The sequence below is a fragment of the Myxococcus sp. XM-1-1-1 genome (genome assembly GCF_020037095.1).
GTDB lineage: Bacteria > Myxococcota > Myxococcia > Myxococcales > Myxococcaceae > Myxococcus > Myxococcus fulvus.
The window spans coordinates 1-57,671 of the sequence record NZ_JAIQDH010000003.1; the positions used below are offsets into that span (position 1 = coordinate 1).

Below are 57,671 nucleotides of genomic sequence, written 5' to 3' on the forward strand. Positions count from 1 at the left end.
GCGGAGTCGAGGGGGACGTAGGCGGCGCCGGCCTTGAGGATGGCGAGGAGGGCGACGAGGGAGTCGACGGAGCGCTCCAGGCAGAATGCGACCCGGACTTCGGGCCCGACGCCGCGAGCGCGAAGCAGGTGCGCGAGCTGATTGGCGCGCCGGTTGAGGACAGAGAAGGAGAGGGAGGCGGAGTCGTCGAGGACGGCGAGCGAGTCAGGCGTGAGGGTGGCCTGGGCCTCGAAGAGCTCGTGGAAGGCACCCTTCCAGGGCATCTCCCGGCGCGTCGAGTTCCAATCGACGAGCACGCGGCGGCGCTCCTCGGCGGACAACATCTCCAGCTCGCTCAGCCGTGAGTCCGGCGAACCGAGCGCGGCCTCGAGCAGCGTTCCGAAGTGCTCCACCATCCGGATGATGGTGGCCTCCTCGAACAGGTCCGTGCGGTAGCCCAGTCCGCCTTCGAGTCCCTCGCCCAGCGTCAGGGTGAGGTCGAACTTCGCGCTCGGGGCGCCCGAGTCGAACGCCTCCAGGCGCAAGGGTGCCTTGACCTCCGTGCTTCCACGCACCTCCATGCTCGTCGTCGGCGCGTTCTGCAGGACGAGCATCACCTGGAACAGCGGCGAGTGGCTGAGCGTGCGGTGGGGGTTGAGCTCCTCGACGAGCTTCTCGAAGGGCACATCCTGGTGCTCATAGGCGGACAGCGTGGTGCGCTTCACCCGCGCGAGCAGCTCACGGAAGCGCAGCGACGCGGGGACCTGCGTGCGCAGGACCAGCGTGTTGACGAAGAAGCCGATGAGTCCCTCGGTCTCCGCGCGCGTGCGGCCCGCGATGGGTGAGCCCACGGCGATGTCGTCCTGCCCCGAGTAGCGGGACAGCACCACCTGCCACACGGCGAGAAGCGCCATGAACGGCGTGATGCCCTCTTGCTGGCAGAAGGCCGCGAGTCGCTCCGCCACGGAGCGAGGCAGACGCACGGGGACCGTGGCCCCCCGGTTCGTCTGCACGGGAGGCCTGGGCTTGTCCGTGGGCAGCTCCAGGAACGGCGGAGCGTCCGCGAGCTGCTGCCTCCAATACGAGAGCTGCCGCTCCAACGCCTCGTCACGCAGCCATGCACGCTGCCACGCGGCGAAGTCCGCGTATTGGATGGGCAGGGGCTCCAACTGCGAAGCCCGTCCGTTGAGCTTCGCGGAGTAGAGCTCCGCCAGCTCACGGAGCAGCACGCCCATGGACCAACCATCCGACGCGATGTGGTGCACCGTCCCCACGAGCACGTGCCGCTCGGCCTCCAGCTTCAGCAGGAGCACGCGCAGCACCGGGCCGCACTCCAGGTCGAACGGGCGCGAGGCCTCCTCGCTCACCCGTCGGTGAGCCTCGTCGAGCCGAGTCACCTCGGGATGCGACTGGAGATCCACCACGGCCAGGTGGACCGGAGAGGAGGCGTGGATGTGCTGACGCGGAGCGCCCTCGTGCGTCACGAACGTGGTGCGGAGGGCCTCGTGTCGGTCGACGAGCGCCGTGAAGGCACCCTGGAGCGCCACCACGTCGAGCGGCCCCTGAAGGAGCAGCGCGAGCGGGATGTTGTACGTCGAGCTGCCCGGCTCCAACTGGTCGATGAGCCACAGGCGCTGCTGGGCGAAGGACAGCGGCAGCTCTCCCGAGCGTGGCACCGGCACCAGCGCGGGTGTCTTCGTGCCCGCGGACGTGCCGGAGGTCTGCGCGAGTCGAGCGGCGAGCGTGGCGACGGTGGGCGACTCGAAGAGCGCGCGCAGCGGCAGCTCCAGGTCGAGCGTCCTGCGCACGCGGGAGACCACCTGCGTGGCCAGCAGCGAATGTCCGCCCAGGGAGAAGAAGTTGGCGGTGACGCTGACCCGGTCGAGCTGGAGGACCTCGGCCCAGATGCCGGCGAGGGCCGTCTCGAGCACGTCACGCGGCGCGACGAAGAGCGTGTCCTCGGCGCTCTGCTCCGGAACGGGCAGGGCCTGCCGGTCGACCTTGCCGTTGGGCGTCAGCGGCAGGGCCTCCAGGGGCACGAAGACCGTGGGCAGCATGTACTCGGGCAGGTGCTCGCGCAGCGCGGCCACCAGGGCCACGGTGTCGACCGCCCCGGGCACGAGGTAGGCGACGAGTCGGTGCTGGCCGGGCACGTCCTCACGCACCAGGACGACGGCGTCGCGAATGCCCGGTTGAGTGCGGAGCGCGGTCTCGATCTCCCCCAGTTCGATGCGCAGACCGCGCAGCTTCACCTGGAAGTCGGTGCGGCCGAGGTACTCGAGCTGTCCCTCGGCGAGCCACCTCGCCCGGTCACCCGTGCGATAGAGCCGCGCCCCGGGCGTGGAAGCGAACGGGTCGGGGATGAAGCGCTCCGCGGTGAGCGCGGGCCTGCCGAGGTACCCGAGTGCCACCTGCGCGCCGCCCAGATACAGCTCGCCCGGGACGCCCGCGGGCACGGGGTGCAGCGCGCCGTCCAGGACGTAGGCACGCGTGTTGGCGACCGGGCGGCCGATGGGGATGGAGCCTCCTGCCACGGCCTCGCCCACGACGGTGGACGTCGAATCGATGGTGACTTCCGTGGGGCCGTAGAGGTTGACCAGCCGCGTGCTGGAGAGCTGCTCACGGACCTTCGATGCGAGCGACGTGGACAGCGCCTCGCCTCCGCAGAACAGCCACTTCAGCGACGTGACACGCGACAGCGAGGGCTCATCCAGCGCGAAGCGCAGCAGCGACGGAACCAGTTGGAGCACGGTGATGCCGTGCCGGATGACGGAGTCGAGCAGCAGCGCGGCGTCGCGGTGTGCATCCCGCGGCGCGAGGACCAGCGGCGCGCCGACGAGCAGCGGCGCCCAGCACTCCCAGACGGAGGCGTCGAAGGCCAGCGGCGTCTTGAGGAGCACCTTGTCCTGGGCCGTGAGCGGGAAGGCCTCGAGGAACCACGCCATGTGGTTGGCGAGGGCTCGATGCGGGATGAGCACGCCCTTGGGCTGACCCGTGGAGCCGGACGTGTAGATGACATACGCCGGCGCCTCGGGCTCGTGACGCGCGGAGAGCGGCTCGGTGGATTCGCGCGCGAGGGCCTCCTGGTGCTCCGCGGAGTCCAGCCGCTCGGCCGTGACACCTTCGGGCAGCAGGTCGAGCAGGGACTCCTGGGTGAGCACCAACCGCGCGCCGCTGTCGCGGAGCATGAAGGCCAGGCGCTCGCGCGGATAGTCGGGCGAGAGCGGGATGTACGCGGCGCCCGCCTTGAGGATGGCGAACAGGCAGACGGGGAGCTGGAGCGTGCGGTGCGAGAGGAGGGCGACGAAGTCTCCCGGCTTCACGCCACGGGAGACCAAAAGCCGCGCGAGCTGGTTCGCGCGCGCCTCGAGCTGACGGTACGTGAGCGCTCCGTCATCGGAGAGGACCGCGACGGCCTCGGGCGTGAGCCGCGCCTGCTGTTCCACGAGCCGGTGGACGAAGGGCTCCGTGGGGATGTCCCAACGCGTGTCGTTCCATTCGACCAGGACCTTCCGCTGCTCGTGCGCGGTGAGCAGCGCATGGCCGGCGATGGGCGCGTCGGGGCGCGAGACGAGGGACTCGACCAGCTGGGTGAAGTGGAGCGCGAGCCGCTCGATGGTGGCGTGCTCGAACAGGTCGGAGTTGTAGCCGAGCGAGCCGGCATATCCGTCCGGCAGCTCCACGAGGTTGAGGTTGAGCTCGAACTTGGACGTGGTGTCGTCGATGTCGACGGGGCTGAGCGTCAGCTCCTGCTTCTGGATGGCCGAGGCCGGCGTGTTCTGGAGCGAGAACAGGACCTGGAACAGCGGGCTGCGGCTCAAGTCACGCGCGGGCTGGAGCACCTCCACCAGACGCTCGAACGGCACGTCCTGATGCGCGTAGGCGCCGAGCGCGGACTCCTTCACCTGCTTGAGCAGGTGCTGGAACGACGCCTGCCCATCGATGCGCGCGCGGAAGACGAGCGTGTTGACGAAGAAGCCGATGAGGCCCTCGAGCTCCGCGCGCTGACGGCCCGCGATGGGAGAACCGACGGTGACGTCGTCCTGGCCCGAGTAGCGCGACAGCAGCACCTGCCACGCGGCGAGCAGCACCATGAACGGCGTGGCGCCCTCGCGCTGGCACAGCTCCGCGAGCTTCCTCGCCGTGGTGGCCGGCAGGAAGACGCCGACATTGCCACCGCGCGAGGACATGACCAGCGGCCGCGACTTGTCCGTGGGCAGGTCCAGGGCCGTGACGCCGGCGAGCTGACGGCGCCAGTAGGAGAGCTGTCCCTCCAGCACGTCACCCTGGAGCCAGGCGCGCTGCCAGATGGCGTAGTCGGCGTACTGGAGCGTCAGCGGCGGCAGCGGTGACGGCTTGCCGTGCGCGAAGGCGTCGTAGAGGGCGGCGACCTCCTGGATGAGCACGCCCATGGACCAACCGTCGGAGACGATGTGGTGCATGTTGAGCGCGAGCACGTGCTCGGTGGGTGACAGGGCCAGGAGCTGGGCGCGGATGAGCGGCCCGGTGGACAGGTTGAAGGGGCGGGCGAGCTCCTCGAGGAGCAGGCGCTTCACCTCCGCGTGGGCCTGTGTGGACTCCAGGGACTGGAGGTCCACTCGGGCCAGCGGCAGCTCGCCGTGCGGCGCGATGCGCTGGAAGGGCTGGTCGTCCTGCTGGAAGAACGTGGTGCGCAGCGCCTCATGACGCCGCACCAGCTCGTCGAAGGCGCGCTGGAGCGCCGCCGTGTCGAGCGGTCCCTCCAGCCGGACGAACGACGGCATGTGGTACGCGGCGCCGCCGGGCTGGAACTGGTCGATGAACCAGAGGCGCAGCTGGGCGAAGGACAGCGGCACCGCGCCGTCGCGCGGCACGGCGATGAGGGGAGGCGCGCGGCCGGCTCCAGGTGTCTCGTCCTCGATGCGGGCGGCGAGGGCGGCCACCGTCGGCGCCTCGAAGAGCGCGCGCAACGGCAGCTCCAGCTCGAACGCCGAGCGGACGCGCGAGATGACCTGCGTGGCCAGCAGCGAGTGCCCACCGAGCGCGAAGAAGTTGTCGGTGATGCTCACCTTCGGCACGTGCAGCACGTTGGAGAAGATCTCCGCGAGCTTCTCCTCCCGGGGTGTCCGGGGCGCGATGTAGGGCGCCTCGCGCTCCTGCTCGCTCACCTCCGGCGCGGGCAGCTGGCGGCGCGCCACCTTGCCGCTCGGCGTGAGGGGGAGCGCCTCCAGCGTGACGAACGCGGAGGGCACCATGTACTCGGGCAGGCGCTGGAGGAGCGCGGCCCTCAGGGCTTCGAGGCCCGGCGACGCGGACTCGGCCGTGGGCACCAGATACCCCACGAGGCGCTTGAGGCCGGGGACGTCCTCGCGGACCGTGGCGGCCGCATCGCGGATGCCCGGGAGGGCGCGCAGCGCGGACTCGACCTCGCCCAGCTCCACGCGGAAGCCACGCAGCTTCACCTGACCATCCAGGCGGCCGAGGAACTCGACGGTGCCGTCCGCCTTCCACCGCGCGGAGTCGCCCGTGCGATAGAGCCGCGCGCCCGGCGTGGGACTGAACGGATGGGGGACGAACTTCTCCGCCGTCAGCTCGGGGCGGCCCGCGTACCCCAGCGCGAGGTGGGCGCCGCCGATGAACAGCTCGCCGGGAACGCCCACGGGCGTCGGCTGTCCGAGCGCGTCCAGCACGTAGAGCTGCGTGTGCGGCAACGGGCCGCCGATGGACGGCAGCCGGGGCCAGGACGCGGGAGGGCCCTGGAGTCGGAACGCCGAGACGACGTGCGTCTCCGATGGGCCGTACTGGTTCTCCAGGATGCAGCCCGGGAGCCGCTCGAAGAACGCCACCAGCGCGGGCGTCACCTGGAGCTGCTCACCGGCGGTGACGACTTCGCGCAGCGCGACCGGCAGCGTGGCGCCGTGCGCGACGGCGTCCGCCATGGCCTGGAGCGCGACGAAGGGGAGGAAGAGCCGCGCGACGCCCTGCCGGTGCATGAAGTCGAGCAGCGCGGGGATGTCCTGACGCAGTCCTCCCGTGGGGAGCACCAGCGTGCCGCCGGCCCACCACGTGGAGAACAGCTCCTGGCAGGAGACGTCGAAGCTGAGCGACGCGAACTGGAGCGTGGTCGCCGAGGGCACTGGCGACTGACTCAGCTGCCACGTCAGCAGGTGGCTCAGCGCGCGGTGCGGCAGCGCGACGCCCTTGGGCCTGCCCGTGGAGCCCGACGTGTAGATGACGTAGGCGGGGGACTCCGGCGAGACGAAGACCTCCGGGGCGTGCGTGGACCGGGTGGCCAGGTCCTGTGCCTCCTCATCCAGCAGCACGAGCCTCGCGCGTGACGCGGGCACCGAGGCGCGCAGCGTGGAGTGCGACAGGACGACGGGCGTCGCCGAGTCCTCGAGCATGAAGGCCAGGCGCTCGGCGGGGTAGTTCGGGTCCAACGGGAGGTAGGACGCGCCGGCCTTGAGCGACGCCAGCACGGCGACGGTCATGTCCAACGACTTGTCCAGGCAGATGCCCACGGGCACACCCGCCTCGACGCCGAGCGCGAGCAGCCGATGCGCGAGCTGGTTGGCGCGGCCTTCGAGCTGCGCGTAGGTGAGCGCGCGCGTCCCATCGGTGACCGCGATGACGTCCGGCGTGAGCCTGGCGCGCGCGCTCACGGGCTCGTGGATGGGCGTGGCGGTGTGCGGTCCCTTCGCGGTGCTGTTCCAGTCAACCAGGAGCCTGCCGCGCTCCTCCTCGGCCAACAGCGGGGCGCTCCAGATGGACTGCTCGGGGGCGTCCACGACGGACGTGAGCAGCCGCGTCCAGTGCGACCGCATCCGCTCCGCCGTGCTCCGGTCGAACAGGTCCGTGTTGAACTCGAGCATGCCTCCGATGTCGTTGCCGGAGTCGAACAGGAGCAGGGACACGTCGAACTTGGCGGTGCCGCTGTCCACGTCCAGCGTGTCGGAGTCGCCGCCGTCGCCGCCGGTGCGCTCGTAGGTCTGGAGCGCGAGCAGGGCCTGGAAGAGCGGAGAGCGGCTCAGGTCGCGCTCGGGCCGCAGCTCCTCCACCAGCTTCTCGAAGGGCACGTCCTGATGGGCATAGGCCCCCAGCGTCGTGTCACGCACCTGCTTCAGCAGCTCACGGAAGCTCAGGCCGGGCGTGAGCCGGGCGCGCAGGGCGAGCGTGTTGACGAAGAACCCGACGATTCCCTCCACCTCGGACTGGTGCCGGTTGGCGATGGGCGAGCCGACGACGATGTCGTCCTGACCGGAGTAGCGGGCGAGCAGCACCTGGAAGGAGGCCAGCAGCGCCATGAACGGCGTGACGCCCTCGCGCTTGCACATCGCCTGGAGCCGCGCGGTGAGCTCGCGTCCGAGGCGGATGTTGAGCGTCGAGCCGTTCGCCGTCTGCACGGGCGGCCGGGGCCTGTCCGTGGGCAGCTCCAGCACCCGCGGCGCGCCCTCCAGCTGCGTCCTCCACCACCCGACCTGCCGCGCGAGCACCTCGCCCTGCAGCCAGCCTCGCTGCCACACGGCGTAGTCCGCGTACTGGTACGTCAGCGGCGGCAGCGGAGAGGGCTGCCCGCGCGCGAAGGCGTCGTAGAGCACGCCAATCTCGCGCGAGATGATGCCGTTGGACCACGCGTCGGAGATGATGTGGTGCTGGGTGACGAGCAGCACGTGGCGCTCGTCGGACAGGCGCAGCACGGAGGCGCGGAGGAGGGGCGCCTGTCCCAGGTCGAAGGGCTTCTGGGCCTCGGCCGCGGCCAGCTCGAACGCCCGGGCCTCGCGCTCCGCTTCCGGAAGCGTGCTCAGGTCGACGATGGGGAGGCGGAGCTCCGCGTGCTCGTGGATGCGCTGGAAGGGCACTCCGTCCGGCTGCACGTGGAAGCTGGTGCGCAGGGCCTCGTGTCGTTGCACGAGCGCCTGGATGCCCTTCTCCAGCGCGTGCAGGTCCAACGCTCCGTCGAGGGGGAGCGCGGACGGCACGTTGTAGAACGGGCTGTCGGGCTGGAACCGGTCCAGGAACCACAGGCGCTGCTGCGCGAAGGACAGCGGCAGCGGGGCGCCATCGCGCGGCACCAGGAGCAGCGGCGGACGCACCGGCCCCTTGCCCGCGAGCGCCATCGCGTCGAGCCGGGCGGCCAGGGTCTCGATGGTGGGCGCCTCGAACAGCTCCCTCAGCGCGAGCTCCGCCTGGAAGGCCGTGCGGATGCGCGACACGAGCTGCGTGGCCAGCAGGGAGTGTCCTCCCAGCGAGAAGAAGTCGTCGGTGACGCCGATGCGCGGGACGCGGAGGATCTGCATCCAGAGTGTGGCGAGCCGCTCCTCGGTGAGCGTCCGCGGCGGGACGAGCTCGGCGGAGGACGTCGGCGTGAGGACGGCCTCGGGCGGAGGCAGCGCCTTGCGGTCCACCTTCCCGTTCGCGGTGAGCGGGAACGCCTCGAGCCGCAGCAGGGACGACGGCACCATGAACTCGGGCAGTCGCGACTTGAGGAAGGCCCGGAGGGTGACGGCGTCGAGCTCGTCCGAGACGAAGTAACCGACGAGGCGCTTGTCGCCGGGGACGTCCTCGCGGGCGATGGCCACGGCCTCGCGCACGGAGGCATGGGAGAGCAGCCCCGCCTCGACTTCGGACAGCTCGATGCGGAAGCCGCGGACCTTGACCTGCGCATCCGCGCGGCCGACGAAGTCCAGCGCGCCGTCCTGCCTCCAGCGCACCAGGTCGCCGGAGCGGTAGAGGCGCGCCCCGGGCACGGTGGAGAACGGGTCCGGGACGAAGCGCTCCGCGGTGAAGGTGGGCTGGCCGACGTAGCCTCGCGCGAGGCCGTCACCGCCGATGAACAGCTCCCCCGTCACGCCGACGGGCACGGGCTGCAGCGACGCGTCGAGGACGCGCAGGTGCGTTCCGTTCGTCGGACGGCCGATGGGGACGGAGACGCCGACGTCGTCGGGGCTCGCGACGGTGAAGGTCGTGGCGACGACGGTGATTTCGGTGGGGCCGTAGCAGTTGGTGACCTGGATGCCCCAGCCCGCCACGGCGCGGCGCGCGTTCAGCGCGGAGACGACGTCGCCACCGGTGAGGAGGCGCTGAAGGCAGGCGGGCACGGGGAGGCGGCTCTCGACGAGCTGCGAGAACAGACCGCTGGTGGCCCAGAGCGTGGTGACGCCGTGGCGGGCGACAGTCTGGAACAGCTCCTCGAGCGACGGCGTCCTCGGCGGCAGGAGGGCCAGCCGCGCGCCGTGCAGCAGCGCGCCCCAGACTTCGAACGTGGAGGCGTCGAAGGAGATGGGCGCGAGCATCAGGTGCGTCTGCTCGGGCCCGAAGCGGGTGTAGTCGATGCCGACCAGCGTGTGGATGACGCCGCGATGGGTGCAGGCGACACCCTTGGGCCTGCCCGTGGAGCCGGACGTGAAGTCGATGTAGGCCAGCGAATGCGGGTGCGCGGCGGGCGCGAGCGGCGTGGAGGCGAGGCCGTCCAGCGGGGCCTCCTCGAGCAGCACGCACGTGAGCCCGTCCGCGGGGAGCAGGGAGCGCAGCGCGCCCGTGGTGACGAGCGCGTCGGGGCTCGAGTCCTCGAGCATCAAGACCAGCCGCTCCCGCGGATAGGACGTGTCGAGCGGGACGTAGGCCGCGCCGGCCTTGAGGATGGCGACCAGGGCGACGATGAGCTCGGGCGAGCGCTCCAGCGAGACGGCGACGCGGCAGTCGGTGGTGACGCCGAGCGAGCGCAGGTGCCGGGCGAGCTGGTTCGAGCGCTCGTCGAGCTGCCGGTAGGTGACGGTGGTGTCGCCGAAGAGGAGCGCGGTGGCGTCGGGCCGCTCGGCCGCCACGCGGGAGAAGACCTCCGGCAGCGTGACGTCCACCGGGACGCGGGCGGGCGTGGAGGCCCAGTCGACGAGGAGCTGACGGGACTCCTCCTCCGGCAGCATGGAGAGCGTGGCCAGGGGCGCGTCGGGCCGGGCGACGACGGCCTCGACGAGCACCTCGAAGTGCCGCGCCATGCGCGCGATGGTGGCGTGCTCGAACAGGTCCGTGTTGTAGGTCAGCGCGCCGAGGAACCCCTCGGGCCCGTCCACGAAGTTCAGCTCCAGCTCGAACTTGATGACGGTGTCCTTCACCTCCACGGGCTCGAGCGCCGTGTCCTGCTTCTGGGCGGAGGTGCCGGGCGTGTTCTGGAGCGCGAAGAGGACCTGGAACAGCGGGCTGCGGCTCAGGTCCCGGCGGACCTGGAGCTCTTCGACCAGCCGCTCGAAGGGGACGTCCTGGTGCGCGTAGGCGCCGAGCGCGTTCTCCTTCACCTGCCGGAGCAGCGTCAGGAAGGACGCCCGCGCATCCACGCGCGCGCGGAAGACCAGCGTGTTGACGAAGAAGCCGATGAGGCCCTCGAGCTCCGCGCGCTGCCGGCCCGCGATGGGCGAGCCGACGGCGATGTCGTCCTGGCCCGTGTGCCGCGAGAGCAGCAGCTGCCACGCGGCGAGCAGCGCCATGAACGGCGTGGTCCCCTCGCGGTTGCACAGCGTCTTCAGCCGCCGGGAGACCTCCGGCTTCAAGGTGATGGGCGCCTGGCTTCCGTTGAACGTCTGCACCGGAGGCCGGGGCTTGTCGATGGGCAGCTCCAGCGGCGGCACTCCGCCCAGCCGTCCCCGCCACCACGCGAGCTGCTGCTCCAGCACCTCACCCTTGAGCCAGTCGCGCTGCCACACGGCGTAGTCGGCGTACTGGAGGGCCAGCGGGGGCAGCGGCGACGGCAGCCCCATCGCGAACGCGCCGTAGAGCGCGCCGACCTCCTGGACGAGCACGCCCATGGACCAGCCGTCGGAGACGATGTGGTGCATGTTGAGCGCGAGGATGCGCTCCGTCGGGGTCAGCTCCAGCACCAGCGCGCGCACCAGCGGCCCGGTGGAGAGGTTGAAGGGGCGCAGGTACTCCTCGTGGAGCAGGCGCTCCACCTCCCGCTGCTTCGCCTCGGCCTCCAGGGCCTTCAGGTCCACGTGCGTCACGGGCAGCTCGCCCTGCGGCGCGATGAGCTGGTAGGGCTCGTCGTTCTGCTGGAGGAACGTGGTGCGCAGCGCCTCGTGACGCCGCACCAGCTCGTCGAAGGCGCGCTGGAGCGCGGCGCGGTCCAGCGGTCCGTCCAGCCGGACGAACGACGGCATGTTGTACGTCGCGGTGCCGGGCTGGAGCTGGTCGAGGAACCACAGGCGCTGCTGCGCGAAGGACAGCGGCAGGGGCCCGGAGCGCGGCACGGGGACGAGCGGAGGGGGCTGCCGCTTGCCCGACATCAGCAGCATCGTGTCGATCTGCGCCGCGAGCGCCGCGACGGTGGGCGCGCCGAAGACGGTGCGAAGCGGCAGCTCCACGCCGAGCGCGGAGCGCACGCGCGACACCACCTGCGTGGCGAGCAGGGAGTGCCCCCCGAGCGCGAAGAAGTTGTCGGTGACGCTCACGCGCGGCACGTGCAACACGTCCGCGAAGAGCGTCGCGAGCTTCTCCTCCAGCGGCGTGCGCGGCGGGGCGAAGGCGCCGCCGCGCAGGCTCTCCGCGTCCGGAGCGGGCAGCCGCTTGCGCGCGAGCTTTCCGCTGGGCGTGAGCGGGAGCGCCTCCAGCGCGACGAACGCGTTGGGCACCATGTACTCGGGCAGCCGCTCCTGCAGGAAGACGCGGAGGGCCTCGACGTCCGGCGCCGCGTCCGAGGCGGAGACGACGTAGCCGACGAGCCGCCGGTCCCCCGGGACGTCCTCGCGCACCACCACGGCCGCGTCACGCAGCCCCGGCGCGGAGCGCAGCACCGTCTCCACCTCGCCCAGCTCGATGCGGAAGCCGCGCAGCTTCACCTGCGAGTCCAGGCGGCCCAGGAAGTCGAGCGTCCCGTCCGCGCGCCAGCGAGCGGCGTCACCGGTGCGGTACAGCCGCGCGCCCGGCGTCCGCGAGAACGGGTCCGGCACGAAGCTGCGCGCGGTGACGTCCGCCTTGCGCTGGTAGCCATGCGCCAGGTGCTCACCGCCGACGTACACCTCACCGGCGACGCCCACGGGCACCGGCTGTCCCAGCGCGTCCAACAGGTAGATGCGCGTGTGGCCCACGGGGCTTCCGACGGACGGCAGGGGAGGCCAGGCCGCGGGCTCGCCGCGCAGGCGGAACGCGGTGACGACGTGGGCCTCGGAGGGGCCGTACTGGTTCTCCAGGGAGCAGCCCGGGAGCTTCTCGAAGAAGGCCACGACGCTGGCGCTCACCTGCAGCTGCTCGCCGGCGGTGACCACCTCGCGCAGCGCGGTGGGAAGAGTCGCCCCGTGCGCGACGGCGTCCGCCATGGCCTGCAGCGCGACGAACGGGAGGAAGAGCCGCGCGACGCCCTGCTGGTGCATGAAGTCGAGCAGCGCGGGGATGTCCTGGCGCAGCGCCCCGGTGGGCAGGGCGACGGTGCCGCCCGTCCACCAGGTGGAGAAGAGCTCCTGCACGGAGACGTCGAAGTTGAGCGACGCGAACTGGAGCGTCGTGGCCCCGGGCAGCGCGGACTGGCCCACCTGCCACGTCAGCAGCGAGCTCAGCGCGCGGTGGGGCATGACGATGCCCTTGGGCAGGCCCGTGCTGCCGGAGGTGTAGATGACGTAGACGGTGGCATCCACCGGGACGTCGATGCCGGGCGCGTGGCGCGGCTGCCGTCCGAGCGCGTCCGCCTCGTCATCCAGCGTGATGACGCGGGTGGACTCCAGGAAGGGCAGGGCGGACTTCAGGCTCGAGTGCGTGAGGACCACGGGCGCGAGCGTGTCCGCGAGCATGTAGGCCAGCCGCTCGGAGGGGTAGGTCGGGTCCAGCGCCAGGTAGTTGGCCCCGGCCTTGAGCGTGGCCAGGACGGCGATGGCCATGTCGAGCGACTTCTCCAGGCAGATGCCGACGGTGCTCCCGGTCGCGACGCCGCGCGCGCGCAGGTGCCAGGCGAGCTGGTTGGCCCGCGTGTCCAGCTCCGCGTACGTGAGCGCGTGGGTGCCATCCGTGATGGCGACGGCGTCGGGCGTGCGGCGGGCCTGCGCCTCCACGGGGACGTGGATGGGCGAGGGCGTGAAGTCGCCTTTCGACGTGTCGTTCCAGTCGACGAGCAGCTGGTGGCGCTCGGCGTCCTCGAGCAGGGGCAGCCGGAAGACGGACTGGCCCGGCTCGCGGACGGCGGCCTCCAGCAGGCGCACCAGCCGCGTGGCCATCCGCTGGATGGTGGCCGTGTCGAAGAGGTCCAGGTTGTACTCGAACACCGCGTGGAAGGCGGTGCCGTCATCGGACATCAGCAGCGTCAGGTCGAACTTCGACGTGCCGCTGATGGCGTCCAGCGGGCGGACCTTCAGCGCGGAGCTCCCGTCGTCCTGGCCCACCGCCTTCGGCGTGTTGAGCAGGGCGAGCATCACCTGGAACAGCGGCGTGCGGCTCTGGTCCCGCTCCGGACGCAGCTCGTCCACCAGCTTCTCGAACGGGACGTCCTGGTGCGCGTACGCGCCCAGCGTCGTCTCGCGCACCTGGAGGAGCAGCTCGCGGAACGTCATGCCCGGCTTGAAGCGGGCGCGCAGCGCGAGCGTGTTGGCGAAGAAGCCGATGAGCCCTTCCAGGTCCGCGCGCGTGCGGTTGGCGATGGGCGAGCCGACGATGATGTCGTCCTGGCCGGAGTAGCGCGCCAGCAGCGTCTGGAACGTGGCCAGCAGCACCATGAAGGGCGTGACGCCCTCCTCGCGGCACAGCGCGTAGACGGCCGGCGCCAGCGTCTCCGGGATGTCCACGCGCAGCATGTCGCCGCGCAGGGTCTGGATGGGCGGGCGGGGCCTGTCGGTGGGCAGCTCCAGCGCGTGCGGCGCGTCGGCCAGCTGCGTGCGCCAGTACGCCAGCTGCGACTCGAGCACGTCCCCCGTCAGCCACCCGCGCTGCCACACGGAGAAGTCCGCGTACTGCACGGGCAGCTCGGGCAGCGGCGTTGGCTGTCCCCGCGCGAAGGCCAGGTAGAGCGCGGGGACCTCCTGCGTGAGCACGCCGATGGACCACCCATCCGAGATGATGTGGTGGATGACCATGAGCAGCACGTGCTCGTGTGCGTCCAGCTTCAAGAGCGTCGCGCGCAAGAGCGGTCCCGACGCCAGGTCGAAGGGCGTGCGCGCCGCCTGGTCCGCCAGGCGCTGGGCCTGGGCGTCGCGCTCCTCCGGCGACAGCACGCGCAGGTCCACCACCGGGATGCTGAACGGCGCGGGCTCGGAGACCGCCTGCACGGGGCCTTCCGGCAACGCACGGAACGTGGTGCGCAGCGTCTGGTGGCGCCGCGTCAGCTCCGTGAAGGCGCGCTCCAGCAGCGCGTGCTCCAGCGGCCCGGTGAAGCGCAGGCCGTAGAACATGTTGTACGCGGGGCTGCCCGGCTGGAGCTGGTCCAGGAACCACAGCCGCTGCTGCGCGTAGGACAGCGGCGCGCCGTCGCCATGCCCCGTGGGGATGGGTCCCTCGCCCGCGCGCGCGGCGTCGAAGAGCCGGGCGGCGAGCGCCTTCACGTGCGGCTCGCGCAGCAGCGTGTAGCCGTCACCCGGCGTCACCTCGAGCCGTGAGCCCTCCTCCGCCAGCACCGCCCAGCCCCGGTCCTGCTCGGTGTCGCTGGCCCCGGTGGCCTCCGCGGCGCGGATCACGAGCGCGGAGCCGGGGAAGGGCTCCGGGACGTAGCGGCGGGCGGCGCGCAGGTGCGCGGAGAAGACCTTGAAGCGCGCGCGCAGGGACTCGATGGGCGTGCCCTCGGGCAGCAGCCCCGCGCCATGCAGGTGCGAGAGCAGGGGCTCCGGGTCCTTCCCCGTGGTGAGCGCCGCGGGCAGCTCCAGCGGAGCCAGTCCCCCCTGGAGCGCCAGGTCCCTCGCGAACAGGGCCGCGTGGGCCGCGAGCGCGGTGGCGGACACGCTCCGGTCGGGTGCCACGGGCGGCGGCTCGAGCAGCGTGAGCCGCGCGGCGTGCCCGTCGCGCTGGAGCAGGCGTGCCATCTCCCACGCGATGACGGCGCCCAGCGCCCAGCCCGCGAGGTGGTAGGGCCCCTCGGGCCGCTCGGCGCGCAGCGCCTCCACGTAGAAGACGGCCATCGCCTCCAGCGACTCCAGCGGGGCGCGGCCATCGGTGAGGCCTCGCGCCTGGAAGCCCAGCACGGGCTGGGACGCGGGCGCGTGCCCGGCGAGCGCGGCGTAGCAGTCCAGCCGGCCGTCCAGCGGATGCACGAGGTAGATCGGCGGAGTCTTCTCGTCACCGGCGCGCAGGACCACCAGCGGCGAGCCGGAGGCGGCCACGGGGGCGTCGGATGGGGTGACGGGGCCGACGGACGTCGGAGAGTCGATGCGCGTGCTCACGGATACTCCAGTGGATACATGGGCGCGGACGGCCAGAACCGCGACGTGCTCAAGACGGGGTGTTCCCCGTCGCCGAGAGCCTGTTCTCGGGCACGGCGTTGGCCGCGGGCGGTTCGGAAGGAAGCGTCGAGGCGAGCGGATGGGAGGGAATCACGTCCGGAAGCTCTTCCTGGACGCGCCGCGCGCGAGGGGACGAAAGCAGCAGGCCCACGGCGCACAACACCGTGAGGCCGATGACGACGAAGAGGAGCGCGATGCCGCGGCCGGGGCCGGTGCCCAGAAGGCGCCCCATGCTGTCCGCCAGCGCGCCGCCCGGAGCCATCCACGGCTCGAAGACACGGTCGGCCAGCGGACCCGCCACCAGCGTGACCAGCAGCACCGCGGACTGGCCCACCGTCTTTCGCAGCGCGGCCACCCGGCCCTGGATCTCCAGCGGCACCTTCGTCTGCCAGAGCACCTGCGAGTTGGCCGCGGTGAGCGGCATGGAGAACAGGAACAGCATCGCCGCCGTGGCGAGCAACGCAACGCTGGGGGGCAGCGCGGCCAGCAGCAACATCGTCGCGGCGATGAGCGGGAAGCCCGCCACGCCCCGCATGCGCTGCTTGGGGCCGCCCCACACGCTGGTGAGCACGCCCCCGGCCAGCATGCCCAGGCCGGACACGGAGCCGATGACGCCCAGGTTCTTCACGTCCGTGAAGCTCAGCACCAGCGGCGTGATGAGCAGCAGCACCAGCGCCATGCTCGCGTTGGTGAACGTGGTGAAACACAGCAGGTACGTCAGCCCCCGCCGCTCGCGCACGAAGCGCCACGCCTCGGCGAGCTCCGCGCGCATGGAGCGCTTGCCCGGAGCCCGCGCCGCGCTCGGCGGTGGTGCCGGGAAGCGCACCGCGACGAGCACGCTCGCGGCGAACAGGAAGCTCAGCACGTCCATGAAGAGCACGCCGTGCAGGCCGATGCTGCCCACCAGCACGCCCGCGAACACCGGCGAGGCAATCTGGCTGATGGCCGCGCCCAGCTCCGCCAGTCCGCTGGCGCGCCCCAGGTGCCGCTTGGGGATGAGCAGCGGCGTCGTCGCCTGCCACGCGGGCCACCGGAACGCCGTGCAACAGCCGCCCAGCAGGACGATGGGGTACATGTACCAGCTCTGGAACTTCAGCCAGCCGGCGTTGTCCGCCATCAGCAGCGTCCAGATGAGCCCCGTGGTGACGCCCGAGCCCACGTCGCTCCAGAGCATCGCCTTGCGCCGGTCCCACCGGTCCACCAGCACGCCCGCGAACGGCGACAACACCGCCAACGGCAGCGTCGCGCAGAACGAGATGAGCACGAAGCGCGTCGTGGAGCCGGTGAGCTGGTAGACGTACGCGCCCAGCGCGAACGATGTCAGCCCGGAGCCGAACAGGGAGACGAACTGACCCAGCCAGACCAGGGCGAACGTGAGCAGCGGGCGCGACGGTGAAGCAGGCGACGGGGCGGTCATTCGTCGAGGAGGAGCGAGCTGGGTTGCCTGGCCAGCTTCCCACGGGCCAGGGGCACGGCACAGGAACCGGGGTACTCTGGGATCAGCTTCACAGCCCTGACGCATTCTTGCAAACAGACTACCCGGACAGTCGCGCCGGCCCGCGTGGAAACACGGACGGTGCGTGTGGCCCGGGGGAGGTGGCGGGGGAGGGGGCCCTCGTTGCGAGCCGCCGGCCGCGCCTCAACTTCTTGGAACAGCAATCCGTTCACCCTCACCAGGAGGCCGTCGATGGCTCAGGCTGGCAAGGATGTCGAGACGCTCAATTCCTTCTTGCGGGGCGAGATTTCAGCGGTGGAGACCTACCGCCAGGCGATGGGGCACATCGAGCACGACGTGCGGCGGCGCACGCTCGAGGAGTGCCTGAAGGACCACGAGCAGCGCGTGGAGGCGCTCAAGGAGCGCATCCGGCAGCTCGACGGTGAGCCCGCGGAGGGCTCGGGCGTGTGGGGCGTCTTCGCGAAGGTGGTCCAGGGCGGCGCGGACCTCCTGGGCGAGGACAAGGCCATCTCCGCCCTGGAGGAGGGCGAGGACAAGGGCCTTCGCGACTACGAGCAGAACGCGGGCAAGGTCCACGGCGACTTGCGCCGCTTCGTGCGCATGGAGCTGTTGCCCAAGCAGAAGAGCACGCACAAGAAGCTCAGCCACCTGAAGCACACCCTGCACTGAGGCCTGGGGCGCCCCCCTCACCTGGGCCCGGGCCTGCGCGCGTCGCGGGTCCGGGCCCGCTTTTGTTGGGGCTCTCAACTTTCGGGAATGCCTGTGACCTTTTGAATGCCCGAACGGCCACGGGCGTCGACGTCCGGGACGCACGTCGGGTGTCCTTCATGCCGGGTCGCGAGGCTCTTGGAGGTTGCCGACGGGGCGTGCGATAACCGGGGGTCCGCCGACGAGGCCGGAGGAGATGCATGTGGCTGGACGACAGCTCTTCGGAACGCGAACATTCCTCGTCGGAAGGCGCGCGGCGCGAGCACGAAGGAAGTGTTCAGCATGAGCCCCAGGAACCGGAGCCCTTGAAGATGGCCCAGGCCCCCGCGGTGCCGAAGGAGGGCAGCCACGCGGGCGCGCTGAGCGCGAGCTGCGAGGCGCTGTTCCGCTCCACCGAGCAGGCCCTTCCGTGGGCCTGGAAGCTGCTGCAGCTGGCCAAGGGCTCCGGCGCGCTGGCCGTCGAGGCGCGTGGCGCCGCGCTGGAGTTCCTGGACCGCATCCCTCCTCACGTCCGCCGCGGGGTCAGCGAGCTGCTCGCGTACAGCAACCTCTGGCAGGCCGTCTGCACGCGGCTGGGCCGCCCGGTGGCGCGCTCGACGGAGGAGCTGCTGCGCGAGTTGAACGAGGACCTGCAGCTGCTCTTGCGCGGGGCGCAGGCGCGGCTGGGCACCACCGCGGCGCTGGAGCAGGGGCTGCTGTTGCACCTGGGACGGCTGCGCGAGTCGCGCGGCAAGGAGCCCTCGGCGGCGCTGGAGCTGAGGGCGTCGCTGGATGCCTTCACGCACGCGGTGACGCAGGTGATGTCCTCGGCGAGCGCCTACCGCCGGGCGTGGGAGGCCGCGCAGGCGGAGCTGACCGAGTCGGCGGAGTGGCTCGGTGCTGGAGACCCGGGCTTCTGCGCGTGGCTGGCCGAGCACCTGTCGGCGTCGGTGCCCGCGTGGCGGGAGGCGCACGCGTCCAGCCGCCTGTTGCAGGAGCTGGGCGCGCTGTCCGGCCCTCCGTAGCCGAGCCTAGACCTCCACGAGGATGCGGTGCCGGTAGAGCTCCAGCAGCACGTCCTCGGACAGGTCCGCCTGCTTGTGCTCGCGCAGGTGGTGGCGCACGGCCTCCACGCTCTGTCGCCCGGTGAACTCCACGAGCAGCCCGTAGGCCTCGCCGGGCAGGGCCACGGCGTCGAAGTCGCTGTACGCGCCCAGGGCCACGCTGCCGTCGGGCATCCACTGCACGGTGGCGTCCGCGTTGAACTTGAGCGTGCGCGGCAGCTGGGAGGACACGGCGGTGCCCAGGTGCGCCTCCAGCGCCTTGAGCTCGATGAGGCCGTCCAGGCCGAGCAGCTTGTCGAGCCCCGCGGCGTCCAGCCCGCGCACCAGCCGGTGGCACTCGCGGTAGTAGTCCACCTCCAGGCCCACGTAGCCCTTCCACAGGTCCGCGTAGGCGCGCGCGGGAGGTGGCGCGTCGTCCAGGTCCTCGACGGCGAGCGGTGAGGGCTGCAGCTCCGGGCGGTCCTTGCCGGACAGGATGTAGTCGGGCAGCAGCTGGAGCGTCGTCCAGCGCGACAGCTGGATCTCCGTCAGCGTCAGGTACGTCTTGAGGGACATGTAGAACCTGCGGCCGTCCGCGCCCGCCACGTACTTGCAGAAGAACGTGGAGCACACCGCCTCGCGGTAGGGCCAGATGGTGCAGCCGCCGCTGTGTTGCGCGTAGTAGGGGCAGCGCAGCGACGCGGCCCGGCCGAAGAACTGGGTGCCGTTCTTGTAGAGGAAGTTGAACTTGGCCGGGGGCTTCACCCACTGCGGCGTCACGCCGATGCGCGCGGCGATGCGCGCCTCCATGCGCGAGCGGCCCTCGGACAGCTCCGGCCGCTCATCCGACAGGAGCGCGCCCACCAGGTAGTTGGGCAGGCGCGGGAAGTAGGTGCAGCACTTGGTGTCGGGGCGGAACAGGCGGCTGACGCCGTCCACGGCCTCCACGCTGCCCTGGGCGGAGCCCTCGCACATGGCGCAGTTCGAACAGGTGGCCTTGGTCTCCTCGGGGACGTCCTGGCGGAAGAAGCCGGGGAGCAGCTCGCGGTAGAGCTCGGGGAGGGAGTCGAGGAGGCGGGGCATCGAGGGGCTCGGGGAAGGAGGTCAGCGAGCGGAGGGGTCGTACCACTCGAGCCGATAGGTACAGGAGTCCTCGTCGTGACGGGTGCGGGAAATGGTCAGCCCCCGGACACCGATGCGATGCAGCCCCTCCTCCAGCACACCCTCGACGAAGCCCTCGGTGGCCGCGGGCTCGTTGAACCAGAGGTCCGCGGTGGTGGGGTTCACCACCGTGACGCGGGTCTCGGTGAAGTTGTTGCCGCTCCTGAAGTTGTGCGTCATCCGGCCCAGCGAGCGCATGGGGCCCAGCACGCGCGCCAGGGTGAGCACCGCCGCGCCCATGACGGTCTGCGCGTAGCCTTCAATCATGCGCCGCGCGAGCAGCCGGCGCGCGTCCTCGAGCGTCCGGTCCGGATGGAGCGCGCGGGCCACCGTGTCCAGGCAGCGCACCCAGACGGCGTGGGGATAGGCGGCCTGGAGCGGGCCGTCCAGGTCCATGCCCATCTCCCGCAGCTCGTTGCGAAGGTCGTAGGACAAGTCCTTGTCGAGGGTCTTCAGATACAGGCTGTCCACCGTGTTGCCGAAGATGACGCGCTCCTGGCTCATGCGCTTTCCCCCAAGGTCGCCGGCCACCCACCGGCGCGCGCGCATTCTCTCCGGAGCCGACCTCCCAAGGCCAGTCCTGTCGGACGTGCCCCGCACGGTGGAGGCTCAGGGGATGACGGGGCCGGCGTTCGCGAGGGCCAGGAACACGCTGTCGTAGTTCGCGATGAGAGGGAAGGGGACGGAGTTGGGGTTCTGGGGATTGCCCGTCCGGAGCTTGTTGAGGACCTTCCACTGCCAGGATTGGGGCGAGAAGAAGGGATACTGCGCGGGGCTCCAGGGGCCCGCGCACTGCGCGCCCAGGGGCGTGCTGTTCTCCCGCGTGCCGATGAAGAGCGCGATGTCCTTGGTCGCCAGGACCGAGGGTCGGTACTGCGTCAGGTGGTCGACCGCCGCGCAGAGGGCGAGGGCGAGCGGCGTCTGCCCGAAGCCGGCGCGCAGGTGGAAGAGGCTGCTCATGACGAAGTCGATGTTCGGCGTGAAGGCGAGATGCTCGATGTAGCTCGACCCTTCGAAGGACCACACGGCGAAGTGGCGCGTCGCTGTCGAAGGCGCGAGGACCCGTTGCTGGGCGCGACCGATGGCCTTCTGGAAGCGGGTTTGTCCATCCGATTCGAGGACGTTCATGGCGCCGCTTCGGTCGATGAGCAGGATGATGTGTTGCTCTTCGGCGTGGGCGGTCGCCATTCCTCCCCCGGGGCCCGCGAGGAGCAAGAACCCCAGCAGCAGCAACAGGCTCTTCAGCGTCGTGTGCATCATGGCGGTGGCCTTTTCGTGAAGTGAGTCAGGCGTTGGGTGGCTTCACTCTAGATTGTTGTGAATTTACTGAAAGTAAGGATTGTCCACTATTTCTTGATATTGCAATGCGTGGCATAGAAATGATGGCGCCAGATGTCTGGCGTTTCGGGCCCGCTCGTCGACGTCGAGGTCCAGATGGGGCGGGCCTGACCCTGATTCCGTGACGAAAGGATGAACCCGTGAAGTCATACAAGACAGCGGCACATCTGTTCGGGGCACTGGGGTTGATCTTCCTGGCTGTCCCAGAGGAAGCAAGGGCTGGAGAGGAGCACGTTCTCCTGCTCATCGACCGCAGCGGCTCGATGCTCCAGATCCGTTCCGACGGCACGACTCGATATGCCGCCGCCATCGATCGCGCCTTGAAGGAAGTCCGGCTGCCCAGTCCAAACAATACAAGGCACTTCGCGGTCTGGTCGTTCGAGGGCTCGTCATACTTCGAGCATCAGCCCTTCACCCCCAATGCCGACACGGCGATCGCCGCGCTGAACAACCTGGCGGGGCCAGGAGGGGGAACGCCGCTGGCCTATGCCTCCTGCGCGGCGGTCGACAGACTCATGCTCTATCGCCCGCAGGTCTTCGCGCGGAAGAAGCTCCGCCTGAGCTCGGATGGGGAGGAGAACAGCTCGCCTTCCACGTCGGAGTGCGCCGGCAATCCGAGCGCGGGCGTCTATCCGAACCTGACGGCGCAGTCCTGGCAGTGGAAGGTCCTCAACAAGCTCCGGACGGGCAATCCCCAGAATCCCAACGACCCGGGCACCTTCGCCCTCATCGCCGACATCGACTACTTCACGACCCTTATCTCGCCGCTGAATGGTGTGGTGCCGGGGATCCCCGAGTACTCGGAGTCGGGCGAATGGCTGGCGCCGGCCTCGCCGGGCCCGACCGTCAGCGACCCCTTCAAGGAGTTCCTCAAGGGCATCGCGGCCGAGACCGGCGGGCGCTTCATCCAGGCGGCTGACAGCTCGCCGCCGCCTGTCTATGGCGACACCAACCAGAGCGGCTGTGTCGACAACGTCGACTACAATCTGGTGCTCGCGAACTTCGGCTTCTCGGTTCCTCCCGGCGACCCGGCCGCCGACGTGAACAGCGATGGCGTCGTCGACTACAACGACTACGCCGTGGTCATGAGCAACTGGGGCATGGGCGGCAGCTGCGCCGCGCCGTTGAACGGGCGCGAGTAGCGCCGTTCCCCCCGAGACACCCGGTCCGGCGCGAGCGTACCGCGCCGGGCCGCCGTCGCTTCCGTCACTCCTCGCGGACGCCTGGGCGGGGCTGAGCGGGTTGGGGATTCGGGGCGCAGCCTCGACCCAGGTTGCCCCGGACGGTGCTGAAGTCGGTGAAGTCCACCACCTTGTCGCCGTTGAAGTCGGCCTTCGGGTCCGCGGGCGGCACGCTCAGCCCGTAGTTGGCCAGCACGAAGTAGTAGTCCTTCGAGTCGATGCAGCCGTTGCCATCCGTGTCGCCGGGGATGGGCAGGGGCTTGCTGTCCTCGATGGGCGTGTATCGCCCGCCCGAGTCCTGAGACAGCCCCCGGAGCAGCGTGTGGAAGTCTGGCTCCGGAGCGTTCGCCGAGGGCGACAGGGTGAGGTGGTTGTAGAAGACGTCGGCGTCGAACACGAGCTGGAAGGGGTTGGGGCTGTCGCGCAGGGGGTCGCCGGTCTTGAGCATGTTGCGGACCTTCCACTGCCACGAGCCCTCCGCCAGCGTCGGGTAGCGCGTGGTGCTGGGAGGACCCCAGCACAGCGAGTCTTCGGGCGTGCTGTTCTCCTCTCCGTCGGAGATGAGGTGGACCACCTTGCGTGCGTCCACGCCGGGCTCGAACTGGAGCAGCTCGTCCGCGGCATCGCAGACGGTCACCGCCAGCGGCGTGGCCCCCAGGCCCGAGGTCAGGTTGTTCAGCGTCGTCACCGTCGACGCCCCGTCCATGAAGCCCTGCTCACGGCGGTAGGTGGCCCCCTCGAACGTCCACACGGCGAAGCGGCGCGGCAGGACATTGGGCGTCTGCACGAAGTCGCGTCCCCGCGTCACGGCCTCCACGAAGCGCGTCTGGCCCGAGGCGCGCGTCGTGAGCATGGAGCCGCTGCGGTCGATGAGGATGATGACGTGCTCCTCGGTGAAGGCCCGCGCGTCGGCGCCGCCCAGCAACACCAGGGCGAGTCCGCTGGCCGCGAGCGCTCCAGGCGCCCGCCCGTTCAGTCTTCGAGGCAACATGGGTGTCTCCTAGTCGGGTGCTGCGGAAGGGACCCAACGGCCGTCCCGTGAAGCGTGGCGCCTCAGAACATCTCCACCTGCGTGGGAATGAGGCGGTCATCCCGCGTGCCGTCCCCCAACTGGCCCTCGCCGTTGTATCCCCACGCCCACGCCGTCCCGTCCGAGCGCAGCGCCATCGAATGGTGGTCCCCCGCGATGATGGCCACCGCGTTGCTCATCCCCGCCACCATCACCGGCACGTGGCGGTTCTCCAGCAGCCCATCTCCCAGCTGGCCGTCGAAGTTGAACCCCCACGCGCGCACCGTGCCGTCCGAGCGCAGCGCCAGCGAGTGGAAGTTCCCCGCCGCGATGGAGACGACGCCCGTCAGGTTCGACACCGGCCCGGGCGCGTTGAGGTTCAGGGTCGAGCCATTCCCCAGCTGCCCCGAGCCGTTGTAGCCCCAGGACCACACCGTGCCGTCCGAGCGCAGCGCCAGCGAGTGGTAGCCCCCCGCGATGATGCTCGTCACTCCGGTGAGCCCCACCACCTGCACCGGGACGATGTGCCAAGCGTTCGTCCCGCTGCCAATCTGTCCGTCGAAGTTGTAGCCCCACGCCCACACGGTGCCGTCCGAGCGCAGCGCCATGGAGTGGCTGTGGCCCGCGGCGATGGCCGTCACGCCCGTCAGCCCCGTCACCCGTACGGGCACGTTTCGGTCCGCCGTGGAGCCATCCCCCAGCTGTCCGTAGCGGTTGAAGCCCCACGCCCACACCGTGCCGTCGTTGCGCAGCGCCAGCGAGTGCAGGGCCCCGGAGGAGACGGCGGAGATGCCCGTGAGGTTGGAGACCCGCACGGGCTGCGAGCGGTCCACGTTGCTGCCGTCGCCCACCTCGCCCCGGCTGTTGACTCCCCAGGCCCACACGGTGGTGTCTGCCTTGAGCACCACGGTGTGCTTGTCGCCCGCGGCCACGGACACCGCGCCTGACAGCCCCATGAGGGCGGGCGTCAGCCGGTCCGCGCCCGTGCCGTTGCCCAGCTGGCCGCTCTCGTTGTCGCCCCAGCTCCAGACATTCCCGGACGCGTCCAGGTAGACGGAGTGCAGCTGGCCCGACGTGACACCCGGGTTGCCCAGCGTCTGCGTCGTCCCCACGCGCACCGGCGACATGCGCGGCTGGAAGGTGCTGTCACCCAGCTGGCCGAACGCGTTGTCGCCCCAGGCCCACACGGTGCCGTCCGCGCGCAGCGTCAGCGAGTGCTTGAAGCCCGCCACCAGCGTGACGCCGCCCGTGAGCCCCGCGAGGATGGGCACCCGGCTGCTCGTCAGCGTCCCGTTGCCGAGCTGCCGGTAGCGGTTGTCGCCCCAGGCCCACACCGCGCCGTCCGAGCGCACCGCCAGCGAGTGGTAGTTGCCGGCCACCACCGCCATCACCTCCGTCAGCGGCACCTGGACGGGCGCGGTGCGGTTGCTCACCGTGCCGTCTCCCAGCTGCCCGGTGGCGTTGAGTCCCCAGGCCCACGCCGTGCCGTCCGAGCGCAAGGCCACGCAGTGTGACGCGCCCGCGGACACCGTCGCCACGCCCGTCAGGCCGAGCACCTGGGCGGGTTGGCCGCGCGTCGTCACCGTGCCGTCGCCGAGCTGACCGCTGCGGTTGTCGCCCCAGGCCCACACGGTGCCGTCCGCGCGCAGCGCCAGCGAAGTGTTGCCACCGGCCGCTACCGCGATGACCTCGCGCAGGCCGGGGACCTGGATGGGCAGCGAGTTGCTCGTCGCCGAGTGGGGACCGACCTGCTTGTAGCGGTTGTCACCCCAGGCCCAGACGGTGCCGTCCGAGCGCAGCGCCACGGAGTGCGAGAAGCCCGAGCCCACCGAGAGCACACCCGTCAGGGACTGGACCCGCACCGGCTGCACGCTCGCGCTGGTCGTCCCCGTGCCGAGCTGTCCGGAGTAGTTGTCGCCCCAGCCCCAGACGGTGCCGTCCGAGCGCAGCGCCAGCGAGTGGTAGTCCCCCGAGGCCACCGCCACTGCGTCCGTGAGCTGGCTCACCTGCACCGGCGTCGGGCTGTCGGTGAGCTGGCCGTTGCCCAGCTGTCCCTGGCGGTTGTAGCCCCAGGCCCACACGGTGCCGTCCGAGTGCACGCCCACCGAGTGGTATTGGCCCAGCGACAGGCGCGACGCGGAGCTCCGGCCGGCGAGCGGCACGCGCACCTGGCTCAGCGCGGGGGCCGGCGCCATCGCCCACTCGCCGCAGCCCGCGAGGAGCCACAGCGCCAGGACGGCGCACCACCGGACGGAACTGCTCCACGTCGCGTTGCGGAACATGCGCGAACCTCCCCGACAAAGGCCGTCAGCGACGGCACCAGGACCTGCTTGCGGAAACTCCTTCAACCCTCCACCCCCCCACCGAGCGACGAGCGCCCGCAGCTCCGAGGGGCGCGCCATGCGGTGTCGCGGAACCTGCGCGAACGTCCCCCACAAAGGCCGTCAGCGACGGCACCAGGACCTGCCTTCGGTGTCCTTGCAGCCGTCCACCACCCACCGAGCGACGAGCGCCCGCAGCTCTGGCGGCAGCTCCACGCCCGCCATGGGCATGCCGGGCGAGGCGGCCACCAGGCCGTGCTCGGCCTCCAGCGCGCGCGTCTCCAGCCGCCGCCAGAACTCCTCGCCGGACTTCTTCTTCAGATAGGTCTTCAGCCCCTGTGCATCCGCCGTGAAGGCACTGGCGGCGCGAGGGCTCGTCGCGTGGCAGTGCACGCATGTGGCGTCCCGGAAGAACGGGCCCCAGAGGTACGCGAGCATCGTCGGAGGCACCGGGCCCGGCGCGGCGGCCTGCTTCACCGCGAGGCCCGTGACGCGTGCATCCAGCTCGCGCTCCTTCTCGCGCCGCTGCTCGTCGAACAGGCGATGCAGCAGCTTCGCCTCGTCGAGCGTGAGCGGCACCTCCGGCATCTGCCGCCCCTGGCGAGCGTGGGGCGAGGGCTCGCGGCAGTACTCGTACGTCCACTCGGGCGTGTAGAGCCCCAGCGACACGCCGTCGCGTCCGGAGAGCGGACGGGGGCCGGTGTGGCACGCGGCGCAGCGCGCCTTCCACAGCGCGTCGGCGGCGGGGCGCTCGTGCGGCGTCAACCTGGCCAGCGGCGCCTCCTTCGCCGGCAGGCGCACGGCCAGCAGCGCGGCGATGTCCTGGACGTCGCCCGGGCGGAGCGCGGGGTAGGCCATCATCCGGGGGGCGCGGCTGCCCTCCTTCTGCGAGAGCGTGCTCGGCCGCCTGAGGAACGCCGCGAGGCCCCGCGCGGAGATGCGCGGCACCGCGTGTCCGGGCTCCTCGAGCAGCTCCGGCGCGTTCATGTACGACAGCGGCGTGGTGGCCAGGTGGGCGAGCTTCTCCTCGCGCACCGGCACCGCGAAGTAGCGCGGGTCCGGCTCTCGCTTCTGGCGCTTGCGGGCCACGTCGTTGATCTCCGCGTGGCAGCCGTAGCACTGGCTGTCGGTCCACCGGCCCAGGCCGTTGGCGAAGCGCGTCTGGGGCTCGGTGCGCTGGGACGTGTGGCACCCGGTGCACTCCTGGGCCACCCCGCCTCGCGCGGACGCGGACGCCATCCCCGCGAGCAGCACCAGCGCGAGCACGGCCAGCCGCCTCACGGCGCCAGCTCCGCCGGCTGCGTGAGCCTCACGCGCGAGACGTCCTCGGACTCCCATCGCGCGATGTCCTCCACCACCTGGCCGAAGTCCGAGGCCGTGGCGCGCTCCGCGTCCGGCTCACAGGCCCGGTAGGCGCCCACCAAGGCGAAGCCGGACACGGACCACGTGGGCTCCACGGAGCCCGTGGGCCGGGGCAGCCGGGTGACGATGCAGCGCTGGAGCTTCGCGCGGCGTTGCCGCGGCGTCTCGCCCTCGTCGGGGTCGTCCTTGCCCGAGCACGCCATGCCGCCCACGAGTCCCATCAGGACCCAGACCCATCGTGTCTTCATGAAAAGCTCCCGAGCCGGGAGCGTCATGGCCCACGCCATGTCCGCCCCCGGCTGCCGATGTGAGGGTTCGAATGTCCGGGCGCGGCGTCTCAGCCGTGCTCGAGCGCCAGCGGCGCGGGCGTGCAGATGGCCGAGGAGCTCCCGGCCACCGCGGGTGTCATCGTCGCCGTCTGGGCGGCGAGGTCCAGCGTGAAGGCCTTCACATACGTCTCCCAGCCCACCTGCGGGTCCGTGGTGACGAAGAGCGAGGGATTGGTCTGCGCGAGCTTCGCGGACTCGAAGAGCACGTCCCAGCTGTTGCCCGTCACGCCCCCGGTGGGCTGCGACTGGAGCGCGCCGTTGGTCACCAGCACCTGGTTGATGCCCGGCACGTTGAGCAGCGGGCTGGAGGGCGCGCACAGCGGCACGTTGACGCGCAGGGTGATGACGGGGTTGGCGGCGATGTGGGCGCGCACCATGGCCTCGTCCGCCGGCAGGAAGTGGACGCTGATGCCACACACGAGCGGGTAGTTGCCGCCCACGGCCTTCGGCTTGTAGCTGGCGGGGATGCCGGGGAGCAGGTCGATGATGGCCTGCGTCGGCTGGCAACCGGTGGCGGGGAAGGTGGGCAGCAGGCGCGCGTCGGTGATGCCGTGACGGCTGATGAAGCCGTTGTACAGGTTGAGCGTATGGGCGGTGGGGTGCAGGTTCACGAACAGCCGCCGCATGCCGCCCACCGTGGCCACGGAGTCCGTCGCGACCTGGGCGTACTGCGTATAGAAGATGGGACCGCGGTTCATGCCCATGTACGGGATGAACACCATCTCCGACTCGCGAAGGGTGCGCGCGTAGTCGAGCGGGGGCGTGTCCGTCTGGGCCTGGGCGGGGGCAGCCGCCAGACACAGGGCGAGCGTGAGACAGAGCGAGAGCAATCGCATGGGTGCAGGGCCTGGGGTGAGGATGGAAAGGGGGGCGGAAGCCGCCAGGAAGGTGGCCTCCGCCCCGGAGTCGAATCAGCGCCAGCGCCGGATTACGGCTGGCCCAGCAGCGCGCGGCAGCCCGCGTCGTTCATGTTCCAGTTCACGCGGCCCATCTCGAAGCCATCCATGAGGCAGGTGACGTTGAGGTTGGTCTTGACGGTGAAGTCCGTGGGACCCGGGTTGTACTGGATGTAGACGACCTCGTTGCGCTCCAGGATGAGCTTCTCGTAGTTGGCGCGCATGGTGAAGATGGAGTTGGTCTGGTTGGAGACCTGGCCGTTGACCGGCGTGGTGTAGCGGCGCACCTCGTTGAACAGCTCGTCCTGGAGGCGGGCCTGGACGGCGTTCACGACGTTGATGAAGTTGGCGTCATTGGGCGCGGTGGGGCCCCACTGGCCGTTGCTGCCCAGGTACTCGATGCGGATGCCGCAGGCGTTCTCCGCGGAACACGTCACCAGGCGCTCGAAGAAGGCGCGAACCTCGATGTCCACGCAGGAGCTCAGGTGGAAGGCCGCGAACGCGCTGGCCTGCTCGAACAGCGAGCGCCAGTTCACCGTGAAGCGCGCCTGACGGGTGAGGTTGTGCGTCTTGATGTCCCAGTCGATCTGCGCCGTCATGATGTTGTCCCACTGGGCGCCGGTGGCCATCAGCGCGCGCAGCTGCGGCGTCCAGCCGGGCAGGGTGGTCGCCTGGAAGGCGATGTCCTGCGCCACGACGCTGCCGCTGACGGCGGGCAGCGTGTTGAACTTGTACATCACGTTGGTGTTGATGTCGTACGGCTGGGACGGGTCCAGGTGCGTGAAGCACACGGGGACGCGCACCTCACGGCCGTTGACGACGAGGATCTCGAAGTCGCAGTCGACCTCCACGCGACCGTTGACGGGCGCGTAACCGGACAGCACGAACTGCGTGGTGGAGCGGTTGGCCGGGGCCGGGGCGATCTGGAAGCCCAGCGCGGCGGCCTCCGTGGACAGCCGGTTCAGCGCGCCCAGGTCACTGGTGGTGGAGAACGAGCCACCCAGGTTCGCCAGCTCCAGGCCCGCGAAGTAGCCGAAGATGGGGATGAAGGAGGTGATCTGGAAGCGGGGGATGGGGTTGGTCGTCTGGGGGGACTGCACGGCCACGCCGCCGCGGCGCGGGACGTAATAGACGAGGTTGTTGTTGTCCGTGTCACCCAGCAGGGTGAACGCGTCCTGGACCGTGGGGGAGAAGTACTGCGCCATGGGCTTGGCGGACGGGGACATGGGCGCCGCGAGCGCCTGCGTCGCGGTGAGCGAGAGCGCCGCGGCCGCGGTGGTAGCGAGAAGCTTCTTCATGGATTGCATTCCTTTTGCGTGGCGTGAGGAATAGAGGGCGCACCCGTCCCGTGCCTGCGTGCCATGGGCGCGCAAGCCGCGTGCTGGCGTCGCGGTCACCCGCCCGTCACCGAGCAGGCACCGAAGCCGGGCCAGGTGCTGTGTGGCTGGATTCCCCCTCTGTCCAGACGGGGTGCTTCTTCCTGGACAAACCCATCCTACCGATTGCGGGTGTGACTGCCAGTGCGGGTTGGGTTAAAGCGACTTTGTCGTTCAATGTTGCTTTGTCGGTGAAATCTAGTTTGATTTTGTTTGGGTTTCCCGAGGGGTCGGCGCGAGCCTCGGGGGCGACACGTCACACGCGCGTGAAGCCTGTCGTTCTGATGCAAGTGCTTGGATGGGATGTCTGCGTGGAAACCGCACGTCGGTGTGCGTCGTGCACTGGCGCGGCGGGTGACACACCCGTGCGCGGCGCGAAAGACGGACCCGGAGCCTTCCTGGCAGGGACGTGGGAGGGCGTCCGGGTGGACGGTCCACGCGGGCCGCTGGGAGCGGAAGTGTCCCGTCCCGCTGCGCCCGGCTGGAGACCTTGGGGGCGGCCCGCGCTGTGCGTGTGGCGGGCTGGGACTCGGTGAGGTGCTGGTCGCGGTTCCCTGCCGGCGATGAAACGGGGATGAGGGCGTGAGTCCTTCACCACCCGTATGAATGCGGGGTGTGTCTCGACATGAGGACGTGCGACAGAATCCCGTTGGCGGGAAGTGTCCGGTACACTCCACGGCCAATGCAGTGGGTCACCTCGCCGGTGCGCTTGCGCGGGACACGTGCCATGGACGGCTCTGGTTCCATTCCTTCGTTCGCTCTTCAGCGTGCCGGGGACACCCGCTCACGCGTGCGGGAGTCGATGGCGCACAAGTTCCCGCACTTCGTGCCGGTGGCGCGTCAGGCGCTGTCAGTGCTGGTGGGGGCGTGCGACGGCTGGCAGCGGACCTTCCCGGCGCGCCAGGTGTCGGACGTGGTGCCGGAGCTGACGTCGTGGGAGCGCTTCCTGTCCACCGAGCCGCGCTCGCGCCGCGTCATGATGACGGTGCAGCCGCTGGGCATCGACACCCGGGGGGGCGAGTGGGTGTCCGCGCTGCTCGCCCAGGTGGCCCGCTGGCACGTGGGCACGCGGGGCCGTCGGCACAACCAGCCCACGGATGTCTGGCTGGCGGGGCTGGGGCGCATGGGCCTGGATGCCCGTCAGCGCGTCGCGGATGACGGGGTGCTCACCGTGGCCGTCACCGTGCCCGGAGGCGGCTTCCGGGTGGCCCGGCTCCCCCTGGTGGGCGCGTCGCTCACCTCCGAGGCGGTGGCGGCGCTCCTCGAGTCCCGCGCCCCCTGCTCGCTGTCCGAGGCGCGCCGCGACGGGCTGCATCCCCAGGTGGTGGTGGACGCCGCGGGCCACGGCGACAGCGCCTGGACGTCCCATCTCTTGACGACGAGCGCCTGGCTGGGGGCGCGGGTGGAGCGGACCACGGGCTCGCTGGAGCTGGCGTTCGACCACCTGGTGATGGACGGCACGGCGATGATGGAGGTGTCGCGGGTGATTGCCGCGGGGCTGCCTCGCGGGCCCCAGGGCGCCGACGGCGGGGAGTGGTTGACGGGGCCTTCGGACCCTTCTGCGTTGCTGCGCGTGGCGCTGCCCGAGCAGCTCGACTTCCGCAACCTGGCGTGCGCGGTGCTGGGGGCGCTGGGGCGCTCCCACGGGGGGCTGTTGCGCACCGACAACCCGACGATGCTGGTGCCGGTGTTGCCGGATGCGCCCACGTCGGTGCCAAGGCCCTGGCGGCGCATCCGCATCGCGGTGATTCCCTCCCTCACCCGCGACGGCCCGGTGACGCCCGCGCGGGTCTCCCACCTGCTCGAGCACACCCGGACGGAGGGCGGCGTGCTGGAGGACATCTTCTCCACCCTGTACTCGCCGTCGCTGCCCTGGTGGATGCCGTCGCTCACCACGCACGGCTTCGCCTACACGCCGGGGCTGCGGCAGGTGGCCTCCGCGCTGTGCGGCAACGCGCTCCTGTCGAAGATCACCCTGGAGGTGGAGGACGAGGCCGCGCTGGAGCGGCACGCGCCCATCCACTTCAACACCATGCGGCCGCTGCCCGCCGTGGGTGGCGGGGTGGCACTGTGCGTCACGGAGGTGCTGTGCGTGACGCGTAAAGGCGTGCGCAAGCGCTTCTTCGGCGCTATCGCTGGCAGCGGTCCCTTCACCGCCCGGGAGCGGCTCATCGCCTTCCGAACCGAGCTCGAGCGCGAATTCCCCCGAAGGGTGCGTTCCGTCACGCCCCCTTCCTTCTGACCCGCCGTCCCCCTCCGGCGCACGAGAATCCCCCCACTCATGGTCAATCCCCCCGACCCCGGCCGCATCGTCCCCAGACCGCACCTGAAGTTCCACTTCGATGCCACCTTCCCCCGGGTCTGGCACCACAACGGCCTGGGCTCGACGCACCTGTGGAACGGACTCAACCTGCTCTTCCCCCAGGGCGAGCGCTTCTTCGTGCGCAGCGTCAACCACTACCTCCCCGCGCTGGCCGATGTCCCGGAGCTGCGCGCGCAGGTGAAGGCGTTCTTCGCCCAGGAGGGGCAGCACGCTCGCGAGCACCAGGACTACATCGAGCTGCTGGAGTCACAGGGCTACGTCATCACCGGCTTCATGAGGGCGTACCAGCGCATCGTCTGGGGCTTCATCGACAAGTACTTCCCGGCCTCCCTGCGGCTCTCCATCACCGCCGCGCTGGAGCACTACACGGCCATCATGGGGGAGAACACGCTGACGCTCGGCGTGTTCAAGGACGGCCACCCCGCGATGCGCCAGCTCATCGAGTGGCACGCCGCGGAGGAGATTGAGCACAAGGCCGTGGCCTTCGACGTGCTGCGCAAGGTGGCGCCGGGCTACGGCCTGCGCGTGACGGGGATGTTCGCGGGCATCATCGCCCTGTACGGCCTGTGGTTCGCGGCCACCGTCACGCTGCTGAAGCAGGAGCCGGGGCTGGGGTGGGGTGGCATCTGGCGGGAGCTGCGGCGCGCGCACCAGAAGGACCCGGTGCTGGTGCGGGTGCTCTGGCGTGGGCTCAAGGAGTACCTGCGGCCGTCGTTCCACCCGCTGGACAACGACAACCTGCACATCGCGCGCGCCCACCTGGACTCGCTCGACGTGCCCCGGGCGGAGGCCGCCTGAGCGGACGGGTCGTGGCGCCGCGGCTCGCCGTCCTCGCGGCCTTGTTGGCGCCGATGGGGGCGGGGGCCTTCTGGGTGAAGGACCACGAGGCCCTGACGCGGGTCGCCCTCGAGCGGGCGACCCAGGCGTCGCCGGGCCTGGAGAAGCACCGTGACGCGGTCCTGCACGGTGCGACGGCGGAGGACTTGAACCTCCACGTGAAGTGGACCGGGTGGCACCACTACTTCCGGCCGGAGGGGAGGGTGGACTCGGGGCCGCGCGAGGGTTCGGCGGCGCGGGTGCTCAAGTTGTGGGAGGAGGCGCTGGACGCGGCGCGTGGAGGAGACCTGGCGCGCGCGTGGGACAGGGCCGGACACCTGGCGCACCACATCCAGGACGTGGCCTCGCCGCCGCACGTGGTGCCGGTGAGCCATGGCTTCTCGGACGGGTTCGAGGGCTGGGGCCTGCGCGGTGTGCTGGAACAGCTCCCCACGCGCGAGGTGGCGCCGATGTCCGGGCCCGACGCGCAGCTGGCGCTGGCGCGGGAGACCCTGGAGGTGGTGCGCACGCAATCACTGCGCGCCGAGGATGGGACGCTGATGGCCTGGCGTGCGTTCTGGGTGGAGCCGGACGCTGCGCTGCCGGGGGCGTTCGGTGTGTATGGCGCGTCTGGGAAGGTCTTTGGACAGACGGAGGGTGTCTCGCCGGAGGCCTTTGATGTGTTCATGGCGGACCGTGCCGCCGCGGCGATTGCCTATACCCAGTCATTCCTCACCTGGGCGGCTCAGCGCTTCCAGGAGGTCGCCGAGCCCGGCGCCGTCTGGGTTTCGACCGGCGACTACAGCCCCGCGCCGGAGCTGTCCTTCCAGTTGCTGGGCGGCATGACACGCGACACGCGAGGCGGCGCCCCCGTCGCCGGGCTTCGCGCGGGGCTGCCACTTCCGTACGCGTCGCGGTTGTCCTTCGAGTGGATGCGCGGCGTAGGGCTGGGACGTCGTCCCCTGGCGACGGGAGGCTTCAGTCTGTCGTTGTCGTCGCCACCCTTGTGGGCGTGGCGGCCGACGTACGCGGTGGGCGTGGACGTGCGGGCCTCGCTGGGGGCGGGCGTGTTCTCAGGGGAGGGAGGCTCGCGCTTCGGGGTGCCCGTGGGCCTGCGGGCGCAGGCGGCGCTGGGGGCGTTGTTCATCGCGAGCGCGGAGGCGCGCTACCAGGGCCTGCGCCCGCTCACCGACGACTGGACCCATGGGTTCGTGTGGACGCTGGGATGGGGCGTGGCGCTGGGAGACCGCTGACCCGACGCTTGCCCGGGAATGAAACAGGCGGGCTCGCGTTGTCCGGCGCGTCCCCCCGAGCACACCACGGCCCCTGGAGCCGTCGTCATGAAGACCTCGCGTAGGAAGTTCCTGGTGTATTCCGCCACGGGTGCGTCGTTGCTCGCGCTCGGGCCCGAGTCATTGGCCGCGCCGAAGAAGGTGGCGAAGAAGCGCATCCTCATCCTGGGAGGCACGGGCTTCCTCGGGCCCGCCGTGGTGGAGGCCGCGCGGGCGCGAGGCCACTCGCTGACACTCTTCAACCGCGGCAGGACACGCCCGGAGCTCTTCCCCGACGTGGAGAAGCTGCGCGGCGATAGAGACCCCGACAAGGACGAGGGCCTGAAGGCGCTGAAGGGCCGCAAGTGGGACGCGGTGGTGGACACGTCCGGGTACTACCCGCGCATGGTCCGCGCGTCGGCGGCGCTGCTGGCGCCGAACGTGAAACAGTATGTCTTCATCTCCAGCGTCTCCGCGTACGCCAGCGACAAGACGCCGGGCGAGGACGAGCGCGGCCCCACCGCGACGCTCGCGGACCCCAACGTGGAGACGATGGGCAAGGACTACGAGTTCTACGGCGGGCTCAAGCGCGCGTGCGAGGAGGCCGCCGAGGCGGCGCTGCCGGGGCGCGTGGCCAACATCCGCCCGGGCTACATCGTCGGACCGGATGACCGCTCGGACCGCTTCACGTACTGGCCCGTGCGCTTCGACCAGGGCGGGGAGATGCTGGCGCCCGGCTCGCCGAAGGACCCGCTGCAGATCATCGACGTGCGCGACCTGGCCGAGTGGCTGGTGCTGCTCATCGAGGGCCAGGTGAACGGCGTGTTCAACGCCGTGGGGCCCGCGGAGGCGTGGTCGATGGGCGCCATGCTCGACACCTGTCGGAAGGTGACGGGCAAGGACACGAAGGTGACGTGGGTGCCCGCGGAGTTCCTGGAGAAGCAGGGCGAGACGGGCGACGTGAGGCTGCCCATCTACATGCCGCCCACCGGCACCAGCGCGGGCACGCACCTGCGCTCCAACGCGAAGGCGGTGAAGGCCGGGCTCACGTTCCGTCCCGTGGACGTCACCGTCCGCGACACGCTGGCGTACTTCAAGGGCCTGCCACAGGAGCGGCGCGACAAGCCGCGCGCGGGCCTGCCACGGGAGCGTGAAGCGGAGCTGCTCGCGCTGTGGCGCAATGCCCAGGAGGCGCCGAAGCCCGTGCCCGCAGCTTCCGGCAAGGGCGGGTAATTCCGGCTCTCCTACGTGCCGCGCCAGCGCTGACGTGTGAGGGGCACCCACCGTGCCCCCTGTCCGTCCGGGCAGCGAGCGGGCTGGCACGAAGTCTGTGCTCGCCCTCGCGACACACGGTGATAAGGACGCCCCGGCTGTTACCCAGGGCCTACCCTTTCCCATGTCCAGCATGCACTTCCTGCGCGGCGCTCCCGTCCTCTCCGAATTCCGGCTCGCCAAGCTGCTCGCGCAGTGCCGCGAGCAGGTGCCCTCCGTGTCGTCCGTCTACGCGGAGCACGTGCACTTCCTCGACGCCCCGGAGCCCCTGTCCGGTGACGAGCAGGCGATGCTCGGCCAGCTCCTCGAGTATGGCCCCAGGGTCCCCTCGGGCGAGCGCGCGGGCAGCCTGCTGCTCGTCGTGCCGCGTCCTGGCACCATCTCTCCCTGGTCCTCGAAGGCGACGGACATCGTCCACAACTGCGGCCTGGGCGCGAAGGTGCGCCGGCTGGAGCGCGGCCTCGCGTACTTCGTGGCGGGTCCCCAGGGACGTCCGCTGGAGCGCGAGCAGGTGGAGGCGCTCGCGCCGGTGCTGCACGACCGGATGACGCAGGCGGTGCTCACGCGGATGGAGGACGCGGCCGTGCTGTTCTCCACGCACGAGCCCCGGCCGCTCACCACGGTGGACATCCTGGGCGGCGGCAAGGGCGCGTTGGACCGGGCCAACCGCGAGCTGGGGCTGGCGCTCGCGGACGATGAAATCGACTACCTGGTGGCGCGCTTCACGGAGCTCTCGCGCAACCCCACGGACGTCGAGCTGATGATGTTCGCGCAGGCCAACAGCGAGCACTGCCGGCACAAGATCTTCAACGCCAGCTGGACGCTGGACGGCAAGCCGCAGGAGCGCTCGCTCTTCCAGGCCATCAAGAACACCTACGCCCAGCACCAGGAAGGCGTGCTGTCCGCCTACAAGGACAACGCGGCCGTCATCGAGGGCTTCACGGTGGACCGCTTCTTCCCGGACGCGGACACGGGCGAGTGGGGCACGGTGCGCGAGCCGTCCCACATCATGGTGAAGGTGGAGACGCACAATCACCCGACGGCGATTTCGCCGTACCCAGGCGCGGCGACCGGCGCGGGCGGAGAGATTCGCGACGAGGGCGCCACCGGTCGCGGCGCGAAGCCGAAGGCGGGCCTGACGGGCTTCACCGTCAGCCACCTGCGCATCCCCGGCCACGAGCGGCCGTGGGAGCAGCCCTACGGCAAGCCGGACCGCATCGTCTCCGCGCTGGACATCATGATGGATGGCCCCCTGGGCGGGGCCGCGTTCAACAACGAGTTCGGCCGGCCCAACCTCGCGGGCTACTTCCGCAGCTTCGAGGCGCAGGTGTCCACGCCCGAGGGCGTGGAGGTGCGCGGCTACCACAAGCCCATCATGATCGCCGGCGGCCTGGGCAACATCCGCGCCGAGCACGTGAAGAAGGGCCAGCTGCAGCCCGGTGACAAGCTCATCGTGCTGGGCGGCCCGGCGATGCTCATCGGCCTGGGCGGCGGCGCGGCGTCCTCCATGGCGCAGGGCGCGAGCGCGGCGGACCTCGACTTCGCCTCCGTGCAGCGGGACAACGCGGAGATGGAGCGGCGGTGTCAGCAGGTCATCGACCAGTGCTGCGCGCTGGGCGAGAAGAACCCCATCCGCTCCATCCACGACGTGGGCGCGGGCGGCCTGTCCAACGCGCTGCCGGAGCTGGCGCACGACAACGCGCTGGGCGGGAGGCTGGAGCTGCGCGCGGTGCCCAACGCGGAGCCGGGCATGTCGCCGCTCGAAATCTGGTGCAACGAGGCCCAGGAGCGCTACGTGCTGGGCGTGGCGCCGGAGGACCTGGCGCGCTTCACCGCGTTCTGCGAGCGCGAGCGCGCGCCCTTCTCGGTGCTGGGCGAGGCGACCGAGTCCCAGGTGCTGAAGCTGTCCGACGAGCGGCTGGGCACGCCGCCCATCGACCTGCCGATGGACGTGTTGTTCGGCAAGGCGCCGCGCATGCATCGCGACGCGACCACGCGCGCGCTGGAGCACGCCCCGCTGTCGCTGCCCTCGGACTTGAAGTCCATGGCCGAGCGCGTGCTGAGCCACCCGACGGTGGCGGACAAGTCGTTCCTCATCACCATCGGCGACCGCTCGGTGTCGGGGCAGGTGGCCCGGGACCAGATGGTCGGCCCGTGGCAGGTGCCGGTGGCCGACTGCGCGGTGACGCTGTCCACGGTGACGAGCACCACGGGCGAGGCGATGTCCATGGGCGAGCGCACGCCGCTGGCCGTGGTGGACGCGGCGGCCTCCGCGCGCATGGCGGTGGGCGAGGCGCTCACCAACATCGCCGCGGCGCGCATCGGCAAGCTGTCCGACGTGAAGCTGTCCGCCAACTGGATGGCGGCGGCGGGCAGCCCGGGTGAGGACGCGCAGCTCTACGCCGCGGTGAACGCGGTGGGCATGGAGCTGTGTCCGGCGCTGGGGCTCACCATCCCCGTGGGCAAGGACTCGATGTCCATGCGCACCGTGTGGCAGGACGGCGGCGAGAAGAAGACCGTGACGTCCCCGGTGTCGCTCATCATCTCCGCCTTCGCGCCGGTGCTGGACGTGCGCAAGTCGCTCACGCCGCAGCTGGTGGACGTGGAGCTGGACACGCGGCTGGTCTTCGTGGACCTGGCGCGCGGGCAGCAGCGGCTGGGCGGCTCCATCCTCGCGCAGACGCACGCGCAGGTGGGCCCCAAGGTCCCCGACGTGGAGGACCCCGCGCTGCTCGCGGGCTTCTTCTCGGCGGTGCAGGCGCTGAGCTCCGAGGGGCGGCTGCTCGCCTATCACGACCGCTCCGACGGTGGCTTGTGGGCCACGCTGTGCGAGATGGCCTTCGCGGGCCGCTGCGGCGTGGACGTGGACCTCTCGAAGCTGGGGCCCGACGCGGTGGCGGCGCTCTTCAACGAGGAGCTGGGCGCGGTGGTCCAGGTGCGCGCGGGCGACGTGGCGCGCGTGTGCGAGGTGCTGGAGCAGCACGGGCTGGGGGTGCACTGCCACGAGCTGGGGCGGCCCACGCCGAAGCTGGAGGTCCGTGTCCGGCACGGTGAGCGGGTGCTCCTGTCCGAGGGCACCATGGACCTGCGCCGCGTCTGGTCGCGCGTCAGCTACGAGCTGCAGAAGCTGCGCGACAACCCGCTGTGCGCGGAGCAGGAGTACGCGGCCAAGTGCGACGCGTCCAACCCGGGCCTGTCGCCGCTGTTGACGTTCGACGTGTCCAAGGACGTGGCCGCGCCCTTCGTGGGCAAGGGCGCGCGTCCCCGCGTGGCGGTGCTGCGCGAGCAGGGCGTCAACAGCCAGCAGGAGATGGCGGCGGCGTTCACCCGCGCGGGCTTCCTCGCGGTGGACGTGCACATGAGCGACATCCTCGCGGGCCGGGTGTCGCTGAAGGACTTCCACGGCGTGCTGGCGTGCGGCGGCTTCTCCTACGGAGACGTGCTGGGCGCGGGTGGCGGCTGGGCCAAGTCCATCCTGTTCAACCCGCGCGCCCGCGACGAGTTCGCCGGCTTCTTCGCGCGCTCGGACAGCTTCGGGCTGGGCATCTGCAACGGCTGCCAGATGATGTCCGGGCTCAAGGACATCATCCCCGGCGCGGAGCACTTCCCGCGCTTCGTGCGCAACGCCTCGGAGCAGTACGAGGCGCGGCTGGGGCTGGTGGAGATTGCCCGCACGCCGTCGCTCTTCTACCAGGGCATGGAGGGCAGCCGGATGCTCATCGCCGTGGCGCACGGCGAGGGGCGCGCGGAGTTCTCCGACGACGCGGAGGCCTCGCGCGTCAACGGCTCGGGCTTCATCACCACGCGCTGGGTGGACAACCACGGCCAGGTGGCGTCGACGTACCCGGCCAACCCGAACGGCTCGCCGCACGGAATCGCGGGCGTCACCACGAAGGACGGCCGCTTCACCGTGACGATGCCGCACCCCGAGCGCGTCCACCGGCTGGTGCAGCACTCGTGGCGGCCCCGCGAGTGGACGGGCGATGACGGCCCGTGGATGCGCATGTTCCGCAACGCCCGCGCCTGGCTGGGCTGAGGCGCTGTCAGAAGGTCCCGGCTCGATGTCGCGAGCCAGGGCCGAGGTTTCGGCAGGTGTCAGGTCGTCCCCGCTCCTGCTCCGCGCTCGCGACGAACACCCGGCCCGGGCTCGATGAACCGAGCGGGGCCGGGGGGCGGCGCTTACGCCCGGACCAGCTCCAGCGGCTGGCCCTCGGGCACGTGCTTCATCGCCACCGAGTTCATGCAGTAGCGCAGGCCGGTGGGCGGGGGGCCGTCGGGGAAGACGTGCCCCAGGTGGCCGTCGCAGCGGGCACAGCGCACCTCGGTGCGGACCATTCCGTACGAGCGGTCATCGATCTGCGTCACCGCGTCCGGTCCCACCGCCTGGGTGAAGGACGGCCAGCCGGTGCCGGACTCGAACTTGGTGCCCGACTTGAACAGCGGATTGCCACAGCCGGCGCACACATAGGTGCCCGGCGTCTTCGTGCCCAGGAAGCACCCCGAGCCCGGACGCTCCGTGCCGTGCCTGCGCAGGACGTCGTACTCCTCGGGCGTCAGGCGCTCGCGCCACTGCGCATCGCTGAGGGTGAGCTTGTCGACCATGCCGTCACGCTCCTTTGCCCGGGTCCACGCCCGGGAGCTTCAGTCAGATGCGCATCCTGCCCAATCGTCGCGCTCGCTGGCCAACCTGGAATGACGGCGGCCGTGTGCCCGCCCGCTGCTCCGCCGAGCCCGGGTGCCTTCCTGCCGGAGGGCCGCGCCGACCTCATGGTTAAGGACGCAGTCCTACCCTCAACCCGTCAGCGGAGGCGCCATGCGGATTTTCGAACTGATGACGCGGAACGTGGAGACCATCGAGGCGGACGAGCCGCTGCGGGTCGCCGCCCTGCGGATGCGCGAATGCAACATCGGCGCGCTCCCCGTCACCGAGGGCGGACAACTGGTGGGCATGCTGACGGACCGCGACATCACCGTGCGCTCCACCGCCCTGGGCCAGGACCCCAACACCACGCGCGTGCGTGAGGTGATGACGACAGCCCTCATCACCTGCGAGCCGGACGCGGGGCTCGATGTGGCCGAGCAGATGATGGAGGACAAGATGGTGCGCCGGCTCGTCGTGGTGGACGAGGCCCGTCGCCCGCTGGGCATCCTGAGCCTGGATGACCTGGCCACCGTGCCCGCGGAGGTGCTGCGCGCCGGCGTGGTGCTGGAGCACCTGCAACACGCGTAGCCGTCCTCCAGGAACCGAGGGGCGCGAGGAGCAGACGGGCCTCGCGCCCCTCGGGGCTTCATCACGCCGGGACTCCGGGGACACACGCGGACACCAGCTCCGCCAGGCCCGCGTCCCACGACACGTCCCGCTGGGCGCCATCCCGCTGTCGCAGGCGCAGGCCCTTCGCCTGCACCTCGCGCGCGCCCACCACCACGAGCCAGGGGACACCTCCCTGGTGCGAGTCCAGCACCTTGCGCGACAGCGACTCCTGTCGCGCGTCCACGCGGACGCGGCAGCCCGCCCGTCGCAGGCTGAAGGCGACGTCGCGCGCGTACTCCTGCGCGGCGTCACCCACGGGCGCCACCACCACCTGCTCGGGCGCGAGCCACGCGGGCAGGGCGCCCTGGTGGTGCTCGAGCAGCACGCCGATGAACCGCTCCAGGCTGCCCAGGAGCGCGCGGTGAAGCATCACCGGACGGACCCGCAGGCCCTGGGAGTCCTGGTAGCGCAGGTCGAAGCGCTCGGGCAGCACGAGGTCGAGCTGAATCGTCCCGCACTGCCACTCGCGCCCCAGCCTGTCTTTCAAGACGAACTCCAGCTTGGGGCCGTAGAAGGCCCCCTGACCCGGTTGGTACTTGCACTCCAACCCCGCCTGTCTCGCCGCGTCCGAGAGCCAGGCCTCGGCCTGGTCCCAGACGGCGTCGCTCCCCGCGCGGGAGGCGGGACGCCCGGAGAAGGCCACCTGGACGTCGTGGAAGCCCAGGCCCGCGTAGAACTCGCGCAGCGAGCGCGCGAAGTTCACGACCTCTTCCACCACTTGCTCGGGGGCACAGAAGATGTGCCCGTCGTCCTGCGTGAACTGACGCAGCCGGAACAGGCCATGCAACGCGCCGCCCGGCTCGCTGCGGTGGACCAGTCCGAACTCACTCATGCGCAGGGGCAGGTCGCGGTAGCTCAGGGACATGCGCCGCACCAGCTCGATGTGGCCCGGGCAGCTCACCGGCTTGAGCGCGAGCGGCCGCCCGCCGTCCTCCACGAGGTACATGTTCTCGCGGAAGTTCTCCCAGTGGCCGCTGCGCTCCCACAGGGGCTGCGCGTAGAGCTGCGGCGTACGGACCTCGAGGTAGCCCTCGCGCTGCATGCGCTGGCGGATGTGCTCCTCCAGCAGGCGGAACAACAAGAGCCCTCGGGGATGCCAGAAGACCATTCCCGCGGCCTCCTCCTGCAGGTGGAAGAGGTCCAGGCGTTGGCCGAGGGCGCGGTGGTCGTTTTCGTCGAGCATTGCTTCGTCTCCGGTACGGAAGGTTTGGGAAGGCCTTGCCGGACGGAGCGCTGAGCGAACACACGGTTGCCCCGGCCGGTGAAGGCGGGGCGAGAAGCCGTGCGGTCGTCAGCTCACTTCACGACGCGCACCGCTCCACACCTCGCCGTAGCGAGTCGTGGTGCGGGTGGTCGTGGTGACGTTGACGATGCTCACGCGAATCAAGATGCAGGCGGGCCTGGAAATTGTCAACCAGACCCCCGGGCAACCCCTCACGGGGCAGCGGACTCAGCAGTCGTAGCGGCCGGCGATGCAGTAACAATAGCCTTCGACATCGCCACGGCAGCACGGCTGCGTGCCGCTCCGGCAGCTCTGTCCATCCATCGCCGAGCACGAGCGATAGTCGCCCGGACACACCGCCGGCGGGCAGTCCTTCCTGACCCCGTCACACGTCACGCTCCTGCCTTCGAAGGTGCTGCAGGTGCTTCCCGTGCAGGAGATGAACGTCCCGTTCGCGCAGGCCGTCGTACAGGTGACGAGCTCCTGGCTGGTTTGCGCCAGCTCGACGTCCGCCGGGCCTTCATCGACTTGCACCTCGAGCGCCTCGCCACCACAGGCCAGCAACGAGACGCCGAGGATTGCCACCATCATCACCAGCACGCGCTTCATGAGGACTCCCGCGGAAGAACGACGTGGGACCGCCTGCGACCCATGAGGGTCGTTTTCGTGTTTTCCCATGAAAGCGCGTATTTGTGCGAGCGGCGCCCCGCGGTGAAGTGCTCGCGAGCGGATGTTTACAGACAGTGGTAGCGCCGCGTCGTTGGATCGCAGGCGCACCACAGGAGGAACTCTCCATCGCAGCAGTCCACCCGGCGCACGCAGCGCTGGCCCTCGTAGATGGCGCACTGAGGGAGGTCCCCCGGGCAGGTGACCAGCTCCTGCGAGACCTCCTGCGTGGGCTCGGTGGAGAGGCGCTCCCCGTCCGCCTCGGACGTGGGGCCACCGCAGCCCAGCCACGCCATGCTGAACAACGACACACACAACACGAAGACACGCTTCATGGGACGCCCTCGAATCGGGTTCACGGGCTCCGGCCGCACCGTGCGAGGGACTGTGCCATGTTCACTTCGGGTGTGTCAGGAATGGGGGCTTCCCGCAACTGTCAAGGGCGTCGCGGAGCCGGGCGCCTCGGGCCCCGGCTCCGCCGCCGACCGGCTCACGCCAGCAGCGACGCGAGGCCAATCATCCCGGCGATGAGGAAGAAGAGCGACTCGCCCGCGATGAGGCCTCCGCCCGCCAGGGACATGGTGCTCATGTCCTCGGGGAGCGCCTCGCCCTGTGCGGGGCTGCCCGCGGAGGCCGGCGCGCGCTTCTTCGTGACGGTGTTCCACACGGACGCGATGACGCCGCCCGCGCCGAACCACAGCGCCACCGGGAAGGCCACGAAGCCGCCGAAGGAGGACGCATAGGGGCTGGCCAGCACCAGCGAGTCCATGGTCCAGCCCACCGCGAAGCCCGCGCGCGAGCCCTTGATGTAGCGCTGGTAGCCCGGGTTGGCGTGCAGCACCTTGCGCAGCGCCTGGATGCCGAAGCCCAGCCCCAGGCCGAGCAGCATCGCCTTCACCTTGGTGTCCGACAGCGAGCCCAGGTCGCGGATGGCGCCCACCAGCTTGTACGTCATCGCCGAGCCCCACTGGCCCACCTCGGCGTTGGGGTTGTCGAGCTGGTTGATGGCGAGCGCGGGGTAGGCGGTCATGAACACGCGCGCCAGGCCCACGCACAGCAGGGCGCCCATGATGACGCCCATCACCTGGTAGCGGAACTGGATGACGCGGTTGGTGCCCAGGCGCCATCCGGTGGAGCGGTCCTGCTGCATGTCGCAGCCCACGGAGGTGGAGATGAGCAGGATGGTCGCGGCCATCAGCGCCACCAGCGGGTTCTTCAGGCCCAGCAGCGACATCATCATGATGGAGATGACGAACGCGCTGGAGATGGGGTTCTGGTCGGTGATGCCGTAGGAGATGCCGTTGATGAGCACGAACAGCAGCGCCAGCGCGAGGCCGAAGAGCAGCCAGCCCAGGGGCTGACCCAGCACCGCGGTGCCCACCACCAACGTCGCCGCGCCCCAGCCGAGGACCCAGGCCAAGAGCCGGGGCAGGTTGACCTTCTTCCACGCGGGCTCGTCGTCCTTCGGCGCGTCGGCCTGGGCCTTCACGCGCGCCACCGCCTGCACCGCGAGCAGCGACAGGTCCACCACCGCCGCGCCGCAGATCATCGCCAGGCCGATGAGGAAGCCAATCTTGCGGAAGGGGTCCTCGGGGCCGAGCCAGCCGATTTCACGCAGGTGCGGCACCTGCCATGCGCCGATGACGGCCATCAACACCGCGGGGATGGTGATGCGGCTGCCGACAATCATGCCCGCGCCCAGCGTGGCGGCGCTGGTGCCGATGGCGGCCACGACGGCGATCTTCTCCGTCATCCACGCGGCGATGGCGCCCAGCAGCGTGCCGCCGCCCAGCTTGGAGATGGAGGCCTTGAGCAGCCGCTTGTCGGTCAGCGCGCGCAGGATGTTGGCCACCGCGAAGCCCGACGGGTAGTCGAGCTGCAGTCGGTCCACGAGCAGCGGCGTGTAGAGCATGCCCACGCCGACGGCGAACATTCCCACGCAGCCGACGAAGAGCATCAGGTGCCAGGCGGGGGGCATCTCCATGCCCAGCCACACCATGGCCTGGATGAGCACCGACATGGCGCACAGCGAGGCCACCGACGCGGCCATCGTCTGCATGTAGTTGGCGCCGTGCTTGCCCTCCGCGCCGTAGCCGTACGTGACGGCGCTGCCGAGGATGCCGGCGAGCACCTGGCCTCCGACGAAGAAGCCCACGCTGAAGTTCATGTACGACGCGGCGATGCCACCCAGGGGCCCGAGGATGAACAGGGCCACCGCGCTCAAGAGCAGGTGGTACTTCCAGGTCCCGACGGGAGGCAGCCAGCCGAAGCGCGGCTGGAGGTTGTCGGAGTCGGGGGGCGTCGAGGACGAGGGGGGCTCCGGGTGGGGGAGCGGCTGGACGGGAGATGCCATTGGGCCGGGAGGCTACCGGCGTTCCACGCCGCTGTCACAACCCGGGACGTTTCATCGCCCATTCAAGAAGGGGAGCGCTCGCAGGGCGGCGCGAAGCCGGGCCCGCTCCTTCCAGATTTGGAGGCCGTGGAAGACGGCCAGGGTCACGAGGCAGGCGATGCCGAGCGTGACGTAGCGACGGATGAGGTCACCCTCGGACCAGCCGTGGTCCTCGACCAGTCGGCTCGGGTCGCTCAGGCCCACGCCCTCCATGCGGCCGAAGGGGATCTCCTCGGCGTCGGTCCGCGCTCGCCACCAGGTGTGGAAGCCGTCCCAGAAGGCGAGCGCGCCGATGAAGACGAAGCCCCAGCGCAGGCCTCTCGCGTGGAGGTGGCCGCCGGGCCGGGCGTGGAAGGACGCGACCAGGAGCGTGCCCAGAATCAGCATCCCCGCGTCTCCGCCGAAGACGATGAACACCTCGGTGCGCCACAGGGGGATGACCAGCGTGCAGAAGGCCTGGGCGACGAGCAGCGCCGTGCTCCAGGCCATCCAGTCCCAGCGGCGCAGCTTCCAGCCGCGCCACGCCCAGAAGCCGAGGGCTCCCGCGAGCATCGCCGCCAGCGAGTACCAGCGCTCGGAGCCCGTGGGCGTGACCCACGGGGCCGGGATGGCGGGGATGCCGCACAGCCATGCGGTGACCGCGTGCCCGACCTCGTGGACGTACATGGTGAGCAGCCGCACGATGAAGCGCGCGGAGCCGGTGGCCACCAGGTAGCCCACCAGCAATGCCAGGGGCACGACGACGAGGCGCAGGCGCAGCTCATGGACGGCGTCCTCCTCGCTCGCGTCGAGAGAAGGCGTGCTCGGTGGCAGCACCTCGGAGCGCAGTTCCGGAGGCGCCAGCCACGGGGGGTCGACCTCGAAGGGCGTGGGAGCCTGCTCGGTGGCCTCGCGCTGGACGCGCTCCTCCTCGGCCTTGCGCGCGGCGCGGGCCTCGGCGCGGGCGTAGATGATGCCGCAGCGAGGACACTCGGCCCCCTGCACTCGGGGCGCCTGACAGCCGGGGCAGGTGAGGGCGGACACGGGGCGCACGAAGGTGGAGCCTAAAGCCTCCGCGCTCCAGACGAAAACAGGGGCCCTTCGACCATGCAGGCGGCCCATTGAATCGCGTGGGCGGTGGGGGCCTCGTCAAAGCGCACGGTCCGGTGCATGAGCGCATGCCCGGGCGGAAGCGGGGTGCTTGACGCGATGGGGCCGCCTCATCGAAGACCAGGGCATGTCCACGCTCGACGCGAAGACGCGGGGGCGCACCGCACCCGGAAGGCTGCGCGCGCTCGATGCCTTCCTGTTCCGCTTCGAGCCCACGCTGCTGTCGCGCGTCGACGGCCCGTGGGCCCGCGCCGTCTTCGTGGACGTGGGCTTCGGCGAACATCCGTGGACGACGCTCGAGAGCGCCGAGGCCTTTCGCGCGCTCCACCCGGAACTCGTCGTCATCGGCGTGGAGCTCGATGACGCGCGGGCCCTCGCGGCCCAGGCCCACGCGGGGCCTCGCACTTACTTCCGTCAAGGCGGCTTCGCGCTGCCGCTGTCCCCGGAGGAGCCCGCCCGCCTCGTGCGGGCCATGAACCTCCTGCGACAGGGACCCGTGGAGCGCGTCGCCGAGGTGCACCACGCGCTCAGCCGCTTCCTGCTCCCCTCGGGGCTGCTCGTGGAGGGCAGCTCGGACCCGGAGGGTTCCGTTCTCACCGCGCACCTGCTGCGTCGCTCCGACAGCGCTCCCGAGTCGCCGCCCGCTCGCGAGGCCCTGCTCTTCCACACCGACTTCCGCCAGGGCTTCGCGCCGCTCTTGTTCCGCGACTGGCTGCCGCGTGACTTGCGCCGCCGCGTGCGTCCCGGTGAGCCCATCCACGCCTTCTTCATGTCCTGGGTCGACGCGTGGAAACAGGCTCGCGACGCCGGCCACTCCGCGCCCGCGGATGCCTTCCGCGAGTCTGTCTCACGTTTGTGTCATCAGGTGGACGGCGTCTCCACGGACTCATGGCTGCTCGACTCCGGTTACCTGCTATGGCGGCCGCCGACAGGTGTGGCGTCCTGACGCATGGGGCCGGGCAACCCCATCCCCATCCACCCCAGATGATTCGCCCTCCAATCAAGCGCCGCGAAGAGGGAGGGGCAAATGGCGGAGGGGGCGGATATGGTGTGGGGCCCTCCAACGGGAGACAGCACAGGTGCAGGCAGAAGACGTGAAGGTGCAGCAGTCGGCGACAGAGCGCGTGGGAGAGCGGCCGGCCGCGCTGCTCTTCTCCGCTGGCTTCTATGGGACGCTCGCCGCCGCGCGGTGCTTCGGGCGCAATGGCATCCGCGTCACCGTGGCGGACCCCGGACGGCTGGGCCCCGCGAGCTGGTCGCGCTTCGTCGGACAGCGCGTGCAGTGCCCTCCCGAGTCCCAGCCCGAGGCGTTCCTCGCGTGGCTCCTCGACTTCGGAGCCCGGGCGCCCATGAGCCACGTGCTGTATCCGACGAGCGACGAGCTGGCGTGGCTGGTGTCCGTGCACGCCCAGGAGCTGTCGCGCTACTTCCACCTCTACGACCCCGGCATCGACGCCGTCTACGGGCTGCTCAACAAGCGCAAGCTCTTCGAGGCGGGCCAGTCGGTGGGGCTGACGCTGCCGCGCACCTGGTTCCCCGAGTCCGAGGCGGACCTGGAGAGCATCTCCCGCGAGGCGCGCTTCCCCGTCCTCATCAAGCCGACGACGCAGATCCTCTACTCCACGCACCGCAAGGGCCTGCCCGTCGCGGAGCCCTCGCAGCTCGTGGAGGAGTACCGCGCCTTCGCGCGCGACGGCTACGCGCCCATGCTGGTGAAGTTCGACCCGGCCGTGGCGCGGCCCATGGTGCAGGAGTTCCACCCCGAGGCGGCCCAGGGCATCTACAGCCTGTCGGGCTTCGTGGACCGCACGGGCGCGCTGTTCGAGGTGCGCGGCGCCATGAAGGTGCTCCAGCGCCCGCGCCGCCTGGGCGTGGGCGTGTGCTTCGAGTCCGCGCCGGTGCGCCAGGACCTGGCCGACGGCCTGCGCAAGCTGTGCGCGAAGCTGGGCTACCACGGCGTCTTCGAGGTGGAGTTCATCCAGACGAAGGACGACTTCCTGCTCATCGACTTCAACCCGCGCTACTACGGGCAGATGGGCTTCGACATCGCGCGCGGGCTGCCGCTGCCGCTCATGGCCTATCACGCGGCGCTGGGTGACGTTGACGCGCTGGCGCGCGTGGGGCAGTCGGCGCGCGCATGGACGGGACGCGGCGAGGTGTTCTGCAACCGCATCGCCCTGGAGATGCTGCTCAACCTCCAGCGGCTGTCCGGCGCGCTGCCCGCCGACGAGGCGAAGCAGTGGCGACGCTGGCTGCAGACGCACCGTCAGGTGGCGGTGGACCCGCTCATCGACTCGGATGACCCGATGCCGTCCGCGGTGGAGGTGGCGCAGATCCTCTACGGCTCCGCGCGCCACCCGCGCGCCTTCCTGCGGATGATGGTGCTCAACCGCTAGCAGGCCCTCGCCGCCCGTGTGTCAGCGCACGGGCGGCGGACCTCGACGCAGCGCTCAGGCCGCCTCGGGCTTTCCCGGGCTCTTCGCCACCGTGTCGAGCGCCACCTGGTCCTCGAACGTCTCCGCCCGGCGCAACAGCCGCGCCTCGCCGCCGTCCAGCGCGATGATGGCCGGCTGCGGATACGAGAAGGACGTCGCGAACGGCACGAAGTACGCGCCCGCGTCCATGATGGCCAGCGTGTCACCCTCGACCAGCTGGGGCAGTCGCTTGGCGTGGTACAGCGTGTCGCCCGGCGTGCAGATGGGGCCCACCACCGTGTAGACGCGCTCGGCGGGCGCGTCCGGCCGGTCCACGTGGAAGAGCTGGTGGTACTCGTTGCGCACGCACTCGGCATGGTTCACGCCCGCGTCGAGCACCGCCCACGTCCGGTCCTCGCCCGCCTTGAGCGTGTGCACGCTACCGAGCAAGAGCTGCGTGTCGCCCGTCATGGCGCGGCCCGGCTCCAGGAAGATGCGCGGCCGCGCGCGCCCCTTCTTCGCGTAGTGCGACTCCACCATCTCCACCACGAGCGCCACGTAGCGCGAGATGTCCAGCGATGCCGCCGGGTCCGGCGCCGGCACGTCCCGGAAGAAGGTGAGGTTGAGGCGCCAGTCGCGCTCGGCGATGTGCTCCACCGACGGCGTGCAGAGGCTGCCGCCCAGATCCAGCACCTCCAGGTCCAGCCCCAGCTCCTGGTGCAGCGTGTCCGTGAAGCCGAGCACCGCCTCCACGAAGCCCGTCAGCTCGCCCTCGGTGCGGATGGTGGCGCCCCGGTGCGCGTGCAGGCCCACCACGTCCAGGTGCGACGACGCCCGCGCCTGCGCATACGCCCGGAGCGCCGCGCCGCCCGCGATGGGCGTGCCGAACTGCGCCGCCCAGCCGCTGTCCGTGCTCACCCGCACCGCCACGCGCGGACGCTGGTCCAGCTCCGCCGCGACGCGCGCGAACAGGCCCAGCTCCTCCGCGTGGTTCGCGGCGAGCAGCTGGATGCCCCGGCCGATGGCCTCGCGCACCGAGGCCTCCGACTTCACCGGGCCGTTGTAGACGATGCGCTCGGGCGCGACGCCCAGCCGCAGCGCCAGCCACAGCTCGTAGGCGGAGATGATTTCGGCGCCCACGCCCATCCCGTGCAGCACCTCCAGCACGCCGGGGATCGGGTTCGTCTTGTACGAGTAGAACACCTCGCACCCGCCCGCGCGCCCCGGGGGCACCGCGAGGAAGCGCTCCACGTTGCGCTGGAGCGCCGCCAGGTGCACCACGTGCAGCGGCGAGCCGAAGCGTTGCACCAGCGACTTGAGCGCCACGCCCTCCAGGCTCAGCCCCTGGCCGGGGACGTGCTGCAGCCCCCAGTACGACGCGGGAATCTGCGTGCGCGCGGGCGCCATGGCCCGCTGGAGCACGGGCCTGAGCGTCTGCTTCACCTGACGCTTGGCCGTGCCGACGAACCGACTCTTCAAGCTCATGAGACCCGGCCCTGCTTGGGCAGCCACAAGGGCAGCTTCTTGGCGATGTCGAACGGCAGGGTCCGCATGAGCAGCTGCAGCGCGCGGTACTCCAGCGCGCCGTTCGTCTTGCGGTACTTGCCGTGGATCATCTCGTTGGACTGCATCACCAGCGTGCCGTCCTTGCCCAGGTTGTGCATCAGCGAGGGCCGGCCGGTGCGGTAGTGCAGGATGGGGCGGTCCACGTAGACGTGGCCGAAGGCGCGGATGCCGCGCAGGTAGAAGTCCACGTCCTCGTAGACGGGGATGGACGCGTCGAAGCCGCCCAGCGTCGCGAAGTGCTCGCGGCGCACCATGCACGCGGAGTTCACGTACAGCGTCCCGCGGAACAGGATGTGCGCCACCGTCCACGCGCTGTTGGGCGTGCTGGCGCCCACCTTGGCCGCCCACTGGAAGTACTCGCTCTTGTCCTTGAGCCAGTCCGCGTCGTCACCGAACGGCACCACCCAGCCCACCGCCACGCCCGCGTCGGGCCGCGCGTCCAGCGCGCTCACCATGGCGTGCAGTGCGCCGTCGGCGAGCATGTCGTCGTCGTCCAGGAAGTGCAGGTAGCGGCCCCGGGCGAGCGTCACGCCGTGGTTCCGCACCACAGCGGGGCGCCCCTTGGACGGCGGGTCGTTCACCACGTAGCGCACGCGAGAGTCGCCCAGCCCCTCCACCGACGCCCGGGCGGTGCCCTCCGGCGTGTCATCCAACACGATGACCTCGACGTGGACCCCCTCCTGGCGGAGCACCGAGCGGATGGCCTCCACCACTTCCTTCTCTCGTCGGTGGGTGGGCATCACCACCGAGACATCGATTGCGGACATGTCAGGCTTATATGCGTTCGCGCCGGGGCCTGAGAAGACGCCTCCGGGTTGGCGCCGCCGCCAGGCTTGCGCGCACGCCTGCTCCACGCGCAAGGGTTGCGGGAACGTGCGTTCTCAAAATGGATGAGCTTGAGAAGCGGCGCGGGCGTCAGTAGCTCGCCACCGCGAAATCGAAGTCGTCGGAATCCCACCCGGGGTCCTGCTCGACCTGCCGGGAAATCGCCGTCCGTGGGGCAACGATGTCCTGCTCCGCGAGGCGGGCCTCCACTCGGGGGCGCCGCATCGCCAGGCCCTGGCCATCCCACTCGCGGCCCCCCAGCCGGGCGCGGGGCGAGGTGTCCTGGACCTCCACGTCGACATGGGCCAGCCGGTCCATCCAGGGCTGCAGGCAGTCTCTCGCCATGTGCTTCCGCCTTCGCGTGGGGGTTGACGGGGAGCGGTTGCAGTCGTCATGCCATGGACCTGGTAGGGCGGGGGGCCGTCGGACGCGTGACAGGAGGGCGTGCGGGGCGCGGCCCGCCGGCCACGGTGGGCGTCCGGGAGCCCTCCGGCGACTTGACGCCGGACCGAGGGCCGGACAGGAACATGGACGCAAATGGCCCTCCTGCTGGCACACGACGTCGAGCCCCCGCGCCCCTGCAGCTACCTGCCCGAGCGGCAGGCCTCGCTGGAGAACCTGGTGCTGCGGGACGTGTCGCCGGAGGAGTACGAGCACCTGCTGGTGCGCGGCTGGCGGCGCTTCGGGCCGGTGTACTTCCGGCCCGCCTGCGCGGACTGCCAGGAGTGCGTGTCGCTGCGCGTCCCGGTGGAGGGCTTCCGGCCCAACCGCAGCCAGCGCCGCGCCCGGGCCGCGTGCGCCCACCTGCGGGTGGAGGTGGGCGTCCCCAGGGCCGACGAGGAGCGGCTGGCGCTCTACCGGGCCTGGCACGCGGAGCGCGAGGCCGCGCGGGAGTGGGAGCCCTCGCCGCTCACGGTGCGCGAGTACTCGCTCCAGTTCTCCTTCCCGCACCCCTCCGCGCGCGAGGTGGCCTGGTACGACGACGCGGCGGAGGGCGGCCCCCGGCTGGTGGCGCTGGGCATCTGCGACGAGACGCCGCACGCGTGGAGCGCGGTGTACTTCTTCTACGACCCGGACTACGCGCGGCTGTCCCCGGGCACGGCCAACGTGGTGTTCCAGGTGGAGCTGGCGAAGGCGCGGGGCATCCCCCACGTGTACCTGGGCTTCCGCGTCCAGGCGTGCGCGTCGCTGCGCTACAAGGGCGGCTTCCGTCCGCACGAGCTGCTCGAGGGGCGGCCCGCGCTGGACGCCGAGCCCACCTGGGTGCCCGCGTCGGACGCGCCGGAGCCGGAGTCCGGCGCCGGGCCCTGAGCCGCGTGGGTCAGCCCGCGCCCAACAGCGCCCGGTCGAAGTGCTCGCGGAGCCGGCGCGCGTACTCCTCCGGGGCCACGCGGGCGTACTCGCCATGGCCCGCGCCCTCGACGACCCACAGCGTCTTGGGCTCGCAGGCCGCGCGGAACAGGCTGGCCTGGAGCTTGGCGGGCGCGTCCGGGTCCACGTCGCCGTTGACGAGCAGGAGCGGGCGGCCCTTCAGCTGGCACATGCCGTCGATGGGGCGCACCGCGTCCACGTCCACGCCCGCGCGGCGCAGCGTCCACAGCACCGGCTCCGCGCTCAAGGCGCCCCACCTGCCGTAGCCCGAGTACACGTCCGCCTCCAGGGCGGGGTACGCGCCCGCGGCGGCCACCGCCTTCACGCGCGCGTCGCGCTCGGCCACCAGCAGCGCGGTGGTGCCGCCCATGGAGAAGCCGAAGAGCCCCAGCCTGGCGGGGTCCACGTCCGGCCGCGCCGCCACGAAGTCCAGCGCGGCCGTCACGTCGCGGCGCTCCAGGTCTCCCCACGTCACGCGGTCTCCGCCGCTCTCCCCATGGGCGCGCAGGTCGAACAGCAGCACGCCGTAGCCGGCCCGGGCCAGCGCGCGGGCCTCGAAGAGCAGCTGCGCGCGGTTGTCCGCGAAGCCATGCACCAGCACCACCGCGGCGCGGTTCTGCGAGGGCACGTACCAGCCGCGCAGCGTCAGGCCGTCCGCGTTGGTGAAGGCGACGTCCCGCATCGCGTCCAGCTCCGGCGCGGCGGACGGCCGCGTCACCGGCACGTGGGGCGGGTGCAGCAGGCCCTGGCCGATGCGGTGCCCCTTCACGACGAGCAGCCCCACGGACGCGAGCACGCCGAGGAGCAGGACCAGGGGGACGAGGAGTCGTGGACGGAGCGCGGTCATCACGGAGCGTGACAGGACGGGAGAGCCCGGCGGTCTGCCCGGGCGCCGGCAGAGCGTACGCCGGGATGCGCGCGATGTGTCGCCAGGAGACGTTGCAGCCGTCCGTCTTGTTGGCGGCCGTGACACCCTTGGGTTACGGTGCACCCGCCTTCAGGGAGTGGGGGGCTGGATGCTGGTGCCGGTGCCACGAGACGCCTCGAAAGACCCTGGGAGGAAGCGAGTGCTGTTCACGCTCGTGTTCCTGGGCGGAGGCGGCATCGAGCGCTCGGTGTGCAACGTCCTCGCGGGGCTGGACCCCCGGCGCTTCGCCACCCGGCTGTTCTTCCACCACCGACCTCCACCGGGGCGCGAGGACCGGCTGCCCGCGAACACCGAGGTCTCCTGGGCCACCGACTCCTACGACTACCACCGGCAGAACCTGCCCCTGTACCTGTGGCACCTGTTGCGCCATGCCCGCGAGGCGGACGTCATCGTCGCGGGGCAGGAGGGGCGCGCGGCGCTTTTGGCCTGCCTGGCCGGGAAGCTGCTCGGCAAGCCCGTGGTGGGGATGATCCACTTCGACTGGGGCGCCTTCCACCGCGAGCAGCCGCGCCGCCAGCTGTGGGGCCTGCGGCTGCTCTACCCGCGCATGCAGCGCATCGTCGCGTGTGGCCATGACACGGCGCGCTCCTTCCAGTCCCTGGTCCCCGTGCCCGAGGAGCGGCTGCAGGTCATCCCCAACTTCGTGGACGGGGAGGTGGTGCGCGCCGCCGCGGACGGGCCGGTGCCGGACTGGGCGGGCCCCGTCTTCGAGCGCCCGGTGGTCATCGCCGTGGGCCGGCTGGAGCCCCAGAAGGGCTTCGACGTGCTCATCCGCGCCCATGCCCTGGCGCGCCAGGAGGGCGTGGACCACCACCTGCTCATCCTGGGGGTGGGTTCGCTGGAGGCCGAACTGAAGGCGCTGGCGCGCTCGCTGGGGGTGGAGTCGAGCGTGTTCATGCCGGGCTTCGCGTCCAATCCGCACGCGCTGATGCGCCGCGCGGCGGTGTTCGCGCTGTCCTCCCGGTTCGAGGGGCTGCCCATGGTGCTCCTGGAGGCGCTCGCCCTGGGGTGCCCGGTGGTGAGCACCGACTGCCCGTCCGGCCCCGCGGAGGTGCTGGAGAATGGGCGGCACGGCGTGCTGGTTCCAGTGGAGGACGCCCCGGCGCTGGCCCAGGCGCTGGCCCGAGCCGTCTTGGACGAGGTGCACCGCAAGGACCTGGCCCGGAAGGCCCGGGCCCGCGCGGAGGAGCTGTCCTCGGCCAAGGCGCTGGGGGCCTGGGAGGCGCTCCTGGACTCGCTCTGAAAGGAATCCCTTGCCGGCCCCGGGCGGCTTCACGAGGATTCGCCCCCATCATGACGACGACGAACGAGACGCAGGGCCTGAACTTCCTCCAGGAGATCATCGAGGAAGACCGGCGCACGGGAAAGCACGCAGGACGCGTGCACACCCGCTTCCCGCCCGAGCCCAACGGCTACCTCCATATCGGCCACGCCAAGTCCATCTGCCTCAACTTCGGACTGGCGAAGCAATACGAGGGGCTGTGCAACCTGCGCTTCGACGACACCAACCCCGTCACCGAGGACACCGACTACGTCGAGGCCATCCAGCGCGACGTGAAGTGGCTCGGCTTCGACTGGGCGGACCGCAAGTTCTACGCCTCCGACTACTTCCCGAAGCTCTACGACTTCGCCGTGCAGCTCATCAAGCAGGGCAAGGCGTACGTGTGCAGCCTGTCGCCGGAGGAGATTCGCGAGTACCGCGGCGACTTCACCACGCCGGGTCGTGACAGCCCGTACCGCACCCGCTCCGTGGAGGAGAACCTGGACCTGTTCTCGCGCATGCGCGGCGGGGAGTTCCCCGACGGCAAGCACACGCTGCGCGCCAAAATCGACATGGCGTCGCCCAACCCCGTGCTGCGCGACCCGCCCATCTACCGCATCCGCCACGCGCACCATCACCGCACCGGCGAGGCGTGGCCCATCTACCCGCTCTACGACTTCGCGCACTGCCTGTCGGACGCGATTGAGGGAATCACGCACTCCGTCTGCACGCTGGAGTTCGAGAACCGGCGGGTGCTGTACGACTGGATCGTCGACAGCCTCATCAAAGGGGACCGGCCGTACCAGTACGAGTTCAACCGGCTGAACCTCAACTACACGGTGATGAGCAAGCGCAAGCTGCTCAAGCTCGTCACGGAGAAGTACGTCTCCGGCTGGGACGACCCGCGGATGATGACCATCAGCGGCCTGCGCCGCCGGGGCTTCACGCCCGCGTCCATCCGCGACTTCGCCACGCGCGCGGGCGTCAGCAAGACGCAGCAGCTCATCGACATGGGCGTGCTGGAGCTGTGCATCCGGGAGGACCTGAACGAGACGGCGCCCCGGGCCATGGCGGTGCTGCGGCCGCTCAAGGTGGTGGTGGAGAACTACCCCGAAGGCCAGGTGGAGATGCTGGAGGTGCAGAACCACCCGCAGAAGCCGGAGATGGGCACGCGCCAGGTGCCGTTCATGCGCGAGCTCTACATCGAGGCGGACGACTTCATGGAGGTCCCCGCCAAGGGCTTCTTCCGGCTGGCGCCGGGCAAGGAGGTGCGCCTGCGCTCGGCGTACTTCATCACCTGCAAGGAGGTCATCAAGGACGCGGACGGCAAGGTGGTGGAGCTGCGCTGCACCTATGACCCGGCCACTCGCGGCGGGGACTCGCCGGATGGCCGCAAGGTGAAGGGCACCCTGCACTGGGTGCCGGGCAACGCGCCCACCGCGGAGGTGCGGCTGTATGACCGGCTCTTCTCCGTGGAGAGCCCGGACTCGGACGACGCGACGGACTTCACCACGTTCCTGAACCCGAACAGCCTGGAGGTGCTGCGCTCGGCGCGCGTCGAGCCGATGCTCGCCGACGCGGCGCCGGAGTCGCGCTTCCAGTTCGAGCGGCTGGGCTACTTCTTCGCGGACCCGAAGGACTCGCAGCCCGGCAAGCCCGTCTTCAACCGCACCGTGTCCCTGAAGGACTCGTGGGTGAAGGAGAAGGGCAAGTAGTCGAGGACGCACGCTCAGGGTGTCGCCGGGCCCTTGCCGGGCGGCACCCTGCACGCGGCGTGACCCAGGATGACGTCCCCCTCGACGGTGCTCGTGGGCGTGGGCGTCCAGCCCGCCTGGAGCCGGGCGTCCAGGAGGTCATCGGCGCTGGGGCGACGGTCCCACACGGAGACCGCAATCACACCGCCCAGTCAGGTGGTGTCGAAGACGAGGTAGCCCCCGTCCTTCCAGGGCACCACCACGTCGTGGGTGAACTCGTCCTGGACGACGACCTCGGTCACGTCGCGCGGCGGCGTGCTCGCGAAGCCCCACCGCACCACGTCCTGGAGCAGGGTGAGCGGCCCAAGCTCCCGCTCCAGCGCCGAGCGCTCCTCGGGGGACAACCCATCCCTGTCGTTCAGCGGGAGCATGACCCCGGCAGTGTAGCCCCGCTCCGGGCGCGGACACACGTGGGGCCCCGCGCGGCCGTCCCCGCCGCCCGTCGGTCCGGGCGGAGGTGGAGGCCGCGAGGGCGGGTGTCACGTGTCAGGGAGGATAGGACACGAGGATGGCGGTGTTCTGATAGCCGCCCTTCGCGCCGACGACCCAGACATACAGCTTGCCGGAGGTGACCTGGGGGATGACGCACTTCTCGGCGTTGGTCTCCTTCATGCCGCGGCAGTCGTACTCGTAATGGTTGGGGATGGCCCCCATGCGCACGTAGAGGTCCGCGTTGCCCGTGCCGCCCAGCAACTGCACGGTGACGCTGCGCGGCTTCCCGTTCGCGCGCGCCGGCACCTGCACGATGTAGCCATGGCTGCCATTGGCGGGGGCGGACAGTCCGCTCACCACCACGTTGGGCTCGAGCGGGAAGAAGCCGCCGTCGAACTTCATCACCAGCGAGGCGTTGGTGTAGGGCGTATAGGTGTTGACCATCGCGTACCACTTGCCGGCGGTGGGCGTGGGGAAGACGCACTCCTCGTTGGCGCCGGAGCGGTAGGGCCGGCAGTCATAGAGGCCCGTCGTGGGGTAGTTGCCCTGGCGGATGTACAGGTCCGGGTCGCCCGTGGTGCCGGACAGGGTGAAGCGCAGGTTGGTGGCGCCCTCGGGCACCTCGGCCCAGCCGTACTCCTTGGCGCCGCTCGCCGTGCCGGAGAGGACGACGGGCACGTTGCGCTCCAGCTCGAAGGGGTCGGTCGGCTCGAACACCACGCCCACGTTCACGGCCTTCCAGGCCGCGGCGACGGAGGCGACGACGGACGCGTCGTAGCCCAGCTGGACGGCGGCCTGCTCGGTGGCGATCCTCGCGGCGTCGAAGGTGGAGTTGGGCATCAGCAGGTCCCGGTTGGCCTTGTAGAAGATGCGGCCCGCCATCTCGATGCCGATGCCCGTCACGGCCGGGCGCGTGGGGAAGCGCGGGTGCGTGCCGCCCTGGGCCAGCAGGTAGAAGGCCAGGTTGGAGATGCCCGAGCTGTAGTGGACGTCCACGCCGTTGCTGTAGTTGTGGTAGTCGTCCAGCGAGTCCCCATCCTGGGTGGGGTTGTTCATGTAGCGCAGCGCATCGCCGGGGACTTCGGGCGTCCACACGTCCTCGCCCACCAGGTAGGTGCCCTCGTTGATGACCCTGCCCTCGCTGTGCCACTCGCAGACGGCGCCGAAGATGTCGGAGATGGACTCGTTGAGGCCGCCGGACTCACCCGAATAGATGAGGTCCGAGTCGACTTCCGTCACC

At 70.8% G+C, this 57,671-nt stretch carries 38 protein-coding genes (1 of these 38 running past the window's edge); 14 read left to right on the forward strand and 24 right to left on the reverse strand.

What is annotated here, in order from left to right; all coding sequences use genetic code 11:
- A partial coding sequence (locus tag K8640_RS07710) for a non-ribosomal peptide synthase/polyketide synthase (RefSeq protein ID WP_223746483.1) occupies nt 1-15,299 on the reverse strand: 15,299 nt, incomplete at its 3' end.
- Between the two features lie 49 nt (nt 15,300-15,348).
- Nucleotides 15,349-16,776 (reverse strand): MFS transporter, encoded by a 1,428-nt coding sequence (locus tag K8640_RS07715; protein ID WP_223746484.1) that lies wholly within the window; start codon nt 16,774-16,776, stop codon nt 15,349-15,351.
- 270 nt (nt 16,777-17,046) lie between these two features.
- Between K8640_RS07715 and K8640_RS07720 the strand changes: the two genes are divergently transcribed.
- Together K8640_RS07720 and K8640_RS07725 are read left to right on the forward strand one after the other, a co-directional pair.
- On the forward strand, nt 17,047-17,484 hold the full coding sequence (locus K8640_RS07720; RefSeq protein WP_046712600.1) for a DUF2383 domain-containing protein: 438 nt from the start codon (nt 17,047-17,049) through the stop codon (nt 17,482-17,484).
- A 350-nt stretch (nt 17,485-17,834) separates the two neighbouring features.
- The gene (locus tag K8640_RS07725) at nt 17,835-18,527 is read left to right on the forward strand and encodes a hypothetical protein (RefSeq protein WP_223746904.1); all 693 of its coding nucleotides are present in this window, start codon (nt 17,835-17,837) and stop codon (nt 18,525-18,527) included.
- A 6-nt stretch (nt 18,528-18,533) separates the two neighbouring features.
- On the opposite strand, the gene K8640_RS07730 is transcribed toward K8640_RS07725, so the two are convergent.
- From K8640_RS07730 to K8640_RS07740, 3 genes are all read right to left on the reverse strand, one after another.
- Nucleotides 18,534-19,628 carry a hypothetical protein gene (locus tag K8640_RS07730; protein WP_223746485.1) on the reverse strand — a complete coding sequence of 365 codons (1,095 nt, stop codon included), beginning with the start codon at nt 19,626-19,628 and terminating at the stop codon, nt 18,534-18,536.
- Between the two features lie 21 nt (nt 19,629-19,649).
- Entirely contained in the window at nt 19,650-20,210 is a 561-nt protein-coding gene (locus K8640_RS07735; RefSeq protein WP_223746486.1) for a DUF2378 family protein, read from the reverse strand.
- 105 nt (nt 20,211-20,315) lie between these two features.
- The gene (locus K8640_RS07740; protein ID WP_223746487.1) at nt 20,316-20,966 is read right to left on the reverse strand and encodes a VWA domain-containing protein; all 651 of its coding nucleotides are present in this window, start codon (nt 20,964-20,966) and stop codon (nt 20,316-20,318) included.
- Between the two features lie 218 nt (nt 20,967-21,184).
- Here K8640_RS07740 and K8640_RS07745 point away from each other — a divergent pair, with 218 nt between their 5' ends.
- On the forward strand, nt 21,185-22,186 hold the full coding sequence (locus tag K8640_RS07745; protein ID WP_223746488.1) for a dockerin type I domain-containing protein: 1,002 nt from the start codon (nt 21,185-21,187) through the stop codon (nt 22,184-22,186).
- 64 nt (nt 22,187-22,250) lie between these two features.
- Here K8640_RS07745 and K8640_RS07750 read toward each other — a convergent pair whose 3' ends face one another.
- The 6 genes from K8640_RS07750 to K8640_RS07775 all read right to left on the reverse strand — a co-directional run bounded on the left by K8640_RS07750 (nt 22,251) and on the right by K8640_RS07775 (nt 29,440).
- On the reverse strand, nt 22,251-23,216 hold the full coding sequence (locus tag K8640_RS07750) for a VWA domain-containing protein (RefSeq protein WP_223746489.1): 966 nt from the start codon (nt 23,214-23,216) through the stop codon (nt 22,251-22,253).
- Nucleotides 23,217-23,278: 62 nt separating this feature from the next.
- Entirely contained in the window at nt 23,279-25,516 is a 2,238-nt protein-coding gene (locus K8640_RS07755; RefSeq protein ID WP_223746490.1) for an RCC1 repeat-containing protein, read from the reverse strand.
- A gap of 162 nt (nt 25,517-25,678) precedes the next feature.
- Nucleotides 25,679-26,836: a hypothetical protein gene (locus tag K8640_RS07760; protein WP_223746491.1), complete on the reverse strand. Its 1,158-nt coding sequence runs from the start codon at nt 26,834-26,836 to the stop codon at nt 25,679-25,681.
- Nucleotides 26,833-27,165: a hypothetical protein gene (locus tag K8640_RS07765; protein WP_223746492.1), complete on the reverse strand. Its 333-nt coding sequence runs from the start codon at nt 27,163-27,165 to the stop codon at nt 26,833-26,835. The genes K8640_RS07760 and K8640_RS07765 overlap by 4 nt, the downstream gene beginning before the upstream one ends.
- Before the next feature lie 89 nt (nt 27,166-27,254).
- Nucleotides 27,255-28,082 (reverse strand): hypothetical protein, encoded by an 828-nt coding sequence (locus K8640_RS07770; RefSeq protein ID WP_223746493.1) that lies wholly within the window; start codon nt 28,080-28,082, stop codon nt 27,255-27,257.
- 92 nt (nt 28,083-28,174) lie between these two features.
- Nucleotides 28,175-29,440: a hypothetical protein gene (locus K8640_RS07775; RefSeq protein ID WP_141332117.1), complete on the reverse strand. Its 1,266-nt coding sequence runs from the start codon at nt 29,438-29,440 to the stop codon at nt 28,175-28,177.
- Between the two features lie 880 nt (nt 29,441-30,320).
- Here K8640_RS07775 and K8640_RS07780 point away from each other — a divergent pair.
- The 5 genes from K8640_RS07780 to purL all read left to right on the forward strand — a co-directional run bounded on the left by K8640_RS07780 (nt 30,321) and on the right by purL (nt 39,236).
- Nucleotides 30,321-31,760, forward strand: a complete 1,440-nt coding sequence (locus tag K8640_RS07780; RefSeq protein ID WP_223746494.1) for a hypothetical protein — start codon at nt 30,321-30,323, stop codon at nt 31,758-31,760.
- A gap of 39 nt (nt 31,761-31,799) precedes the next feature.
- Nucleotides 31,800-32,639: a metal-dependent hydrolase gene (locus K8640_RS07785; RefSeq protein ID WP_141327062.1), complete on the forward strand. Its 840-nt coding sequence runs from the start codon at nt 31,800-31,802 to the stop codon at nt 32,637-32,639.
- An 11-nt stretch (nt 32,640-32,650) separates the two neighbouring features.
- Nucleotides 32,651-33,910 (forward strand): hypothetical protein, encoded by a 1,260-nt coding sequence (locus K8640_RS07790; protein ID WP_223746495.1) that lies wholly within the window; start codon nt 32,651-32,653, stop codon nt 33,908-33,910.
- A gap of 87 nt (nt 33,911-33,997) precedes the next feature.
- The gene (locus K8640_RS07795; protein WP_223746496.1) at nt 33,998-35,161 is read left to right on the forward strand and encodes an NAD-dependent epimerase/dehydratase family protein; all 1,164 of its coding nucleotides are present in this window, start codon (nt 33,998-34,000) and stop codon (nt 35,159-35,161) included.
- A 163-nt stretch (nt 35,162-35,324) separates the two neighbouring features.
- Entirely contained in the window at nt 35,325-39,236 is a 3,912-nt protein-coding gene (purL, locus tag K8640_RS07800; RefSeq protein ID WP_223746497.1) for a phosphoribosylformylglycinamidine synthase, read from the forward strand.
- Nucleotides 39,237-39,379: 143 nt separating this feature from the next.
- Here the strand turns inward: purL and msrB are convergent, their stop codons facing one another.
- The gene (gene msrB / locus K8640_RS07805; protein WP_141327068.1) at nt 39,380-39,802 is read right to left on the reverse strand and encodes a peptide-methionine (R)-S-oxide reductase MsrB; all 423 of its coding nucleotides are present in this window, start codon (nt 39,800-39,802) and stop codon (nt 39,380-39,382) included.
- Between the two features lie 211 nt (nt 39,803-40,013).
- Between msrB and K8640_RS07810 the strand changes: the two genes are divergently transcribed.
- On the forward strand, nt 40,014-40,430 hold the full coding sequence (locus K8640_RS07810; protein ID WP_223746498.1) for a CBS domain-containing protein: 417 nt from the start codon (nt 40,014-40,016) through the stop codon (nt 40,428-40,430).
- A gap of 61 nt (nt 40,431-40,491) precedes the next feature.
- Here the strand turns inward: K8640_RS07810 and thrS are convergent, their stop codons facing one another.
- From thrS to K8640_RS07835, 5 genes are all read right to left on the reverse strand, one after another.
- Nucleotides 40,492-41,694, reverse strand: a complete 1,203-nt coding sequence (thrS, locus tag K8640_RS07815; protein ID WP_223746499.1) for a threonine--tRNA ligase — start codon at nt 41,692-41,694, stop codon at nt 40,492-40,494.
- Nucleotides 41,695-41,961: 267 nt separating this feature from the next.
- Entirely contained in the window at nt 41,962-42,342 is a 381-nt protein-coding gene (locus K8640_RS07820; RefSeq protein ID WP_223746500.1) for a hypothetical protein, read from the reverse strand.
- A gap of 125 nt (nt 42,343-42,467) precedes the next feature.
- Entirely contained in the window at nt 42,468-42,734 is a 267-nt protein-coding gene (locus K8640_RS07825) for a hypothetical protein (RefSeq protein ID WP_223746501.1), read from the reverse strand.
- Between the two features lie 155 nt (nt 42,735-42,889).
- Nucleotides 42,890-44,752 carry an OPT/YSL family transporter gene (locus tag K8640_RS07830; protein ID WP_223746502.1) on the reverse strand — a complete coding sequence of 621 codons (1,863 nt, stop codon included), beginning with the start codon at nt 44,750-44,752 and terminating at the stop codon, nt 42,890-42,892.
- 51 nt (nt 44,753-44,803) lie between these two features.
- Nucleotides 44,804-45,814, reverse strand: coding sequence for a hypothetical protein (locus K8640_RS07835; RefSeq protein WP_223746503.1), 1,011 nt, complete (start codon nt 45,812-45,814; stop codon nt 44,804-44,806).
- 193 nt (nt 45,815-46,007) lie between these two features.
- Here K8640_RS07835 and K8640_RS07840 point away from each other — a divergent pair, with 193 nt between their 5' ends.
- Nucleotides 46,008-46,826, forward strand: a complete 819-nt coding sequence (locus K8640_RS07840) for a methylase (protein ID WP_223746504.1) — start codon at nt 46,008-46,010, stop codon at nt 46,824-46,826.
- Nucleotides 46,827-46,959: 133 nt separating this feature from the next.
- The gene (locus K8640_RS07845) at nt 46,960-48,276 is read left to right on the forward strand and encodes a carbamoyl-phosphate synthase (RefSeq protein WP_223746505.1); all 1,317 of its coding nucleotides are present in this window, start codon (nt 46,960-46,962) and stop codon (nt 48,274-48,276) included.
- A 54-nt stretch (nt 48,277-48,330) separates the two neighbouring features.
- Here the strand turns inward: K8640_RS07845 and K8640_RS07850 are convergent, their stop codons facing one another.
- From K8640_RS07850 to K8640_RS07860, 3 genes are all read right to left on the reverse strand, one after another.
- On the reverse strand, nt 48,331-49,779 hold the full coding sequence (locus K8640_RS07850) for a pyridoxal-dependent decarboxylase (RefSeq protein WP_223746506.1): 1,449 nt from the start codon (nt 49,777-49,779) through the stop codon (nt 48,331-48,333).
- The gene (locus tag K8640_RS07855; protein ID WP_223746507.1) at nt 49,776-50,627 is read right to left on the reverse strand and encodes a glycosyltransferase family 2 protein; all 852 of its coding nucleotides are present in this window, start codon (nt 50,625-50,627) and stop codon (nt 49,776-49,778) included. The genes K8640_RS07850 and K8640_RS07855 overlap by 4 nt, the downstream gene beginning before the upstream one ends.
- A 148-nt stretch (nt 50,628-50,775) precedes the next feature.
- On the reverse strand, nt 50,776-51,030 hold the full coding sequence (locus K8640_RS07860) for a hypothetical protein (protein WP_141327083.1): 255 nt from the start codon (nt 51,028-51,030) through the stop codon (nt 50,776-50,778).
- Between the two features lie 192 nt (nt 51,031-51,222).
- On the opposite strand from K8640_RS07860, the gene K8640_RS07865 reads away from it, so the two are divergent.
- Nucleotides 51,223-51,996 carry an arginyltransferase gene (locus K8640_RS07865; RefSeq protein ID WP_223746508.1) on the forward strand — a complete coding sequence of 258 codons (774 nt, stop codon included), beginning with the start codon at nt 51,223-51,225 and terminating at the stop codon, nt 51,994-51,996.
- Between the two features lie 10 nt (nt 51,997-52,006).
- On the opposite strand, the gene K8640_RS07870 is transcribed toward K8640_RS07865, so the two are convergent.
- Nucleotides 52,007-52,903 carry an alpha/beta hydrolase gene (locus K8640_RS07870; protein ID WP_223746509.1) on the reverse strand — a complete coding sequence of 299 codons (897 nt, stop codon included), beginning with the start codon at nt 52,901-52,903 and terminating at the stop codon, nt 52,007-52,009.
- A gap of 220 nt (nt 52,904-53,123) precedes the next feature.
- On the opposite strand from K8640_RS07870, the gene K8640_RS07875 reads away from it, so the two are divergent.
- Nucleotides 53,124-54,227: a glycosyltransferase gene (locus K8640_RS07875; protein WP_223746510.1), complete on the forward strand. Its 1,104-nt coding sequence runs from the start codon at nt 53,124-53,126 to the stop codon at nt 54,225-54,227.
- 50 nt (nt 54,228-54,277) lie between these two features.
- A complete protein-coding gene (locus K8640_RS07880; RefSeq protein WP_141327090.1) occupies nt 54,278-55,960 on the forward strand; it encodes a glutamine--tRNA ligase/YqeY domain fusion protein in 1,683 nt (560 codons plus the stop codon).
- A 14-nt stretch (nt 55,961-55,974) separates the two neighbouring features.
- On the opposite strand, the gene K8640_RS07885 is transcribed toward K8640_RS07880, so the two are convergent.
- From K8640_RS07885 to K8640_RS07895, 3 genes are all read right to left on the reverse strand, one after another.
- A complete protein-coding gene (locus K8640_RS07885) occupies nt 55,975-56,142 on the reverse strand; it encodes a hypothetical protein (protein ID WP_223746511.1) in 168 nt (55 codons plus the stop codon).
- 9 nt (nt 56,143-56,151) lie between these two features.
- A complete protein-coding gene (locus tag K8640_RS07890) occupies nt 56,152-56,370 on the reverse strand; it encodes a hypothetical protein (RefSeq protein WP_223746512.1) in 219 nt (72 codons plus the stop codon).
- A 115-nt stretch (nt 56,371-56,485) separates the two neighbouring features.
- Nucleotides 56,486-57,671 carry the 3' portion of a M4 family metallopeptidase gene (locus K8640_RS07895; protein WP_223746513.1) on the reverse strand. 995 nt of this gene lie beyond the right edge of the window, so only the last 1,186 of its 2,181 coding nucleotides appear in the window; its start codon lies off the right edge, out of view; the stop codon is at nt 56,486-56,488.

What these genes read in the sequence shown, in the direction of transcription:
- K8640_RS07715 (WP_223746484.1), bottom strand. Translation starts at nt 16,776, where the DNA reads ATGACCGCCCCGTCGCCTGCTTCACCGTCGCGCCCGCTGCTCACGTTC.
- K8640_RS07720 (WP_046712600.1), top strand. Translation starts at nt 17,047, where the DNA reads ATGGCTCAGGCTGGCAAGGATGTCGAGACGCTCAATTCCTTCTTGCGG.
- K8640_RS07725 (WP_223746904.1), top strand. Translation starts at nt 17,835, where the DNA reads ATGGCCCAGGCCCCCGCGGTGCCGAAGGAGGGCAGCCACGCGGGCGCG.
- K8640_RS07730 (WP_223746485.1), bottom strand. Translation starts at nt 19,628, where the DNA reads ATGCCCCGCCTCCTCGACTCCCTCCCCGAGCTCTACCGCGAGCTGCTC.
- K8640_RS07735 (WP_223746486.1), bottom strand. Translation starts at nt 20,210, where the DNA reads ATGAGCCAGGAGCGCGTCATCTTCGGCAACACGGTGGACAGCCTGTAT.
- K8640_RS07740 (WP_223746487.1), bottom strand. Translation starts at nt 20,966, where the DNA reads ATGATGCACACGACGCTGAAGAGCCTGTTGCTGCTGCTGGGGTTCTTG.
- K8640_RS07750 (WP_223746489.1), bottom strand. Translation starts at nt 23,216, where the DNA reads ATGTTGCCTCGAAGACTGAACGGGCGGGCGCCTGGAGCGCTCGCGGCC.
- K8640_RS07755 (WP_223746490.1), bottom strand. Translation starts at nt 25,516, where the DNA reads ATGTTCCGCAACGCGACGTGGAGCAGTTCCGTCCGGTGGTGCGCCGTC.
- K8640_RS07765 (WP_223746492.1), bottom strand. Translation starts at nt 27,165, where the DNA reads ATGAAGACACGATGGGTCTGGGTCCTGATGGGACTCGTGGGCGGCATG.
- K8640_RS07770 (WP_223746493.1), bottom strand. Translation starts at nt 28,082, where the DNA reads ATGCGATTGCTCTCGCTCTGTCTCACGCTCGCCCTGTGTCTGGCGGCT.
- K8640_RS07775 (WP_141332117.1), bottom strand. Translation starts at nt 29,440, where the DNA reads ATGAAGAAGCTTCTCGCTACCACCGCGGCCGCGGCGCTCTCGCTCACC.
- K8640_RS07780 (WP_223746494.1), top strand. Translation starts at nt 30,321, where the DNA reads ATGGCGCACAAGTTCCCGCACTTCGTGCCGGTGGCGCGTCAGGCGCTG.
- K8640_RS07785 (WP_141327062.1), top strand. Translation starts at nt 31,800, where the DNA reads ATGGTCAATCCCCCCGACCCCGGCCGCATCGTCCCCAGACCGCACCTG.
- K8640_RS07795 (WP_223746496.1), top strand. Translation starts at nt 33,998, where the DNA reads ATGAAGACCTCGCGTAGGAAGTTCCTGGTGTATTCCGCCACGGGTGCG.
- purL (WP_223746497.1), top strand. Translation starts at nt 35,325, where the DNA reads ATGTCCAGCATGCACTTCCTGCGCGGCGCTCCCGTCCTCTCCGAATTC.
- msrB (WP_141327068.1), bottom strand. Translation starts at nt 39,802, where the DNA reads ATGGTCGACAAGCTCACCCTCAGCGATGCGCAGTGGCGCGAGCGCCTG.
- K8640_RS07810 (WP_223746498.1), top strand. Translation starts at nt 40,014, where the DNA reads ATGCGGATTTTCGAACTGATGACGCGGAACGTGGAGACCATCGAGGCG.
- thrS (WP_223746499.1), bottom strand. Translation starts at nt 41,694, where the DNA reads ATGCTCGACGAAAACGACCACCGCGCCCTCGGCCAACGCCTGGACCTC.
- K8640_RS07820 (WP_223746500.1), bottom strand. Translation starts at nt 42,342, where the DNA reads ATGAAGCGCGTGCTGGTGATGATGGTGGCAATCCTCGGCGTCTCGTTG.
- K8640_RS07825 (WP_223746501.1), bottom strand. Translation starts at nt 42,734, where the DNA reads ATGAAGCGTGTCTTCGTGTTGTGTGTGTCGTTGTTCAGCATGGCGTGG.
- K8640_RS07830 (WP_223746502.1), bottom strand. Translation starts at nt 44,752, where the DNA reads ATGGCATCTCCCGTCCAGCCGCTCCCCCACCCGGAGCCCCCCTCGTCC.
- K8640_RS07840 (WP_223746504.1), top strand. Translation starts at nt 46,008, where the DNA reads ATGTCCACGCTCGACGCGAAGACGCGGGGGCGCACCGCACCCGGAAGG.
- K8640_RS07850 (WP_223746506.1), bottom strand. Translation starts at nt 49,779, where the DNA reads ATGAGCTTGAAGAGTCGGTTCGTCGGCACGGCCAAGCGTCAGGTGAAG.
- K8640_RS07855 (WP_223746507.1), bottom strand. Translation starts at nt 50,627, where the DNA reads ATGTCCGCAATCGATGTCTCGGTGGTGATGCCCACCCACCGACGAGAG.
- K8640_RS07860 (WP_141327083.1), bottom strand. Translation starts at nt 51,030, where the DNA reads ATGGCGAGAGACTGCCTGCAGCCCTGGATGGACCGGCTGGCCCATGTC.
- K8640_RS07865 (WP_223746508.1), top strand. Translation starts at nt 51,223, where the DNA reads ATGGCCCTCCTGCTGGCACACGACGTCGAGCCCCCGCGCCCCTGCAGC.
- K8640_RS07870 (WP_223746509.1), bottom strand. Translation starts at nt 52,903, where the DNA reads ATGACCGCGCTCCGTCCACGACTCCTCGTCCCCCTGGTCCTGCTCCTC.
- K8640_RS07880 (WP_141327090.1), top strand. Translation starts at nt 54,278, where the DNA reads ATGACGACGACGAACGAGACGCAGGGCCTGAACTTCCTCCAGGAGATC.
- K8640_RS07890 (WP_223746512.1), bottom strand. Translation starts at nt 56,370, where the DNA reads ATGCTCCCGCTGAACGACAGGGATGGGTTGTCCCCCGAGGAGCGCTCG.